The organism is Pseudomonas sp. A, assembly GCF_056270345.1.
In genome coordinates this window covers 4,535,599-4,590,246 of record NZ_CM149873.1, presented here as the reverse complement: position 1 = coordinate 4,590,246, position 54,648 = coordinate 4,535,599, and the positions used below count along the sequence as shown (strand labels likewise).

Sequence of the window (54,648 nt, the reverse complement as noted above, 5' to 3'; positions counted from 1 at the left end):
GCGACAAGGTCAGGGACCAGGTTAGCGCCACCTTCGAGCAGCCGGACCCGCAGGCGTTTCTCGAGCAGGTCGCGGTGCTCTACAACCTGGCCTGGTACTACGACGGCGCGGTGCTGCATGTCGACAAGTCGAGCGAAGTGCAGACCCGCCTGATCCACCTGGACAGGGTACGCGAGCCGCAACTACGTGCGGCGCTCCAGGAGGGTGGTGGCTGGACCTCGCGCTTTGCCTGGCGTGCCACGTCGGGTGGACGGCTGGTGTATGCGTCGGGACCGCCCCGCTATCTGGACCGGGTTGAGCAGACCGTCAAGGCCCTGGAGCAGCAGGCCAGCCTGCAGGATGAACTGGGTGGCAGCCTGAGCGTCGAGGTGATCCCACTCCGGCATGCGGTGGCCGTGGACCGCGAGATCGACTATCGCGAACAGAAGGTGGCGGTGCCCGGCGTGGCCACGCTCCTTTCCCGGGTGCTGGCCGATGCCAATGTGGTGGCGGTCGACGGCCAGTCCGTGGGAGAGGGCGCGCCCGTGCGTGCCGGCCGGGCCGTGGTCCAGGCCGAACCGTCGATCAATTCCATCATCGTGCGTGATCACGCCGAGCGCCTGCCCATGTACCGGCGCCTGGTCATGGCGCTGGACCGGCCGGCGGCGCGGATAGAGGTAGGCCTGACGATCCTCGATATCAACGCCGAACACCTGGATGAGCTGGGCGTGGAATGGCAGTTCGGAGTCGGTAAGCATCAACTGATGGACATCCGAACCCAAGCGGGATTGGCGCAAACCACGTTGGCTGGCAGCCTGGTCGATAGTCGGGGATTGAACCGGCTGCTGGCCAAGATCACCCTGATGCAGGGCGAGGGTCATGCCCAGGTGGTATCACGCCCGACCTTGCTGACCCAGGAAAACACCCTGGCGGTGATCGATCACAGCGAAACCTACTATGTGCGGGTGATGGGCGAGCGGGTGGCCGAGCTCAAGGCCATTACCTACGGCACCTTGCTGAAGATGACGCCACGCCTGATCCGCAGCGCGGACCGGCCGGAAATCAGCCTGAGCCTGCATATCGAGGATGGCAGCCAGAAGCCCAACAGCACCGGGTCCGATGGCATTCCCACCATCAGCCGCACGGTCATCGACACGCTGGCCCGGGTAGACCTTGGGCAGAGTCTGATGATCGGCGGCATACATCGCGACGAGACGAGCGAAAGCATCCGCAAGGTCCCGTTGCTGGGTGACATTCCCTTCCTGGGCGCCTTGTTCCGCTATCAGTCGAGCAACACCCGTCGTTCGGTGCGCCTGTTCCTGATCGAGCCGAGGCTGATTGACCCCGGGCTTGGCGAGCGTGCCTGATATGACCTGGAAACTGCGGCTCTACAGCGGTTTGAATGCCGGCGCCGAGGTGTCCCTGATGCCTGGGCGGGTGGTCATCGGCGCCGATCCGGCCCAGGCCGACCTGGTGCTGGCGGATACGGGCATTGCCGCCATTCACCTGGTGCTGATGGTCGAGGCCGGTGGCGTACGCTTGCTGGAGTGGGGTTCGAGCGAAGCACCCACCCAGGATGGACGAGAGGTGGCAGCGCAGGCCGAACTCCAGGCATTGGCGACTCAATGTTGCGGTCCGCTGCAGTGGGCCTTCTGCAATCAAGACGACCTGTTCGCCGAGTGGCTTCCCGCGCAGCGTTCTCGGTCAGGCTTGCGCCACGGCTGGTTCATGGTGCCGGGTGCCGGGTTGCTTTTGCTGCTCGTGTTGCTCACGCGATTGTTGATTGCCGACGCTGAGGCACAGGACACGCCAACAGCAGTGGTAGCGCCCGTCGAGCAACCGCCCCAGCCCCAGGAGCAAGCCCGGACGCGGCTGGCGCAACTGCTGCGCGAATGGCGCCTGGAGGACACCTTGAGCGTGACCGACCAGGGACACACCCTGGTGCTGCGCGGGGCGCTGCGCGAGCGCCAGCTCCAGGACTACCAGAACCTGCAGCGACAGTACCGCGAGGCATTCGGCGACCACCCATCATTGCGCTTGGTCGACGAGGGCAGGGCACCTGCGCCCGCGAAACTCGATTTCCCTGTTCGAGGCGTCTCACTGGGGCGGTTGCCCTACGTGACGCTGAGCGACAACCGCCGTTACCCAGTGGGGGCACTGATGCCCTCCGGCATTCGCATCCTGGCGATCGATCGGCAGGCGATCACGCTGAGCAAGGGTGGCCGGGACTACGTGATCAACCTGAAGGAGAGACGGGCAGATGATGGATGAACTCATGTGGGAGGTTCGTGATCCGCGTAAGCAGGCGCGAATGTTCTCGGTGCTGGAGCATGCACGGCAGGCCTGTGCCAGGCAGTTGTCGGAGCCGCTGCCACCTTCCGAGTTCCAGGAATTGCACCAACAACTGGCGGCCCTTGAAGCAGCCTTGAAAATACTCGAGAAACTGGAGGAACACTGAAATGACGAACATCAGCAGCGGCTTCTACGACGGTACCAGCAACACCATGGACATGGTGCACAAGGGGATGGTCGAGCAGGTACAAAAGGCCAACAAGGATGTTCTCGATTCGCTCGAGAAGCTCAACAAGAAAAGTGACGATCCTGCGTTGCTGGCCGACATGCGCCATCGTACGAACATCTGGTCGAACGTGTTCCAGGTCGATGCGACCCTGGGTCAGACCTTCAAGAACACTCTCAGCAGCATCCTGCAGAAGTTCTGAGCATGAACCATTCCGTGAACAATCTGATGGCCCGCCTGGGCCTGCTGGGTGTCGAGCATCGTCACCATGACGAGGCGTTGTGCATCGCGCAATGGCTGGCCCGGGAACCGGCAACCATGGAGGCCGCCTGTGCGATACGCATTGCCAGCCTGATGGGGCAGGGGCGTTGCGAGGAAGCCCTGGCAGAGGGCAACCAGGCACCCTGGCCATCCCTCGAGCCGTGGCTGGCGCTGTGCGAGCGTCAGTTGGGCTACATGGCCGTGCTCGAGCGGCGTCTCGAGGGCATGGCGCAGAGCGGTGATCCTGACCTGGTCCGCTTTGCCCAGGGCATGCGCGCCCAGGTGGTGGCATGAGTCCGCTGGCCTCGGCGCTTGTGTCTGGTGCGCAAGGTGCACTGATCGCGTTGCCCACGCACAGTGATCAAGACGCAGCCGAGTTCCAGGCAAGCCTTGTTGAACATCAAACCCGCGAACAGGTGTCCTCGGAACTGACGCAGCAAACGAGGCTGCAAGTGCTCGCCATGGCGATGGACCTGCTGAATGATTCCTTCACGGTGGAGGGCGACTCATGAATGGCATTACCGAGGTAACCCGGGTTGTCACCGACCTGCAGTCCCTGTCAGCACCGGCTGCCGATTCCCGGCAGGTGGCCGAGTTCGAGCAAGCGCTTTCCGGTGCCGCCGACAGCCCTGGCGATGGACTGCTGCACCAGATAGGACAGCTCCACCAGCAGCATACCGAAGCCCGGCAGGGCGCGCAGGCCAGCCTGGTCTCGCGCACGGGGGACCCCGTGGCACTGATGGACGCCCATTGGTCGCTGATCCGCAGCAACCTGCAGGTAGAGTTGATCGCCAAGGGTGTCGGGCGCACCACGCAGAACATCGAAACCCTCATGAAAGCCCAGTAGGTGTCCTGTGAAAAGATCATGGCAGTGCATGCTGCTTCTGGCAGTGCTGACACTGGGCGGGTGCAGGGTCGAGCTTTACCTTGGCCTCGCCCAGCGCGAGGCCAACGAAATGCTCGCGGTGCTGGACACCGAGGGCATCGCAGCGGTGAAGGCCCAGGACAAGGACGGCAAGGTGAAGATCCTGATCGACGAAGCCGATATCGGCCACGCGGTGGCGGCGCTCAAGCGTCAGGGCTATCCGCGGGAGATGTTCTCCACGGTCAATGACGTGTTTCCCCGGGACAGCCTGATCTCCTCGCCCTTGGAGGAACAGGCGCGGCTGACCTATGTGAAGTCCCAGGAACTGTCGCGGACCTTGTCGGAGATCGATGGTGTACTGGTGGCCCGGGTGCACGTGGTATTGCCGGAGCCCCGTGACGGCCTGCGCGCGCAGGCCGGCGTAGCGTCGGCGTCGATCTTTATCAAACATGCGGCGGATGCGGCGCTGGAGCTGTACATCGGGCAGATGAAACAGCTGTTGAGCAACAGCATCGAAGGCCTGGACTACGAGCGCATCAGCGTGGTGCTGGTGCCGTCGACCCAGGCGCGTCAACCGCTGGCGGGCCTGCGCCATGTCACGCTGTTGTCGATCCAGGTTCTGGAAGGTTCGCGCTGGCGGCTTGTGGCGCTGCTGGGCGTGCTGCTCGGGGTGCTGGTACTGAGCAACCTGGCGCAGTACCTGTGGTGGCGTCAGAGAGCATGACCGAGTTCCAGTTTCGTTACTGCCCGGCGCACTACCTGCATTCGACCCACTGTCCCGAAGCGCTGGATCAGATGGTTCAGGCCTTGCCGTACTGGCGGGAGAGTCGCGAGGTCAACGGCTGGCTGATGTCGGTGCTGGCGCTGTGCGAGCCGTTCGACTTGCCAGAACGACTCGGCAGGCTGGCCCTCTTTTCACAGCCGGCATTGGAGCGGGTGTTGGCCAGTTTGGGCGGCCTGCTGCATGGCCAGGCCATCCGACAAGTACTCGAACGGTCGGGGCAGGCGCGGTTGCGGGCGGCACTCAACCCACAGGGCCTGCGCTATTGCCTGGAAAAGTGGTGTCTCGTCATTGGCCCTTGGCCTGTGGGCTGGCAACAGGCGCTGCCAGCCGGTGACCTGGACGCGTACCTGCCTGGTTGTGGCTTGGCGTTCTGGCTGCAGGCATGCGGTGAGGTCGATTCGGGGTTCGCTCGGCGTCTGAACCTGCGCCTGCCCGCCGTGACTGCAATGCCGACTTGGCCGATGGACGATGAACAACGCGTCCTGGCACGCACCCTTTGCCTGAAAGTGGCCCGAGACAGGAGCCCGGAATGTTGCCATTTATTGAGTTGAATGAGGCCCGGCCGATGATCGACCCGAGCCTGAACGTATTGCGCAGCGCTGACTATCAGCAGTACCTCGATGCCAGCGTACTGACCGAAAACGCACGTCAGCGTGCCCGGGATATCGATGCCCGGGCCGATGCGGTGCTCGAGGAGCATCAGCGGCTCGGGCGGGAGGTCGGGCTGGAAATGGCCGCCATCGAACAGGTGGCGTTGCTGCATGGGACACGCTTGCGCTGCGATGCCTTCTATCGCCAGGTCGACCAGCAGATGAGCGAGGTGGTGCGCCAGGCCGTGTGCAAGGTGCTGGGGGAGTACCCTGATATCGAGCTGACACTGGCCGCGACCCGTCAGGCGCTGGCGCAGGTTCAGCCAATGGAAGCGTTGTTGCTGCACGTAGGGCCCGATCAGTTGCCTGAGGTTCGCCAGCGTTTGGATGAAGTGCTCGCGCTATATCCCGAGGTCGGGCCTGTCGAGGTATGCGCCGATGCCAGGCTAGCGCGAGGCGGCTGTCGTCTGGAGACCGCAGGCTGCGTGATCGATGCCAGTATCGAAGGGCAGTTGGCCGCGTTGCAGCGGGCGCTGACGCAACGGCACCTTGACGATGAGGCTGGAACGCCATGAACGAAGCCGTGTTGGCCGCAGCCGCGCGGGCGATCCGTGATGATCAGGAGCGCGATGCGTTGCTCCAGGTGTTCTGGACACAGCTTCGCCAGCCTGCTCGGAATCTGGCGAGGGAGCGCGCAGAAACCGTGCCTGTGCGCCGGCCATTGCCGCAGCGTGGGATCCTGGTCTAGCGCACCCATCTCCATTGTCCTGGACCTGTGGGAGCAACTGTCTTGCTCAATTTTTAGAATCTGGCGCGATCCCTGTGGGAGCGGGTTTACCCGCGAACACCAGCGAAGCTGGTGCCAACCACCGCGGCGCTTGCTTCGCGGGTAAACCCGCTCCCACAGGGACCTTGGTTTGCCTGTGGTTTACGTTATCTATGCCATCTCCTCCTGCGCCTGCAACCAGCGAATCACCTCGGCCACTGGCTGGATCAACTCGCCGGGAATGTACTGCTCCACCCGGCTGTCGGCGAATAGCGCCCGGGCCAGGGGAATACGTTCGAGCACCGGTACTCCTTCTTCCTCGGCAATCCGCCGCACCAGCAGGGCCTGCTCGTCGGTGTACTTGAGGGTGACCAGCGGCAAGGGTGTTTCCCCGGGTTTGTAGCGCAGGCCCACGGCGATATGGGTCGGGTTGGCGACGATGACCGACGAGCGCCTGACATCCGCGCGCAACGTGCCGTTGTGCATTTCGCGATGGCGCTTGCGGCGCTCGCGCTTGAGCTCGGGGGCGCCCTCCATCTCCTTGTGCTCGCGCTTGACCTCTTCCTTGCTCATGCGCAATTGCTTGAGATGCTGCCAGCGCTCCAGGCCGTAGTCGGCTGCCGAGATCGCCAGGAAACCCACGGCACAGACCCCGATCAGCTTGCCCATCAGGCTGCCCAGCAACGGCAGGATGCACTCGATGCCGCACGATGACACCCGTAGCAGCGTGCGCAGGTGGTCGCTGAGCAGGCCAAGCACCAGCGCGCCGAGCAGCAGTACCTTGAGCGACGACTTGAGGAAGTCGAGCAGGTTCCTGACCGAGAAGATTCGTTTCACCCCCTCCAGTGGACTGACTTTCTTCAGGTCGGGTGAGAGCGACTGGCCGCTGAACACGAAGCCGGTCTGCAGCAGGTTGCCGGCGATGGCGGCGAGCACGGCCGTCAGCAGGAACGGCAGGGTGAGCCATAGCAACTCATGCAGCAGTTGCTCGAGCATCAGCTCCAGCGCTTGGCGAAAGGGCAGGTGGAGCAGGGGGGCGGGGAGCATCATCAGCTCACGCAGATGCCCGAGAAAGTAATCGGGAAAAGCCATGGGCAAAGCAACCAGGTTCAGGATCAGCACTGTGGAGACCAGCTCCTTGCTCTTGGCCACCTGACCGTTGCGGCGTGCATCGCGCAATTTCGCCCGTGTGGGCTGTTCAGTTTTCTCGCTGCTCATGGTTGCTCCAGCAACGGAGCGAGCAGACTTGCCTTGGCCAGCGCGATGGACACCTGATCCTCGGCCAGTGTCATCAGCAGGACCAGGTACGGCACAAGTAGCGCGCTGCAGACCAGGCTCTTGATCGGCATGGACAGGATGAACACGTTCAGCGACGGCGCGAAGCGGCTGACCAGGGCCAGGCCGAATTCGGCGAGGAACATGGCGATCAGCAAGGGTGCTGCGAACAGCACGCACAGGGCCAGCAGGTAATCGAACTGGGCCAGGAAGAAGGTGTTCCACTGGCTGCCGATGTGCGGGTAGAAGCTTGCCACCGGCCAACTGGCGTAACTGCCCAGCAGCGCCCCCAGCAGCCCCAGGAAGGCGCCGCCGGTGAAGAACAGGGTAAGGAGCGTCTGCGCCAGCAAGGTGCCGGTGGGGCTGGTCTGGCTACCCAGCAGCGGGTTGAGGGTGGAGGCCAGGGTGGCGCCGCGCTGGTTGTCGATGAGAAAACCGCAGGCCTCCAGGGCCCAGAACGGGATGACCACCACAAAGCCCAGCAGCAGGCCGAGCAGCACTTCCTTGCCGATCAGCAGCCCCAGCTGCAACCCGTCCAGCTCGGCGGGCAGGGTACCGGCCACGCTGGGGTAGATGAACAGCGCCAGCGAACAGACCACGCCATTGCGCACCAGCGCGCCGCCCAGCACCTGCTTGCCGAGGATCGGCAGCAGGAGGAAACAGCCGAACAAGCGGGGCAGGATCAGGCTGAAGCCCAGCAGCATCTGTTCAAGTGTCTGGACCGTCATCGCACCGAGGGAATCCGGTTGAGCACCAGGTCGGTGTAGCGGTATAGCTCGCTGCCCATCCAGTCGGCGGTGACGAACAGGGTGACGACCACCGCCACCAGCTTGGCGACGAAGCCCAGGGTCTGTTCCTGCACCTGGGTCAACGCCTGCACCAGGGATACCAGGGTGCCCACCAGCGCGGCCATCAATACTGTCGGCAGGGAAAGGACCAGCACCAGCCACAGCGACTGGCTGGCGAAGTGCAACACTTCGGTACTGTGCATGTCAGCCTCCGTAGCTCAGCACCAGGCCATGGGAGAGTCGTCCCCAGCCGTCGAGCAGGACGAACAGCAGCAGCTTGAAGGGCAGTGAAATGGTCACCGGCGAGACCATCATCATGCCCATGGCCAGGAGGATGTTGGAGATGATCAAGTCGATGGCGATGAAGGGCAGGCAGATCAGGAAGCCGATCTCAAAGGCCCGGCTCAGTTCGCTGATGGTGAACGCCGGCAGCAGCACCAGCAGGCTGTTGCCATCGATCCGCTCGGCGTAGTGGCTGGGCCATAGCTGGCGGGCGCTGTCGAGGAAGAAGGCGCGTTCGCGCTCGTTGACCTGGCCATCGAGGAAGGCGCGAAACGGCGCCATGCCTTCGTCGAGAAAACGTTCGACTGAGCGGGCATCGCCGAGGGTCGTTTCATGGGCGTTCAGGTAGTCGTAGGTAGCCATGCCCACCGGGGCCATGACGTAGATACTGAGAATGATCGCCAGGCCGTACAGGGCCATGTTCGGCGGAATCTGCTGGACACCCAGGGCATTGCGCAGCAACGAGAAGACCACGGCCATCTTCAGGAACGAGGTGGCCATGACCGCGATGAAGGGCACCAGCGACAGCAGCGCCAGGCCGAGGATCAGGCTCAGTTCGTTCGGCAGCTGGATCATGTCGGTTGCTGTTCCAGCAGGCGGTTGATTCGCACCCCGAGGCGGCCGTCGATCTGCACCAGCAGACCGGTGCCGACACAGCGCTGGTTGGCGAGGATACGCACCTGGGCATCCAGCGGGCTGTGCAGTTCGATCAGCGCTCCAGGTTGCAGGGTCGACAGCGTGTGCAGGTCGAGGGTCTGGCGACCGACTTCGAAACTGACCGGTATTGGTAGTTGCTCCAGTGTTTCCAGGGCGGTGTCGGTCACAGGGGGGGTGTCGTGCATGCGGACTAGCTCCAGGTGTGTGTCGTCGAGTTGCAGTTCGGCCCAGGGGTGGCCATCGAGCACGCCCAACAGTCGCGGGGAGCTTGGCGTACCTGCGGGCAGCAGCAGGATGTCGCCCGTGCCGAGGTCGCGCAGCTCGTGCAACGTCAGTTCGAGGGGTCGCCACTGCAGCGAGAGGTTCAGCAGGATGTTCAGGCGTTCGCGCAGTGGACGCCGTGGCAAGACCGTCAGCAGGCGCTCGCTGTCGCCTTGCACCCAGCAGGGCAGCAGGCCTTGCGTGCTGCTCAGCGTCACTTGCAGACCGGGTGTGCGGTCGATGGTTTCTGCTGGCTCGATGCCCAGGCATTGCAGGCCGGGCAGGCGAGGAGTGTCCCGTTGCAGCACCGCCAACTGCAGTGCGCTGGGGAGGCTGGCAAAGTCGGCGGCCTGCAACTGCGGTGCAAGCCATTGCGCCAGCTGCTGCCGACGACACAGCAGGCGAGTCGGTACGCCGAGCCAATCGATCTGCACGGCCAGATCCAGGTCATCGCCTGGAACGCTGACACTCAGCGAGACCTGCCCTTGATCGTCGGCATAATGGGGTTGGCGATGGCTCAGTAACTGCTGCAAGCGCAGTTCCTGGGTGTGGGCGGCAGGCAAGTTCAATGTACTCATGGTTCAGGCCAGCCTTCGTCCTCTACATGGCGCTTGTTGCGTGAGCCTTGCTGGCTGTCGCCATTTGCGCCGAAGCCGAGGCTGACCGGCTGCGCGGGATCGAGCCGTTGCAGACGCTCAAGCAGGTCCGTACCGGCTACCTGCAATTGCCGCAGGGCGGCTGGCGCCGCCTGGATCTCCACCTGCAGGCCAGCGCTCACAGGGTTCATGCGTACTTCGACATGGCCCAGCTGAGGTAACTGCACCTGCAACAGGGCCTGTTCGCGGGTACCCGTCCTGCTGGCGAACAGTTGCAATTGCAGGCGCTCCACAAGCGTCTGCAGATCCTGGATGGGGGCCGCGACAGTTGCCGGCAAGGCCCTGTCGATCAGGGGGCGCTCGCCCGATGAGGCAGGGGGCGCAAGGATTGGCTCGATATCACTGGGTAGCAGACGATCCGGCACGTTGTCGGTACTGTCGCGGACGGTTTGCAGGCCCGCATCGGCACGGCTTGCCTCGGTCAATGAGGTCGGCTCGACCTCATCAAGTATCGCTGGCATGGGCTCCGGAAGGGGGCGTTCGATGACGTTCTCGATCAGCGCAGGTCGTTCTGCTGCGCAGGCGGGTGGGCACTTTGCGATCAAGGCAGCCATGCTCAGGACCACTTGGGTGACAGGGCGTTCAGGGCTGGCCTCGTCCCGGGCAGGTCGAAGGCCTGTATCCTGCGGCGCGCTGCGCTTGAACCGTGGAATTTCCAGCAGGTGTTCGAACAACAGTCGCTGCTCGTTGCAAGGCCCACGTTCAGGCGGGTCATGCAATGGGTTGTCCGGCAGCGCAGGAACAGGCTGGGTGTTCAGCATGGCGAGCCTCCCTGGCCATGGCACTCCTCCACTTCGAGCTCCTGGCTGTGCTCTGTGCGCCGAGCGGCTTGCCGGGATGCCTGCTCGTGCAGTTGCTTGAAACTGTCCAGCTGTTGTCTGGCCTGGGCAAGTTTCGCTTGCGCCTGCTGGCGTGCGGTGTGCTGGCGCGCCAGTGCATTCTCGCAGGCCACGACTTGTCCACGCAGGCTCGCTTCCCGCTCGCCGAGCAGGCCGACCTGGCGACGCCACTGTTCCAGGTCATGGCGCTTGGTCAGGCGCCCCACCTGCGCATCGAACAGGCGCTGCTCCTCTTCGCGGGACCAGCACCGATACGTCAGGTGCGCCTCGAGCAATTTTGCCTTGTCCGCCTGTGCCGCCTGCAGGCGGGCCTGCTGATTGCGCGCTTCGTGCTCGGCCCGTTGCAGTCGGCGTTGCTTTATGGATAACAGGGTGGTCAAGGGCACCGGGCGATCTCCAGCAGTTGTTCGAGGCTCTGCTGCAGCGAACTGTGTTCGTGCGGTGCCTGGCACAGCCAGGCACGAATGGCATCGCGCTTGTCGATGGCCAGGTCCACGGCAGGGTCCTGGCCTCGGGTGTATTCGCCGACTCGCAGCAGCAGTTCGACGTCTTCATAGCGCGCCATCCACTGGCGCAACTGGCTGGCGGCGGCACGGTGGGCAGGGCTGACCACCTGGTGCATGACCCGGCTGACCGAGCGCAGCACGTCGATGGCCGGGTAGTGGTTGGCCGCCCCCAGCGCCTGTGACAGCACGATATGGCCATCGAGGATCGAGCGGGTTTCCTCGGCGATCGGTTCGTTCAGGTCGTCGCCCTCCACCAGCACGGTGTAGAGCGCGGTGATCGAGCCCTTGTCCGAGTGCCCGGCGCGCTCGAGCAGGCGTGGCAACTGGGCGAACACCGAGGGCGGAAAGCCGCGTCGGGTCGGCGGTTCACCCGCGGCCAGGCCGATCTCGCGTTGGGCCCTGGCGAAGCGGGTCAGCGAGTCCATCAGCAACAGGACCTTGCGACCCTGGTCGCGGAAATACTCGGCCACGGTGGTGGCGACGAAGCCCGCCCGGGCCCGCTCCATCGCCGGGCGGTCGGAGGTCGAAACCACCAGCACCGCGCGGCGCAGCCCGTGTTCACCAAGCTCGTGATGAATGAACTCGCGCACCTCGCGACCGCGCTCGCCGATCAGCGCAAGGACGATCACGTCGGCCTTCGCGTTGCGCATCAACGAGGCCAGCAGCGTGCTCTTGCCGCCGCCGGCAGGGGCGAAGATGCCGACGCGTTGCCCTTCGGCGCAGGTGAGCAGGCCATCGATGCAACGGATGCCCAGGCTCAAGGGCGTGTCGACCAGCTTGCGGCTCAAGGGCGCCGGCGCATCCCGGTGCACCGGGTACCAGGCCTGTGGTGTGGCCGGCATGCTGCCGTCGAGCGGGTTGCCGAAGCCGTCAAGCACTGTTCCCAGCAAATGATCCCCCACGCCCACGCGGTGCATGCTCCCGGTGGGGCAGACCACGGTGCGCGTGCAAAGGCCCTGCATGTCGCCCAGCGGGGCGAGCAACGCCTGGTCCTGTTGCAGGCCGATGACCTCGGCCAGCAGCGCCTGCTCATGGTTGGGCCTGCGCAGTCGGCATAGCTCGCCGACCTGCACGCCGGGCGCCAGCGCACGGATCAGGGTGCCGGTGACCTGGGTGACCTTGCCGTTGACCTGGACCAGGGTGGCGCCGTTCACGGCAGACTTCAGGGTCTGGGGAATCTGCAGCAGCGATGGCGACATGGGTACGATGTGGGTGCGTGAATGAAGGGGACCATTCTAGGAAGCCTGCCCGGGGATGGATTTCACTGTGAGTCGCATGTTTTTAGATTCCGGTCGCTATGTGTTGCGCGCGCCGGCAGGCTAAAAAGAAGCGCCCGACGATGACAGTACGGCTGCTGGCTTGCCTCTAGCATGCCGCTCATTCATTTATTTCGAAGTGAGGTGGGGATGAGCGAAGGCATCGGCTTTGCCCGGGTTGACCCGATGGTGGACATGGGGGGCGGCTGGGAGGCGCAGGCAACCGTCCAGGCGCGGCAGGTGACCCCGATGGGGCAGCAGGCCGAGATGGCGGAGGAGCTGTCGATGGCATTCTCGTCGCTGGCCAATGCCCGGCTCAGTGCCCGCAGTCGCGTCACCGATGCGCGCCTGCATGGGCAGCAGGCGGGCCAGGCGGCCGAGGAGATGCTGGCCAAGGTGCCGGACGTCCAGCGCCGCGCCCTGGATGAACTGGTGGCCTGGTTGCGTCAGCATCCTCATCTGACACCGGGGGAGCTGGAGGCACGCCTGGATGGCTTCTCCGGCGAAGCCTGCCATCGCTACCTGGCCCTGGCCTATGCCCGTGATGCATTGGGCAAGGCGGCTGATACCCGCGACTTGCTCGGCAAGCTGGACCAAGCCATGGCAAGCATGGCGCAGACGCAAGGCCAGGCGATCGAACTGGGGATCGAGATCGGTCCGCTGGCACAGGCGACCCAGGAGCAGGGTGTCGCCGAGGTGGCCGCGTTGCGCGAGGTTTATTGCGACTTCCTGTGCGGTTATCGCGGGCTCCGGCACGCCTGGGACGACTTGCGCGCACGCTTCGGCGATGCGGCCATCGGCGATATCGCCCAGTTCATGCTCAACGGCCTGGCCAGTCATATCAGCGGGCCGTCCTCGCACCTGGACAGCAACCAGCTGCAGCAGGTCATCAGCGACATGAAGCTGGTGCAGGCCCTCAAGAAACTGGAAAGCGACACGGCCGCGCTGTTCCGCCAGCTTGCCGGAGAGCCCAGTGGCGTACGGGCCTTCTGATCTGGTCAGCGACCTGTTGGCGCTGCTCGACAAGCGCTGGATCACCGAACAGGACATCCTGCGCCTGCTCGCCGCGCTGCCGCTGGCCCCTGGCGCTCAACGTGTCCATTGCCTGCGTGAACTGCGGCGGATCTTTCGCCTGCTGCCCTTGCAGGTGTTCAGCGAAGAGGTCCAGCGCGAGCACCTGCTGGCGATCTGTCAGTTGACCATGGACCAGCTCATCGACGACGAAGAAGTGTCGCTGCATGGCGGGCGGGAGGCGTGAGCATGGACTTGTGTACTGAAGCCATGGTCCGGTTCTGTCGCGATCAGGGAGTGATTCTGGCGCATCCGCAGGAGACCTTTCAGCGTCTGGAACTTGCGGATATCGGTGTCGTGCAGTTTGAGCGACAGGCAGGGCAGTTGACACTCTGGCTGACCTTTCCCGTGCATGGAGCACTGTTTGAACGTGCCCTGTCGAGTGCGCTCAGGCAGGTCCATGATCATCAGGCTCCTGGCCAACTGCTGCGTTGCGGCCTGCTGCCTGACGACCGCCTGGTGTTGCTGGTCAGCCTTGATGAGCACCGGGTGACCGAGCAGGTACTGCATGAGGCTTGCCGGCTGCTGTCGCGGGTGCGTGTCGAAGTGCTCACGGCATGAGCGTGATCGAGCGAGCCGGGCAGCTCCCTGACCTGTGGTTGCCGTCATTGGCAGCCGACACTGCGTTGCCACGGCCGGCTGGCGAACCGCTGCCGATGCCGGGGCAACCCGTGCAGGCTCATCTGCGTGAACTGTACCCGCGGCATCGGATGGAACGCCTGCGTCTGTCCTACGCCAGCCCCGAACAGGAACTGCATGCCCTGTACGACCCGCAGCGCTTCGCCACGACGCTGGACGCCCTGGCGGAGCAACTCCTCAACACCCAGGCCCGCGAGAACCGCCAGGCGGCGGCGCTGCTGCAGGCATTGCTGGCCGACCGGCATACGCTGGCGTGCTACGCCAACCTTCTGCTCAAGGTATGAATAGATGCAATTGACGATTGAACAGCGTGATGTCCTGCAGCTGTTGGCCTGGCTGCACCTGCGATGTGGCCTGCCCGAGGGCGCGCATACGTTGCTGGAGGTGCTGTTGCGGGTTGATCCCGATCACATCGCCGGGCGCCGCGCCTCGGTAGTGGCTGCATTGGAACTGGGCGACTGGGCGCGTGCCGAGCAGCAGTGCCTGGCGCTGCGTGACGCCGGTGAGCAGCGGGCCCCCCTGTGGCTGTGCCTGAGCCAGGCGCAGCAGATGGCGGGCCGGTTGGAGCAGGCCCAGGCCACCTTCGCCGAGTACCTGCGACGCAAGGCCCACCCATGAACACCTTGACCCGGGTGCTTGGCCATATCGGCGCGCGCAAGGACCTGATGCTGGCCGTGATGCTGCTGGCGGTGGTGTTCATGATGATCCTGCCGTTGCCACCGCTGTTGCTGGACCTGCTGATCGCCCTGAACATGACCATCGCCGTGGTGCTGCTGATGATGTCGGTGTATGTCGTATCGCCGCTGCATTTCTCGGTGTTTCCCTCGGTGCTGCTGGTCACCACGCTGTTTCGCCTGGCACTGTCGATCAGCACCACGCGGATGATCCTGCTGGAGGCCGACGCCGGGCAGATCGTGCAGACCTTCGGCGACTTCGTGGTCGGCGGCAACCTGGTGGTGGGCTGCATCCTGTTCCTGATCATCACCATCGTGCAGTTCCTGGTCATCACCAAGGGCGCCGAGCGGGTGGCGGAGGTCAGCGCGCGGTTTTCCCTCGATGCCATGCCGGGCAAGCAGATGAGCATCGATGGCGATCTGCGCGCCGGGGTCATCGACGTCAACGAGGCCCGCGAGCGCCGTGGCGAGGTGGAGAAGGCCAGCCAGATGTATGGAGCCATGGACGGGGCGATGAAGTTCGTCAAGGGCGACGCCATCGCCGGGCTGGTGATCATCGTGGTCAACCTGCTGGCGGGCCTGGCCATCGGCGTGATGCAGAAGGGCATGAGCGCGGCTGACGCCTTGCAGCTCTACGCGGTGCTTACCGTGGGCGATGGCATGGTCAGCCAGGTGCCGGCGCTGCTGATCGCCATCACAGCCGGCATCATCGTCACCCGCGATGGCGAAGGGGCGCGCGACCTTGGGGCGAATATCGGCAACCAGGTAATGGCGCAACCCAAGGCCCTGATGATCGGCGGCGCATTGCTGGTGTTGTTCGGGCTTGTTCCAGGCTTTCCGACGGTCACTTTCCTTACCCTGGCACTGCTGGTCGGGGGCGGTGGCTGGTGGGCGATCCGCCAACGGCGCATCGCGGAGGAGGGCCGGCTGCACACTGGTGGCCTGCCGGCGTTGCTGGCCAATGGCGCTGGCGCCCCCACGCTCAAGCCTTCCGGCAAGGCGAAGACGGCCGCTGACGCGCAAGCGTTCGCCTTGACGGTGCCCTTGCTCATCGATGTGGACAGTGGCCTGCAAGCCGCCTTGGAGGCTGCCTCGCTGAACGACGAGCTGGCGCGGGTCCGCCAGGCGCTGTATCTGGATCATGGCGTGCCGTTTCCCGGTATCCGCCTGCGTTTCAGCAGCGTGCTCGGCCCCGGCGAGTACCGCATCCTGTTGCAGGAAGTGCCGGTGGCGCGTGGCAGGCTGATGCCGGAACGGCTGCTGGTCCAGGAAAAGCCCAGCCAGCTGGCGCTTGTCGGCGTGCCCTACGAGGAAGGCGAAGCCCTGCTGCCAGGACGGGCAGCGCTGTGGGTGGAGCAGGCCCAGCGCGAGCGTCTGGAGCGCGCCGGATGCGCCTTCCTGGCGATTGACCAGGTGCTTGCCTGGCACCTGTCGCAGGTTTTGTGCGAATACGCCGGGGACTTCATCGGTATCCAGGAGACCCGCTACCTGCTGGAGCAGATGGAGCAGGGCTATGGGGAGCTGGTCAAGGAGGTGCAGCGCATCCTGCCGTTGCAGCGCATCACCGAGGTGTTCCAGCGGCTGGTGGGCGAGGGTATCTCGATCCGCAACATGCGCTCGATCCTCGAAGCCTTGGTGGAGTGGGGGCAGAAAGAGAAGGACGTGGTGCAGCTGGCCGAATACGTGCGCAGCAGCCTCAAGCGCTATATCTGCTACAAGTACGCCAGCGGGCACAACCTGCTGCCGGCCTACCTGCTGGATCCGGCGGTCGAGGAGATGATCCGCAACGGCATCCGCCAGACCAGTGCCGGCAGCTACCTGGCCCTGGAGCCTGCGCAGAGCGACACCTTTCTCGCCCAGGTGAAAGCCGTGGTGGGCGACTTGCAGGATGCCCAGGCAAGGCCCGTGCTGGTGGTGTCGATGGATATCCGCCGCTATGTGCGCAAGCTGGTCGAGGGCATCTATTTCGACTTGCCGGTGCTGTCCTTCCAGGAACTCACCACGCAGATCAACATCCAGCCATTGGGGCGCATCGGCTGACGCCAGCCTGGCGTCAGAAAGCGTACCCACAAACTACAAAATCGCGGCCGGGTCTGACGGAGCGGCCGCTTGCACCTCAATAGACTTCATCGGCATGTACCCCGGCCTTGTGCCAGGAAGGGTACCTGACCAACCGGATGCAGATGATGAGCAGTTCTATTGAAGCAAGTAGTCGCCCTGTCCCTTTGCCGTACGTAGACCGTTTCGCGCCGCCGGACACCTGGCGGGATATCAAACGGCTGGAGGCGATCCAGGATCAGCACGGGATCGTGGCCGTGGACGGCCAAGGCCAGCCGCTGAGCGCGGAGCACCGGTCGCAGGCCATCGAGACGTTGCTGGGGGCCGAGGGGCAGGCGCGTCTGGCACAGAGCCGTCCCTATTTCGAGAGCCTGTTGGCGCAACCGTTGCCCGAGCAGCATGTCGACGCGCTGTACCGATTGCTCGAGGCTTATGCCGGCTGGTTGCCGGGAGCGCCCTTGCAGCTGCAGAACCTGGGCGAGCGCCTGTGCATGGACGAGCTGGTGATGGCGGCGATGGGCCTGCGCATGCGCAAGCAGAAGGCCGAGCGCACCGAGCTCAGCGAGCAGCTCAAGTGCCTTACGGCGGAGCTGAAGATCTTCAGTGTGATCCAGTCGAAGGTCAACATGGTGATGGCCGACAAGGGCACCTTCAAGCTGGAAGACGATGGTTTCAACCTCTTCGACCGCAAGCTTTACGACCTAGATGCGGACAGTTGGGAGAAGAGCTCCGAGCGCCGATTGCTCACGAGCCTGGATACGTTCCAGTCGGACGGGATCGTCACGGTGCGGCATTTCCTCGAGGGCGCGCAATCTGCCTCTGCGTCGAGTGAAAACGGCGGCCGCCTGCAAAAGGTCAGTGGGCCGATGAGCGACCTGAAAGCGCAGTACGCCTGGGACAAGGACAACAACCCGTTGGCCAATTTCTCCCAGGCCCTGAGCGACCGCACCCGCATCGTCAACGACAAGGTGACCGAACAGACCACCCTGCTCAACGACGTGGGCTCGCGCTACACCACCTCCACCGAGGTGATGATGAAGTTCGTCGAGACCTGGTTCTCGATGCTGTCCAGGATTCTGCAGAACTGAGGTAGGTGATGACGGCAGTACAACAGATGGCCGGCGACGATGCCGATGCCAACAACGTTGATGTGATCGAGCGCTTCTTTGGCGATGGCGGCACCTTCGCCATGCTGCGGGGGGTATGCGCGGCGCAACTGGAAACGCTTTACGCCCAGGCGTTCAACTTCTACCAGGCGGGACGGCTGGACGATGCGCTCACGCTGTTCAAGGGGCTGGCGGCACTCGACCATTATGACCCCCGGGCGTTTCTCGGCGTGGCAGGCGCGTACCAGGCGCTTGAGCGCTACCAGGACGCATTGCCGGCTTATGCCTATGGCGCGATGCTCGCGCCGCAGGACCCGCGTTTCAGCTTCCATGGCGCGCAATGCCACCAGTACCTGGGCGACCTGGCAGCGGCGCGCAGCGGCTACGAGCAGGCGCTGATCCTGGCGGTAGACAGCGAGCATGCCGGCCTGGCAGGTCAGGCGCAGGTACTGCTCGAGGCCCTGCAGCAGAAGGAGGGCGCACGTCATGCGAATTGAGCTTCTGTCTGTGGCGCAGCCGCTCCTGATACCGGCTGAAATCGAATCGGAAATGCTGCTGCCGGGCACGGCGATCCAGTTGCCCGGCGAGACCGGTACAGCGTCCAGCGTCGCAACGATCAAGCAGGACATGAGTGTCCGATTGGACCCTCCAGCGCCGCTGGCGAAGGGGCTGCATCAGGGGTTGGCATTCGACAAGCTGATCGACGCTGAAGGCCTCATGCAACCAGTGCTGGTCGCGGTACCTGATGTCGGTGCATTGATACTCGGCCAACTCGCCGGGGATATCTCCGACGCTGAACTGGATATCCGCCTCACTGAACTGCTGAGCCAGTTGGGTGCGCGCCAGACCGAGCTGAACCTGCAGCAGGTACGTCAGCTCACCGAGCAAAACCGCCAGCAGATGGCGCTCAATGCGCAGAAGATGGAGGAGGTGGCTCAGCGATATCAGGACGCCGGCACGGCGAGCGTGTTCGCCAAGGTCTTCGGCTGGGCCGCAGCCATCGTGTCCATCGTGGTGGGGACCGTCATGGTCGCCACTGGCCTTGGCGCCGTCGCGGGCGCCTTGATGATCGCGGGTGGCGTCATGGGCGTGGTGTCCATGTCGTTGAACCAGGCGGCCGAGGACGGGCATATCTCCAAGGCGGTGATGAAGTACCTCGGGCCGGTGCTGATGGCGGTCGAGGTTGCCCTGGCGCTGGCCTCGGTGGTGCTGACCTGCGGCGGCAGCCTTGCGGTGGTCGCCGCCAGGGTGGCCGGCAAGGTGAGTGGCAAGGTCGCGCAGACGGTCCTTTCAGTGGGCCAGAAGATCCAGGGCGTCGCCTCCACCGGGGTCACCTCGACCGCCAGCGCGGGCACCCAGGCCAAGCTGCAGATGACCCTGACCGGCGCCAGCATGGCCACCACCACGCTGTCCAGCGCCGGGCAGGCGGCCAGTTCGGTGATGCAGGGGCTGGCACTGCGCAGCGAGGCGCAACTGGCGGAAATGCGCCTGCTGCTGGACCAGGGACACTGTTTTCTCGAGCAGTTGGCCAAGGCGCTTGAACAACTGCTCGCGGGGAAGGCGCAACGCTTCGAGCAACTGCTGGAACTGTTGAACAACCGCAGCAAGGCCTGCGCCGATATCGCTTGCCGAAACGTCATTGCCTGATCAAGGAGTCAATCATGAATCTGTCCATTTCCACTGTCGATCATTCGTCCCACGTGGATGCCCAACTGCCGGTCACCGAGGTGCAGAAGGCCGGGCTGCCGCTATGGGCGATGCTGGCCATGCCCTGCGCGGCGACGCGCGCGGCATTTGCCGAGAAGCAAGGGCGGGTAAGCCTGGATACACCACAGGCCACGCCCTGCAGCCAGGACCTGGAGAGCCTGCTGGCGATTCTCCGCGCCGCCATGCAGGTGCGTGACGGCAACGCCCAGGGACGCAGGACCCAGGCCGAAGTCAGCGTGCTGGCGAGCAAGGAGCAGATCGGCTGGATGAGAACCGCCAGCAATGCGCTGTTCGCCTCGGCGGCCGTCAGTGGTGCATTGGGCGCGTTCACCCTGGCCAGCGGCACCACCGGCATGCTCAAGAACCTGGGGGATGCGCGCACGATCAAGGGCCTGGAACAAGCCAGCCATGCTGCCGAGTTTGCCAAGTCCGGTGAGGTTGCGATGGCCTCGAAAAAACTGATTGCCGAGAACCGTATCGAGGTCAAGCACCTGCAGAACGCCATCGACACCCGCAATACCACGCTGCATACGCTCAATGGCGTGGCCCAGAGCGGCGCAGCCTTCGGCACTGGCATCGCCCATGCCATCAAGTCGCTGCAGGATGTCTGGGCAAAAGAGCAGGAGCTCGAGGCGGCGGTTGCCGGCAACCAGAAGGAGCTGTTCCAGCGCTGTACCGATGACCTGGCGAAGATGATCGATCAGTTGCGTCAACTGATCCAGGAAATCCTGCGCAACGACAATCAGGGGATCAGGGCTGCGGGCATCATGGCCTGAGCACGTCAGCTTTCCTGCAAGGATGTTGCAAGCCGTAAGGATCCAGGTTCTTGCGGGTGTGAGAGTGGTCTTTTCCCAAGTTAAACGATGCTGCAAGAAGAGGTTTGTACAATGATCGAATCGGTTTCAACCAGTTGGGTGTGTGCCGCCCAGTTGCATCCAGTCAACGAGAGCAGTGACTGCGCACAGGTGAAAACCAGCGAGTCAGCGCAGCGCCTGGCGCGTCACGAGGAGCCGCAGAAGCATGGCATCCTGATGCGCCTGTTCATCGCGATTGCCGAGTTCCTCGGCTTTCGTCCCGGTGTGGCGACGGGCGGCGCGCAGGCCACGGCTTCGGCGCCGGACATGATGCGTTCATTAAACGAGCAGATGGCCAAAGGGCTGCCGGATGTCATGAGGTCGCAGGCCAGCGGGATACTGGCGAAGCAGGAGAATCTGCCAACCGAGCAGTTCATGGCCAGTTACACGGAGCAGCTCACGGGCAGCAATATCATGCGTAACGCCAACTGCCTGTTGTCGAATGTCGTCAAGCTGGGCGAGCTTGTGCCAGAGCTGAAGGTTGGGACGAGCATCACCGAGGTCGATATCGTCGGTGGCTACTCTTTGCAAGAGGCCCAGTTTCCGGACAATATCAAACTGATGCAGAACGATCCGATGGCTGCCGCCAAGGTGCTCGATGCGGTGATTTTCCTGGCTTCGAAGTTTGCCGAGTTTCCGGATCCCGAGCAGGTAGGACCTGAAGCGGTGGTGGCGTTTGTCAAAGAGGTCGATGCCGAGTTCATCGACCTGTTCGCCCAGAAGTCCGATGCGCTGGCGCCAGTTGTCGTGGCGCAAGCATACGACGATGCCGCTTCGGTGGTAGCCGGCACTTTGGCCGAAGCGAGCCCTGCACAGCCTGTGGAGCCTGAAGCGAGTTACGGTGGGGCGACCATCGGACAGCCTGATCCGCTAACATCGTTGAAGGACGTCAAGCTCGGATTTGTCAAGATCGACGATGAGGTCGCTCTGCCAACGCGTAATGACTTCAACGCGACCATGAATTCGCTGCAACGGCCGACCAGTCCGCTTTCTCAGTCATTTGAGCACCTGGAGCGTCTTGCCGAGCATGGCAGTGCCGCCGAAAAGGCAATCGCTTCAATGGTGCTGGACCACACGGCGATAGGGCAGACCCACTCCTACGGCGACCTCTTCGGGCAGCGTAAGCTGGAACCCGATCTGTTGCAGGCCCACTCTGCGCTCTCGTTCGTGGACACACTGCAGAAGAAGCTGGACATGGCAGGGCGTCTGCTCGGCAACCTGCAGGCTGCCGACGCGGCTTGAGCTTGAGACTGGCTGGGGCCTCAGGGCCCCGGCCAGCCTTTCGAATCCCTTTAGGTCACCCGCTGTGAAACCAGCCCAGGGTGATCATTGCCACCACGATATAGCGCCCGCCCTTGGCCAGGGTGACCAGCAGCACGAAACGCCAGAACGGCTCGCGCATGATCCCGGCGATCAAGGTCAGCGGGTCGCCGATCACCGGCATCCAGCTCAGCAGCAATGACCACTGGCCCCAGCGCTGGTAGCGTTGCTGGGCGCGTTCCAGCTGGCTGGCGCTGAACGGGAACCAGCGGCGTTCGCGCAGGTGCTCGATGGCCCGGCCCAGCAGCCAGTTGACGATGGAACCGAGCACGTTACCGAGCGTGGCCACCAGCAGCAGGGTCGCCCAGGCGCCCGGTTCGCGCAGCAGCAGCCCGACCAGCACGGCCTCGGACTGCAGCGGCAACAGGGTGGCGGCGCCGAAGGCGCTGAGGAACAGCGCCCCGAGGCTGAGCATCAGTAGTTGGCGACCACGGTATCCTGGCCATCCCGGGTCACGCCGATGACCTGGTAGGCGTCCTTGTGGTCACCCATTTCCATGCCCGGCGAACCCATCGGCATGCCCGGCACCGCGATACCCTTGAGGTCGTTGCGTTTGGCCAGCAGACGCACCTGCTCGGCCGGGACATGGCCTTCGACGAACTTGCCGTCGATCACCCCGGTGTGGCACGACGCCAGGCGTGGCTCGACGCCCAGGCGCTGCTTGACCGCGCTCATGTTTGGCTCGACGTGGTCGTTGACGGTGAAGCCGTTATCGCTCAGGTGCTTGATCCACTCCTTGCAGCAACCGCAGTTGGGGTCGCGGTAGACATCGATGGTCTCGGCGGCCTGTGCCAGGCCGGTGACGGCCAGCAGGCCGAGGGTGAGCAGGTGTTTGCGCAGCATGGTGGAGCTCCTGTGAAACAAAACACATCTGGTTGATCTGCGCGGACCCTGTGGGAGCGGGTTTACCCGCGAATGCGTCAGCGAGTCCACCATTGCATTCGCGGGTAAACCCGCTCCCACAGGGGCGACGTCAGGCCTTAAAAACGCAGGCGAACCCCGGCCACCAGCCGGGTCTGGCCGATGTCCTCGCCATCCTCCCTGGCCTGCTCGGCGCGGTTGCCGTGCAGGCGGTTGAAGCTGACCCCGACATAGGGCGCGAACGCGCGGGTGATCTCGTAACGCAGGCGCAGGCCCACTTCGCTTTCGGCCAGCCCCGAGCCCTGTTCGCGCCCGGCGTCGTTGCGACCAAAGAAGTTGGCCTCGACGGTCGGTTCGAGGACCCAGCGATTGGTCAGCAGCATAGCGTAACCGGCCTCCAGGCGCAGCGCGGTCTGCTGCCGCTCGCCGGCGTAGGCGGTGGCTTCCAGTTCCAGGCCGTAGAGCGGCGTGCCCTGGATGCCGAAGGCGGCCCAGCCCTGGCCGCTGGCGGGCTTGAAGTCCTGGCGCACGCCACCGACCAGTTCCCACCAGGGGCTGATGGCATGGCCCCAGAGGGCCTGCAGCTCGGCCTTGTGGGTCTTGCCTTGTTCCCGCTCACCCTCGGTGCGCAGCCACAGGCGGTCGATATCGCCGCCGACCCAGGCAGTGGCGTTCCAGTTCAGGGCGCCGCTGCTTTCGAAGTTCTGGTACTCCAGTTGGTCGACGATCACTGCCCAGTTGGTCGCCCGGTCGTGCACCTGATGCCCCGGCAACGGCGGGAAGGCGGCGCGGCGATCGGCATCGGTGATCACCGGCAGCGGTGTGCGCGGTTGGCCGGGGGCCGCCGCCGCGTGGTTCATCTGGCTGTGGTCCATGGGCATGCTGGTGTGGTTCATCTGGCCGTGGTCCATCGGCATGGCGCCATGGTTCATGTGGTCCATGCCCGCGGCCAGGGCCCGTTCACTGGCCAGCAAGGCCATCAGCGCGACACCGGTGACGATGTGGCGGTTGCGGTTCTCATTCATCGACCCGTACCTCGCGGAACATGCCGGTCTCCATGTGGTAGAGCAGGTGGCAGTGATAGGCCCAGCGGCCCAGGGCATCGGCGGTTACGCGGTAGCTGCGCCGGCTGCCGGGGGGCATGTCGATGGTGTGCTTGCGCACCAGGAAGCGCCCTTGTTCATCCTCCAGGTCGCTCCACATGCCGTGCAGGTGGATGGGGTGGGTCATCATGGTGTCGTTGACCAGGGTGATGCGCACCCGTTCGCCGTATTTCAGGCGCAGCGGCTCGGCATCGCTGAACTTGATGCCGTCGAACGACCAGGCGAAGCGTTCCATGTGGCCTGTCAGGTGCAGCTCGATGTCCCGCGACGGTTCGCGTCCGTCTGGGTCGGAGTAGGGGCTGCGCAGGTCGGCGTAGGTCAGCACCCGGCGGCCGTTGTCGCGCAGGCCGATGCCGGGATCGGCCAGGTTGGCCCGGGGGGCCATGGTCTGCATGTCCACCAGCGGGTTGTCGGTTTCGCTGGCGGGGTGGCCTTGCATCATGGCCATGCCGGCCATGTTCGAGTGGTCCATGCCCGCCATATTGCCGTGGTCCATCGCTGGCATGTTCGAATGGTCCATCCCCCCCATGCCGCCGTGCCCCATGTCGTCCATGGTCAGCACCGGACGCGGGTCCGGCTCGGGCACGGGGGCCTGCAGACCCGCCGCGCGGGCCAGCGTGCCACGGGCGAAGCCGGTGCGGTCCATGCTCTGGGCGAACAGCGTGTAGGCGGGCAGGTTGCCCACGGTGACCAGCACGTCATAGGTCTCGGCCACGGCGATGCGCAGCTCGTCCACGGTCACCGGGGTCACCGGCAGGCCGTCGGCGGCGATCACCGTGAGCTTCAGGCCCGGAATGCGGAAGTCGAAGTAGGTCATCGCCGAGGCATTGATCAGGCGCAGGCGTACGGTCTCGCCGGGCTGGAACAGGCAGGTGAAGTTGCCGTCCGGGGGCTGGCCGTTGAGCAGGTAGGTGTAGCTGGCGGCGCTGATGTCGGCCAGGTCGGTGGGGCTCATGCGCATCTTCGCCCAGGCCCAGCGATTGTCGACGGCCTTGCCCCAGCCGTTCTCAGCAACATCATCGACGAAGTCGCCGACCGTGCGCTTGTGGTAGTTGAAGGCGTCTGACTGCTTCTTCAGGGTGGCCATCAGGGCTTCCGGCGCCTGGTCCGACCAGTCGCTGAACAACAGCACATGGTCGCGTTGGTACTTGTGCGGCTCGGGTTCGCGGGGCTCGATGACGATGGCGCCGTACACGCCGGCCTGCTCCTGCAGCCCGGAGTGGCTGTGGTACCAGTAGGTGCCGCTCTGGCGCAGGGTGAACTGATAGAGGTAGTCGCCGCCGGGCTCGATGCCGGCGAAGCTCAGGCCCGGCACGCCGTCCATGTTGGCCGGCAGGATGATGCCGTGCCAGTGGATCGAGGTGGGCTGGTCCAGGCGGTTGCGCACGCGCAGGGTCACGGTGTCGCCCTCGCGCCAGCGCAGCTGCGGGCCGGGCAGGCTGGCGTTGATGGTCTGCGCGGTGCGTGGGCGGCCGGTGATGTTGACCGGGGTCTGACCGATGAACAGGTCGAACTGCTGGCCGCTCAGGTCATGCAGCGGCAGACGGCCCTCGGCGGCCTGGGCCAGCGGGCGCCAGAGGCCGAGGCCGGCCAGGGCGCTGGCGGCACCCAGGCCCTTGACGAAGGTGCGGCGGGTTGGAGTCGGTGGCATGGCATGTTCTCGGTGCTGGCAAGGTCCATCCGATCGCGGGGCAAGCCCGCTCCCACGGTGGGAGCGGGCTTGCCCCGCGATCGGGAATGACACCGATGGTCGTCGCCAGCGCCTGTCAGCCACCTGAGGCGCGGATTACAGATTTGTCAGGCAACGACCTCGCCACTCTCCAGGTCGCGCATCAGCAGGCCGAACTCCAGCGACACCTGCTCGGGAATCGGCAGGTACACCACATGGCCGTCGCCCGGCGCCACCCCGATGGCCTGCTGCTGGCGGTCGCACAGGCGGTGCAGGTCGAAGTGGTAGTTGCCGCGCGGGGTCATCAGCTCCAGGTGATCGCCCACCGCGAAGCGGTTCTTTACCTTCACTTCGGCCAGGCCGTCCACGCGCACCCCTGTCAGCTCGCCGACGAACTGCTGGCGCTCGGACACCGAGTTGCCGCGCTGGTAGTTCTGGTACTCGTCGTGCACATGGCGGCGCAGGAAGCCTTCGGTATATCCACGTTGGGCGAGGGACTCGAGGTTGCTCATCAGGCTGCGGTCGAACGGCCGTCCGGCCACGGCGTCGTCGATGGCCTGGCGGTAGGACTGCACGGCGCGGGCACAGTAGAAGTGCGACTTGGTGCGGCCTTCGATCTTCAGCGAGTGCACGCCCATCCGGGCCAGGCGCTCGACGTGCTGGATCGCGCGCAGGTCCTTGGCGTTCATGATGTAGGTGCCGTGCTCGTCCTCGAAGGCGGGCATCTCTTCGCCGGGGCGGTTGGACTCCTGGAGCAGGAACACCTGTTCGGTCGGTGCGCCGAGGCCCAGGGTCGGCTCGCATTCACGAACGATGTCGCCCGTGGCGTTTTCGCTGGCCGGGGTGGCCTGGTACTTCCAGCGGCAGGCATTGGTGCAGGTGCCCTGGTTGGCGTCGCGCTTGTTCATGTAGCCCGACAGCAGGCAGCGCCCGGAATAGGCCATGCACAACGCGCCGTGCACGAAGACTTCCAGCTCCATTTCAGGCACCTGCTGGCGGATCTCTTCGATCTCTTCCAGCGACAGCTCCCGCGACAGGATCACCCGGGTCAGCCCCATGCCTTGCCAGAACTGCACGCTGGCCCAGTTCACCGTGTTGGCCTGCACCGACAGGTGGATGGGCATCTGCGGGAAGTGCTGGCGCACCAGCATGATCAGCCCCGGGTCGGACATGATCAGCGCATCCGGGCCCATCTCGATCACTGGCGCCAGGTCCTTGAGGAAGGTCTTGAGCTTGGCGTTGTGCGGGGCGATGTTGACCACCACGTAGAAGCGCTTGCCCTGGGCCTGGGCCTCCTGGATGCCCAGGGCCAGGTTGGCGTGGTCGAACTCATTGTTGCGCACCCGCAGGCTGTAGCGCGGCTGGCCGGCATAGACTGCGTCGGCGCCGTAGGCGAAGGCGTAGCGCATGGTCTTGAGGGTGCCGGCGGGGGCGAGCAGTTCGGGCTTGGCGGGAGAGGTCATGGTGCGCACCGGGGGCAAAAGGCGCGGATGCTAAGTCGGCGGCACTGTGCAGGTATTGATCTGGATCAACGGCACTTTTGCCGATGCGCGGGGCACTAAATTGTTGAGCCCCCGAGGAATGACCATGAACGAAGCCGTCTTGCAGAACAAAGCCCTGACCGTGCTGCTGGCACTGGTGACCATCGCCTTCATCTGGATCCTGCTGCCGTATTCCGGCGCGATCTTCTGGGCGGTGATCCTCGGCATTCTATTCTCTCCGTTGCAACGTCATCTGCTGCTGCGCCTGGGCGGGCGGCGCAACCTGGCCACGGCGACGGCGCTGGCCACCTGCCTGCTGGTCGCCGTGCTGCCGGTGATCATCATCAGTGCCTTGCTGGTGCAGGAGGGCGCGGCGCTGTACCAACGCATCGAAAGCGGCCAGCTGGACATTGCCGGCTATATCGAGCGTGGCAAGGATATGCTGCCTGTCTATGCCCAGCATTTCCTCGACCGCATGGGCATGGGCAACCTCGATGGCCTGCGCGACAAGATCACCAAGTGGGCCACCCAGGGCAGCCAGTTCCTCGCCGGCCAGGCGTTCAGCTTCGGCCAGGGTACCTTCGAGTTCCTGGTGAGCTTCGGCATCATGCTCTACCTGCTGTTCTTCTTCCTGCGCGAGGGCGCGGAGGTGGCGCGCAAGGTGCGCCAGGCGGTGCCGCTGCCCGAGCAGCAGAAGCGCCGCCTGCAGTTGAAGTTCAAGCGCGTGGTGCGGGCCACGGTCAAGGGCAACCTGCTGGTGGCGATCACCCAGGGGGCGCTGGGTGGGCTGATCTTCTGGGTGCTGGGCATTCCCAGCGTGCTGGTGTGGGCGGTGCTGATGGCGTTCCTGTCGCTATTGCCGGCGGTGGGCGCGGGGATCGTCTGGGGACCGGTGGCGCTGTATTTCCTGCTGACCGGGGCGATCTGGCAGGGGATCGTGCTGACGGCGTTCGGCGTGCTGGTGATCGGGTTGGTGGACAACCTGCTGCGGCCGATCCTGGTGGGCAAGGATACGCGGATGCCGGATTACCTGGTGCTGGTGTCGACCTTGGGCGGGTTGGCGGTGTTCGGGCTCAATGGCTTCGTGATCGGGCCGTTGATCGCGGCGTTGTTCATTTCCAGCTGGGCGATCTTTGCCTCGACCAAGCCGCAGGTGCAACTGCCATCCTGAAAGGGCCATTCGCGGGTAAACCCGCTCCCACAGGGCACTGCACGAAACCTGTGGGAGCGGGTTTACCCGCGAATGGGCTGCATCGTAGCCCCAAGCTATTTATCGGAAACTGTAGGAAACCCCCGCATACACCCCGAACCCTTCCCCCGGCGTCGAGCGGGCGATGTCCTGCCCGGCATCGTTGTACCCCGGTGTCACCGTCGCCGCATACCGCTTGTTGGTCAGGTTGCGCAGGTCGAGCCAGGTCTGCCAGTCCCGTTTCGGCGAATCCCAGCCCAGGCGCGCGCCGAGCAGGGCGTAGGCATCGGCGTGGTAGCTGTTGGCGTAGTCCACCTGCACCTTGGAGGCCATCTGCGTGTTCACCCCGGCGTAGAAACCGCTCGGCCAGTCGTAGCGCAGTTCGGCCTGGTAGTAGTGCATGGGGATGCCAGGCAGGCGGTTGTCGCCGAACTTGTCGTCGTCGCGGTAGTGGAAGTCGCTGAAGGTGTAGGCCTGGCGCAGGCTGAGCTTGCCGGTGCCGGGTTGCTCCCAGAGCAGGCTGTCCAGGCCGGCCTCGACGCCCTGGTGCACGGTGGGGCTGGCGTTGAACTCCTTGAACGGCAAGCCTTGCACGACTTCCACGTTCAACAGCTCGTGGCGTACCTGGGCGTAGTACCAGGCCAGGTCCCAGCGCCCCAGTGCCGAGTCGCCGCGGGCACCCAGCTCGAGGGTGGCGGCGGTCTGGTTCTGCATCTTCATGGGCTGGTTGGCGACCGGCGCACTCCAGACCAGCGACCACGGGTGCGGCGGCTCCACCGAGCGACTGAGGTTGCCGTAGACCTGCAGGTCAGGGCGGATGTCGTAACGCAGGCCCAGGCGTGGGGCGTAGTCCCAGTCATGCTGGCTGACCTTGCCGCCACTGGTCGGGTAGGTGACGTCGCTTTCGCGGCGGGTATAGATCATCGCCAGGCCCGTGCTCAGCCACAGGTTCGGGATCAGCTCCAGGTCGTTGCCCGCATGCAGCACGGTATCCGAACCCTGGTAGCTGAAATCGCGGCTGCGGGCGCCGAAGTTGTCGCCGCCGGGGCGAGCGAACTGCGAGGCGCCGCTGTTGGGCAGGTGCTTGGTGGTACGCCAGCCGAGGGTGGTCTTGCTCTCATTGCCGAACAGGGTGTCGCGACGCAAGTAGTTCAGCGTGCCGCTGACATCGGTGTAGGCGACCTTAAGGCGCATCGGGCCTTCGCGCAGGTCCATGGGGTAGTCGTGATAGACCAGCCCCGCCTCCAGGCGTGAATCGTCATCCAGGAAGAAGGTGGTCTTGTTGCCCACCCAGGTGCTGCCCGGTTGCGGGCGGCTGTCGTCGCGGGCCAGGTACGCCGGATTGGCGGCACGGGGATGGTGCTTGATCTGGTCCTTGGTCAGGCGCCCGGCCAGGTCGTTCTCGGTTTCCCGGTAGCGCAGGTAGAAGCGCGTCTCCAGGTTTGGGTTGAAGCGGTAGCCGATGTTGGCGGCGATGCCCTTGGCGCTGCCGCTGCTGTGATCCTGGTAGCCGTCGTACTCGGCATCGGTCAGGGCCACGTAGTAGTCGAGGTTGCCCAGCACCTGCCCGGAGCTGATGTGCCGGCGCTGGTAGCCACGGCTGCCGACTTCGTAGCGCACCTGCAAGGGCGCGGCATCGTAGCCGGTGTGGGTCACGTAGTTGATCGCGCCGCCCAGGGCCAGCGAGCCCTGGTCGAAGCCGTTGGCGCCGCGCAGCACTTCGGCGCGGCTCAACCACAGCGGTTCGAACAGCTCGTAGGGCGTGCCGCCCGGGCCGGTCAGCGGCAGGCCGTCGAACATTGTGTACACGCCCGAGCCGTGGGCGCCCGGTGCGCGGTTGATGCCCGAACCACGGATCGACAGCTTGATGCCATCGTTGCCCGCCGACTGGGCGAATACGCCAGGCTGGTAGGCCAGCACGTCCTGGTTGCTGGCCACCCGACCTTGGCCGACCTTGTCCATGTCCACCAGGTTGCTGGCGCCGGGGATCTCGCGCAGGTGCTCGGCGGCGGCTTCCAGTTCGGATTGCTGCCGGTCCTGGATCAGCACCTGGTCGAGTTCGACGCGATTGGCAGCCTGGGCGGTGCCAGCGACAAGCAGGGCCAGCAGGGAGTAGGGGAGGGTGGGGCGCATGGGGACGGGGTTCCAGATCGGGGGCGGGAGTCTGACGCTGCAAAGGGCAGACGAAGCACAGTGGTCGATCTGTAATACCGCAGTGGCTTCTTCGCGGGTAAATCGCAGCGGCGCACCGCCGCTCCCACAGGCATAGCGCGTGGCTTGAGGGCCGCGCGGTCGCTGTGGGAGCGGCTTCAGCCGCGAACACCGGCGCAGCCGGTGCCAGGCACCGCGTCGCCTGCTTCGCGGGTAAACCCGCTCCCACAGGGATCGCGCCAGATTCTAAAAATTGAGCAAGACAGTTGCTCCCACAGGTAAAGCGCTGAGCGTTGGAAATGGTGGTGATCCTGTGGGAGCGGCGGTGCGCCGCTGCGATTTACCCGCGAACAAGCCAGTGATTTCCTTCAGGCAAAAAGAAACCCCGCCGAGGCGGGGTTACTTTCACATCGTGCAGCCGATCAACCGATCAGTTGCAGACCCGCCTGCTGCACCATCTCCAGCAACGGCTGCGGGTACACGCCCAGCACGAAGGCGAGGATGGCAATGGCCAGCAGCATCACGCCGCCGGTGCGCTGTTCCCACTTCAGCGGGGCGTCGTGGCGACGCAGGTTCGGCTCGACCAGGTACAGGGTGACCATGACGCGCAGGTAGTAGTACACGCCGATGGCGCTGCCGATCACCAGGGCGCCGACCAGCCACCACAGGTGCGACTCGACGCCGGTGGCGATGATGTAGAACTTGCCGATGAAGCCCGCGGTCAGCGGGATACCGGCCAGCGAGAGCATCATCACGGTCAGCACGGCGGTCAGGTACGGACGGCGCCAGAACAGGCCGCGGTACTCGTACAGGGCGTCGGCGTCACGGCCGGCGTACGGCGAGGACATCAGGGTGATCACGCCGAAGGCGCCGAGGCTGGTGATCACGTAGGTGACCAGGTACACGCCCATGGCTTCCAGGGCCAGGCCCTTGCTGGCGACCAGGGCGATGACCAGGTAGCCGAAGTGGGCGATGGACGAGTAACCGAGCAGACGCTTGAGGTTGCTCTGGGTCAGCGCCAGCAGGTTGCCGATGATGATCGAGGCGACCGCGATCACCGCCAGCACGGTGCTCAGCACGCCGCTGCTGGCGGCGGGGGAGAGCATGAACAGGCGTACCACGACGGCGAACACCGCGACCTTGCTGGCGGTGGCCAGGAACGCGGCGACCGGCGCCGGGGCGCCTTCGTACACGTCCGGGGTCCACAGGTGGAATGGCACCAGCGACAGCTTGAAGGCCAGGCCTACCAGCATCATGCCCAGGCCCAGCTGCGCCAGCAGGCTCGGCATGCTGGTGGCGGCCAGGGCCTTGCCCAGCTGGTCGAAGGTCAGCGCGCCGGCATCGGCGTACAGCAGCGCCATGCCGAACAGCAGGAAGGCGGAGCCGGCAGCCGACAGCACCATGTACTTGATGCCGGCTTCCAGCGAGCGCTTGTTGAAGAAGGCGTACGCCACCAGGCCGTAGACCGGCACCGACAGCAGCTCCAGGCCGATGAACAGGCCCGCCAGGTGGTTGGCGCTGACCAGCACCAGGCCACCCAGTGCCGACATCAGCAGCAGCAGGTACAGCTCTTCACGGTTGCCCGGGAAGCCCTTGGAGCCCTCGCCCAGATAGGCGTGGGCAAGGGTGACGCAGGCCAGGGTGGCCACCAGGATGATCGCCATGTACAGGCAGGCGAACTTGTCGATGGTCACAAGCGACGTGACCGCCAGCGGTGCGACTTTAAGTGCCGGCAGGATCGACAGCAGGGCCAGGTTCAGGCCCACGGTGGACAGCAGGAAGGTCTGCGAGTGGTTGCGCTTCCAGGCGATCGCCAGCATCACCACCACCGTGGTGATGGTGGTGATCAGCATCGGCGCCAATGCGATGAAGTGTTGAGTGGTGAATTCCATAGCGCTCTTACCGGGCCGAAGCGAGTTGAGTGAAAGCGGAACCGAGCCACTGCTGCACACCGCTCATGGTGGCGGCAGAGGTGTCCAGGAACGGCTGCGGATACACGCCCAGCAGGATCAGCAGGCCCGCCAGGCCCAGCACCATGATCAGCTCGCGACCGTCCATGCCGGCCAGCACGGTGTCGGCCTTGGCCGGACCGAAGTAGGCGCGGTGGATCATGATCAGCGAGTACACCGAACCGAAGACCAGGCCGGTGGTGGCGATCACGGTGATCCATGGGACGTGGGCGAAGCTGCCGATCAGGATCAGGAACTCGCCGACGAAGTTGCCGGTGCCCGGCAGGCCCAGCGATGCGGCGGCGAAGAACAGGCTGATGGCCGGAAGATACGCGATGCGGTGCCACAGGCCACCCATCTCGCGCATGTCACGGGTGTGCAGGCGCTCGTACAGCTGGCCGGCCAGGATGAACAGCGCGGCGGCCGACAGGCCGTGGGCCAGCATCTGGATCACCGCGCCCTGCAGGGCCTGCTGGCTGCCGGAGTAGATGCCGATCAGCACGAAGCCCATGTGCGAGACGCTGGAGAAGGCCACCAGGCGCTTGATGTCGGTTTGCGCGAAGGCCAGGAAGGCACCGTAGAAGATACCGATCAGGCCCAGGGTCATGGCGATCGGCGCGAACTCGGCCGAGGCGTTCGGGAACAGCGGCAGGGCGAAGCGCAGCAGGCCGTAGGCCGCGGTCTTCAGCAGGATGCCCGCGAGGTCCACGGAACCTGCGGTCGGTGCCTGGGCGTGAGCGTCAGGCAGCCAGGAGTGGAACGGCACCACCGGCAGCTTCACCGCGAAGGCGATGAAGAAGCCCAGCATCAGGATGTACTCGACGCCGGCTGGCAGCTCGGCCTTGAGCAGGTCGCTGTAGTTGAAGGTGATCACGCCGGTGCTGTTGTAGTTGACCAGCACCAGGCCGAGGATCGCCACCAGCATGATCAGGCCGCTGGCCTGGGTGAAGATGAAGAACTTGGTCGCCGCGTAGATCCGGGTCTTCTTGCCGTCGGAGGAGCTGTGACCCCAGAGCGCGATGAGGAAGTACATCGGCACCAGCATCATTTCCCAGAAGAAGAAGAACAGGAACAGGTCCAGGGCCAGGAACACACCGACCACGCCGCCGAGGATCCACATCAGGTTGAGGTGGAAGAAGCCGACGTGGCGCTGGATCTCTTTCCACGAGCACAGCACCGACAGCACACCGAGCAGGCCGGTGAGCAGGATCATCAGCAGCGACAGGCCGTCGAGGGCCAGGTGGATGCTGATGCCGAAGCGCTTGATCCACTCGACTTTGTACTCGAGGGCCCAGGCGGGCTCCGCGCCAGGGGCGGGAGCCAGGGTGTAGTTGCCGTTCGCCCACAGCCACAGGCCGATGCCAAGCAGCAGGGACATGGTCAGCAGCGCGATCCAGCGCGGCAGGGTGGAGCCGAAGCGCTCACCCAGCCAGCACAGGAAGCCGCCGATGAAGGGGATCAGGATCAGCCAAGGCAAAATCATGACGGGTTGGTTTCCTTTGGCAAAGTCGCAAGATTCATAGTCATACCGCGGCCACTACCACGGCACCGAGCACCAGCACGGCGCCGACGGCGATCGAGGCGGTGTACCAGCGCAGCTGGCCGGTCTCGGTCTTGCTCATGGCGACGTGACCGCCGCGAGCCAGGCGAGGGATGAGGCCGATGCTGCGGTCAACCGGGTCCTTGCGCAGGATGTGGCTGATCAGCAGGTAAGGTTTGACGAAGAGCTTGTCGTAGATCCAGTCGAAGCCCCAGGCGGCGAACCACCAGGCCGACAGGACGCGACCGATACCGCTGTTGGCGACCGCAGTGACGAAGCGGCGCTTGCCCAGGAACAGCAGGGCCGACAGCAGGATACCGGCGATGGCGATGGCGCCCGAGGCGATCTCCAGCGAGTGCTTGGCTTCGCCACCGGCGTGGCCGGCGCTTTCAGGCAGCACGCCTGCCAGCGGCGGGTGGATCCAGGCGCCGATGAAGGTCGACAGCACGATCAGCACGCCCAGCGGCAGCCAGTGGCTGATGCCGTGGCCGGCGTGGGCTTCGGTCTTGGCTTCGCCGTGGAAGGCGATGAAGATCAGGCGGAAGGTGTACAGCGAGGTCATGAACGCGCCCACCAGACCTGCGTACAGCAGGCCGGTGTTGCCGCTGGCGAAGGCTTCCCAGAGGATCTCGTCCTTGGAGTAGAAGCCCACGGTCAGGATCGGCAGGGCGGCCAGGGCGGCGCCACCGACCACGAAGCTGGCGTAGGCCAGCGGCAGTTTCTTCCACAGGCCGCCCATCTTGAAGATGTTCTGCTCGTGGTGGCAGGCGACGATCACCGCACCGGAGGCAAGGAACAGCAGGGCCTTGAAGAAGGCGTGGGTCATCAGGTGGAAGATCGCCGCGTCCCAGGCGCCGACGCCCAGGGCCAGGAACATGTAGCCGATCTGGCTCATGGTCGAGTAGGCGAGGATACGCTTGATGTCGGTCTGTACCAGGGCGGCGAAGCCGGCCAGGACCAGGGTCACGCCACCGACCACGCCGACCAGGTGCAGGACGTCCGGCGCCAGCAGGAACAGGCCGTTGGTACGGGCGATCAGGTACACGCCCGCGGTCACCATGGTGGCCGCGTGGATCAGCGCCGAAACCGGGGTCGGGCCCGCCATCGCGTCGGCCAGCCAGGTCTGCAGCGGCAGCTGGGCCGATTTACCGACCGCGCCACCCAGCAGCATCAGGGTCGCCAGGACCATCCAGGTGTCACCGGCCTGGAACTTCTGCGGTGCCAGCACCAGCAGTTCCTGCACGTTCAGGGTACCCAGCTGGACGAACAGGATGAACAGGCCGATGGCCATGAACACGTCGCCGATGCGGGTGACGATGAACGCCTTGAGCGCCGCGTTACCGTTGTTGCGGTTGCTGTAGTAGAAACCGATCAACAGGTACGAGCACAGGCCCACGCCTTCCCAGCCGAAGTAGATGAACAGCAGGTTGTCGCCCAGCACCAGGAACAGCATGCTGGCGATGAACAGGTTGGTGTACGAGAAGAAGCGCGAGTAACCGGCTTCGCCACGCATGTACCAGGAGGCGAACAGGTGGATCAGGAAGCCGACACCGGTGACCACGCCCAGCATGGTGACCGACAGGCCGTCCACGTACAGGGTGAAGTTCGGCGCGAAGCCGTCCACCGACATCCACTGCCACAGCAGCTGGCTGTACGCACCGCCCTCAGGCGGGGCGACGTTGAACTGCCAGATCACGTACGCGGCGGTGGCCGCCGACAGACCGACCGAGCCGACACCGACCAGCGCCGACAGGTTCTCGGACCAGCGGCCGCGCGAGAACGACAGCAGCAGGAAGCCGATCAGGGGGAATACGAACGTCAGGAAGATAAGGTTCATCCGCGCATCTCACTGGCAGCATCGATGTCGAGAGTGTGGAAGCGGCGATACAGCTGCAGCAGGATCGCCAGGCCAATGCTGGCCTCGGCGGCTGCCAGGCTGATCACCAGGATGAACATCACCTGGCCGTCGGGCTGGACCCAACGGGCACCGGCGACGATGAACGCCAGGGCAGAGGCGTTCATCATGACTTCCAGGCTCATGAGCACGAAGAGGATGTTGCGGCGGACCATCAGGCCAACCAGACCTAAGCAGAACAGGATGCCGGCGACCGCCAGACCATGCTCGAGAGGGATAGCACCCATGATTTACTCCTTCGCCTCGTTGCGGCCCAGGTGGAAGGCGGTGACGGCTGCCGCGAGCAGCAGCATCGAGGCCAGTTCGACCACCAGCAGGTACGGCCCGAACAGGCTGATGCCGACGTCCTTGGCGCTGACGGTGGTACCGCTGATGGCGGCGCCCGACGGGGTGACGAACAGCACGTACAGCAGCTCCAGCAGCAGCAGGGCGGCGAGGATCACCGGCCCCGCCCAGATGCCGGGCTTGAGCCAGCCGCGCTCCTGGGCGACCGAGGCCGGCCCGAGGTTGAGCATCATCACCACGAACACGAACAGCACCATGATGGCGCCAGCGTAGGCGATCACTTCCAGGGCGCCGGCGAATGGCGCGCCGAGGGAGAAGAAGATCATCGCCACGGAAATCAGCGAGATGATCAGGTAGAGCAGGGCGTGCACCGGGTTGGTGCCGGTCACCACGCGGAGCGTGGAGACAACGGCGACACCGGATGCGAAGTAGAAAGCGAATTCCATCTTTCTGTCCTTATGGGAGCAAGCTCTTCACGTTGATCGGCTCGGCTTCGTTCTGCGCAGAGCCTTTCGGCTTGCCAGCGATCGCCATGCCGGCAACACGGTAGAAGTTGTAGTCAGGGTTCTTGCCGGGGCCGGAGATCAGCAGATCTTCTTTCTCGTACACCAGGTCCTGACGCTTGAACTCGGCCATTTCGAAATCCGGAGTCAGCTGGATCGCGGTGGTCGGGCACGCCTCTTCGCACAGGCCGCAGAAGATGCAGCGCGAGAAGTTGATGCGGAAGAACTCGGGGTACCAACGGCCGTCCTCGGTCTCGGCCTTTTGCAGCGAGATGCAGCCGACCGGGCAGGCCACCGCGCAGAGGTTGCACGCCACGCAGCGCTCCTCGCCATCGGGGTCGCGGGTGAGGACGATGCGGCCGCGGTAGCGCGGCGGCAGGTACACGGGTTCTTCGGGGTACTGCAGGGTGTCGCGCTTGCGGAACCCGTGGGAGAACACCATGGCCAGGCTGCGCAGCTGTGTGCCGGTGCCCTTAACGATGTCGCCGATATACTTGAACATGGGTCAAATCCTCACTGGGCCGCGACGGCTGGCGTGTTGTAGAGCACGATCGCAGCGGTCACCAGCAAATTGATCAGGGTCAGCGGCAGGCAGAACTTCCAGCTGAAGTCCATCACCTGGTCATAGCGTGGGCGCGGGATCGAGGCGCGCAGCAGGATGAACAGCATGATGAAGAACGCGGTCTTCAGGGCGAACCACAGGAACGGTACTTGCGGCAGGATGCCGAACGGACCGTGCCAGCCACCGAAGAACAGGGTTACCAGCAGCGCCGAGATCAGGATGATGCCGATGTACTCACCGACGAAGAACATGCCCCATTTCATGCCGGCATATTCGATGTGGTAGCCGTCGGCCAGTTCCTGTTCCGCTTCCGGCTGGTCGAACGGGTGACGGTGAGTCACGGCGACGCCAGCGATGAAGAAGGTGCAGAAGCCGAAGAACTGCGGAATGATGAACCACAGGTTGTTGGCCTGGTATTCAACGATGTCGCGCATGTTGAACGAACCCACCTGCACCACCACGCCCATCAGCGCCAGGCCCAGGAACACTTCGTACGACACGGTCTGCGCCGAGGCCCGCAGGCTGCCCAGCAGGGCGTACTTGTTGTTCGACGACCAGCCGGCGAACAGCACGGCGTAGACCGACAGGCCGGCCATGGCGAAGAAGAACAGCAGGCCGATGTTCAGGTCGGCCACGCCCCAGCCCGGGGTGATCGGGATGATCGAGAAGCCGATCAGCAGGGCGCTCATGGCCACTACCGGCGCCAGGGTGAAGATCATCTTGTCGACGAAGGGCGGGTTCCAGTCTTCCTTGAAGAACATCTTCAGCATGTCGGCGGCGATCTGGAACATACCGAACGGGCCGACCCGGTTCGGACCGTAGCGGTCCTGCCACCAGCCCAGCAGGCGACGCTCGACGAAGCTGAGCAGCGCGCCGCAGACCACCACGGCCAGCAGCACCACGATGGCCTTGACGACCTGAATGATCACGTCGATCACTTCGGGGGTGAACCAGCTCATTGTGCTGCCTCCTGCAGGCCTTCGACGGCTGCACCGAAGATGGCGGGCGGAATGCCGGCCAGGCCTTTGGGCAACGCAACCAGGCCAGCGCCCAGTTCTTCATTGATACGCAGCGGCAGGCGCAGCGAAACACCGGCCACGTTCAGGCTCAGCAGCGCGCCGTCGTTGACGCCCAGGCGGTCGGCTTCGGACTTGGCCAGGCCGACGTAGGCGGCTGGAATACGCTCTTGTACCGGTGCGGCGCGCGAGGAACTCTCTTCGCTGCCGAACAGGTGGAAGAACGGTACGGCGGTCCAGGTGCCGCGAGCCGGGTTGAACGCGCCCGGAATGGCGGTGAACCAGTTGAGCTTGTCGCCTTGCGACTCGATCAGGCGCACGCCCGGGTCACCGGCACGCAGGTGGCCACCCACTTCGTCCTGGAACTTGTTCCAGGCCTGTGGCGAGTTCCAGCCTGGCGACCAGGCGAATGGCACCTGCTGGCGCGGTTCGGCCGAGCCCGAGTAGCCTTCCATGGAGAAGGCGAACGCGGTGTCCTTGTCCTGCGGGGTACGCGGCTCGTGCACGCTGATGTTGGCGCGCATGGCGGTACGGCCGGAGTAGCGCAGCGGCTCGCGGGCCAGCTTCATGCCCTTGATGCGGAAGGCTGCGCTTGGTGCGGCATTGATGATGCCGGCCAGTTGCGGCGCGGCTTCGGCGCAGGCGCTGGTGACGTGGTCCAGCTGGGTCCAGTCCACCGGCTTGTTCAGCAGGGTGGCACGCAGGGCGTGCATCCAGCGCCAGCCTTCGTGGATCTGGATGCTGCTGTCCAGGTACTGCGGGTCGAACACCTGGAAGAAGCGCTGGGCACGGCCTTCCTGGCTGACCAGGGTGCCGTCGCCTTCGGCGAACGAGGCGGCGGGCAGCACCAGGTGGGCGCGGTCGAGGGTCGGGGTCTTGGAGTGGTCGGCAACGATCACCACCTTGGCCGCGGCCAGGGCGGCGTCGACCTTGGCGGCCGGTACGCGGGCGTACAGGTCGTTTTCCAGCACGACGATGGCGTCGGCCTTGCCGCTGATCACGGCGTCCAGGGCCGCATCGACGGACTCGCCGCCCAGCATCGCCATGCCGAGGCTGTTGGCTTCAGGCACGACCAGGCTCAGCGAACCGTTCTTTTCGCGCAGCTTGAGGGCCTTGGCGATGTTGGCGGCGGCTTCGATCAGCGCAGGATCCGCCAGGGAAGTGCCGGCGACCACCAGCGGGCGGTTGGCGGCGACCAGGGCATCGGCGATGCGCTGGGCCAGGGCCTTGGCTTCGTCGTCCAGGCCGGCGACGGCAGGCGCGCTCGGGTCGATGGCGTGGGCCACGGCGAAACCGATGCGGGCCAGGTCAGCGGGAGCAGCGTGCACACACTCTTCGGCGACGTCGTCCAGCTTGGTTTCAGCCAAGGATGCGATGAACAGCGGGTACAGCGCGTGCTGGCCGATGTTCTTCACCGCAGCGTCCAGCCAAGGCTGTACGCGCATGGCGTCGGCCATGGCCTCGGCCTTGCCCTTGGTGGCCTGGCGTACGGCCAGGGCGACGCGGGCGGCGGTCTGGGTCAGGTCTTCACCGAGCACGAACACGGCGTCGTGGTCTTCGATGTCGCGCAGGGTCGGGACTGGCAGCGGGCTGTCGTTCAGCACGTTCAGCGCCAGGCGCACGCGGGCCAGTTCGCCAGCTTCCATACCGGAGTAGAAGTACTCGGCGCCGACCAGCTCACGCAGGCCATAGTTGCTCTCGAGGCTGGCGCGCGGCGAGCCGATACCGACGATGGTGCGGCCGCGCAGCAGGTCGGCGGCCTTGTCCAGGGCGGCGTCCAGGCCCAGCTTGCTGCCATCGGCGAGGAACGGCTGGCGCGGACGGTCCTTGCGGTTGACGTAGCCATAGCCGAAGCGGCCACGGTCGCACAGGAAGTACTGGTTCACCGAGCCGTTGAAACGGTTCTCGATGCGGCGCAGTTCGCCGTAGCGCTCGCCGGGGCTGATGTTGCAGCCGCTGGAGCAGCCATGGCAGATGCTCGGGGCGAACTGCATGTCCCACTTGCGGTTGTAACGCTCGGAGTGGGTCTTGTCGGTGAACACACCGGTCGGGCAGACCTCGGTGAGGTTGCCGGAGAACTCGCTTTCCAGCACGCCGTCTTCGACGCGACCGAAGTACACGTTGTCGTGGGCGCCGTATACGCCCAGGTCGGTGCCGCCGGCGTAGTCCTTGTAGTAGCGCACGCAGCGGTAGCAGGCGATGCAGCGGTTCATCTCATGGGCGATGAACGGGCCGAGGTCCTGGTTCTGGTGGGTACGCTTGGTGAAACGGTAGCGGCGCTCGTTGTGGCCGGTCATTACCGTCATGTCCTGCAGGTGGCAGTGACCGCCTTCCTCGCACACCGGGCAGTCGTGCGGGTGGTTGGTCATCAGCCATTCGACGACGCTGGCGCGGAACGCCTTGGACTCGTCATCGTCGATGGAGATCCAGGTGCCGTCGGAGGCAGGGGTCATGCAGGACATGACGATACGACCACGGGTGTCGTTCTCGTCGGTGTACTGCTTGACCGCGCACTGCCGGCAGGCGCCGACGCTACCGAGCGCCGGGTGCCAGCAGAAATAGGGGATGTCGAGGCCGAGCGACAGACAGGCCTGTAACAGGTTGTCCGCACCGTTGACTTCGAGCGCTTTGCCGTCTACGTGGATAGTGGCCATTGTTCAAAGTTCTTCGTTGGCCCGCGTGGGCGGGCGTGGCTAATGGAAATCGGTGAGCCTGCGGCCGGCCACGAATCGTTCGGGCCGGCCGGCGGGCTGGCGGATGGCACGGACCATCCGCTGTTCATCTTGTTATGCGCCGACCACGATCGGCTTCGCCAGGTTCGGGCGCAGGGCTTCGCTGCCAGCAGTGGCTGGGGCGACGCCGGCCTCGAACTCCGAGCGGAAATACTTGATGGCACTGCCCAATGGCTCGACGGCACCCGGTGCGTGAGCACAGAAGGTGCGGCCTGGGCCGAGGAAGTTGACCAGACCCAGCAGGGTCTCGATGTCTTCGGCGCGGCCCTGGCCTTTCTCCAGGGCGCGCAGCATCTTCACGCTCCATGGCAGGCCGTCGCGGCATGGCGTGCACCAGCCGCAGGATTCGCGGGCGAAGAACTCTTCCATGTTGCGCAGCAGCGAGACCATGTTGACGCTGTCGTCGACCGCCATGGCCAGGCCCGTACCCATACGGGTGCCGACCTTGGCGATGCCACCGGCGTACATCTGCGCATCGAGGTGCTCGGGCAGCAGGAAGCCGGTACCGGCGCCGCCTGGCTGCCAGCACTTGAGCTTGAAGCCGTCGCGCATGCCACCGGCGTAGTCTTCGAACAGCTCGCGGGCGGTGACGCCGAACGGCAGCTCCCACAGGCCCGGGTTCTTCACCTTGCCGGAGAAGCCCATCAGCTTGGTGCCGTGGTCTTCGCTGCCTTCGCGGGCCAGCGACTTGTACCAGTCGTTGCCGTTGGCGACGATGGCCGGCACGTTGCACAGGGTCTCGACGTTGTTCACGCAGGTCGGCTTGCCCCACACGCCGACGGCGGCAGGGAAGGGCGGCTTGGAGCGCGGGTTGGCGCGGCGGCCTTCGAGCGAGTTGATCAGCGCGGTTTCTTCACCGCAGATGTAGCGCCCGGCACCGGTGTGCACGAACAGCTCGAAATCAAAGCCCGAGCCGAGGATGTTCTTGCCCAGCAGGCCTGCGGCCTTGGCTTCGTCGATGGCGCGGTTGAGGTTCTTCGCCGCGGTGGTGTATTCGCCACGCAGGAAGATGTAGCCACGGTAGGCCTTCAGGGCGCGGGCGCTGATCAGCATGCCCTCGACCAGCAGATGGGGCTGTTGCTCCATCAGCATGCGGTCCTTCCAGGTGTTCGGCTCCATTTCATCCGCGTTGCACAGCAGGTAGCGGATGTTCATGGATTCGTCTTTGGGCATCAGGCCCCACTTCACGCCGGTGGGGAAGCCCGCGCCGCCACGGCCCTTGAGGCCGGAGTCCTTGACGGACTGGACGATATCGTCCTGGGACATCTCGGCCAGCGCCTTGCGGGCGGCGGCATAGCCGTTCTTGGCCTGGTACTCGGCCAGCCATACAGGCTCGCCGTCGTCGCGCAGGCGCCAGGTCAGCGGGTGGGTTTCGGCCGAACGCGCGATGCGGTTGGCCGGGCCGAAGGAAGTGATGGTCATACGTAACCCTCCAGCAGCTTGGAGACGCCGGCAGGCTGCACGTCGCCAAAGGTGTCGTCGTCGATCATCAGCGCCGGGGCCTTGTCGCAGTTGCCCAGGCAGCACACCGGCAGCAGGGTGAAACGCCCGTCCGCGGTGGTCTGGCCGAGGCCGATGCCCAGCTCGCTCTGGATCTGGCTGACCACCGATTCGTGGCCGCCGATGTAGCAGACCATGCTGTCGCACACGCGGATGATGTGGCGGCCGACCGGCTGGCGGAAGATCTGGCTGTAGAAGGTGGCCACGCCCTCGACGTCGCTGGCGGGGATACCCAGCACTTCGCCGATGGCGTAGATGGCGCCGTCCGGCACCCAGCCGCGTTCCTTCTGGACGATCTTCAGGGCTTCGATGGACGCCGCGCGCGGGTCCTCGTAGTGGTGCATCTCGTGCTCGATGGCCGAGCGCTCGGTTTCGCTCAGGGCGAAACGGTCGGTTTGGATAAGCGTGCTGTTCATGCTTAGCGGTCCACGTCAGCCATAACGAAGTCGATACTGCCCAGGTACGCGATGAGGTCCGCGACCATGCTGCCTTTGATCACCGAAGGGATCTGCTGCAGGTGCGGGTAGCTCGGGGTACGGATCCGGGTGCGGTAGCTCATGGTGCCGCCATCGCTCGTCAGGTAGTAACTGTTGATGCCCTTGGTCGCCTCGATCATCTGGAACGACTCGTTGGCCGGCATGACCGGGCCCCACGAGACTTGCAGGAAGTGGGTGATCAGGGTCTCGATGTGCTGCAGGGTGCGCTCTTTCGGCGGCGGCGTGGTCAGCGGGTGATCCGCCTTGTACGGGCCTTCCGGCATGTTGCGCAGGCACTGGTCGATGATGCGGATACTCTGGCGCATCTCCTCGACACGGACCATGCAGCGATCGTAGGCATCGCCGTTGTGGGCCAGCGGCACTTCGAACTCGAAGTTCTCGTAGCCGGAGTAAGGGCGCGCCTTACGCAGGTCGAAGTCGCAACCGGTGGAGCGCAGGCCGGCACCGGTGGTGCCCCACTCCAGCGCTTCCTTGGTGTTGTAGGCAGCGACGCCGATGGTCCGGCCCTTGAGGATGCTGTTCTGCAGGGCGGCCTTGGTGTACTCGTCGAGGCGCTTGGGCAGCCATTCGACGAAGTCCTTGACCAGCTTGTCCCAGCCGCGCGGCAGGTCGTGGGCGACACCACCGATGCGGTACCAGGCCGGGTGCAGGCGGAAACCGGTGATCGCCTCGATCACGGTGTAGGCGCGCTGGCGGTCGGTGAAGGTGAAGAACACCGGGGTCATGGCGCCGACGTCCTGGATGTAGGTGCCCAGGAACAGCAGGTGGCTGGTGATGCGGAAGAACTCGGCGAGCATGATGCGAATCACGTCGACTTTCTGCGGCACCTGGATGCCGGCCAGCTTTTCCACCGCCAGTACGTACGGCAGGTTGTTCATCACCCCGCCGAGGTAGTCGATACGGTCGGTGTAGGGAATGAAGCTGTGCCAGGACTGACGCTCGGCCATCTTCTCGGCGCCACGGTGGTGGTAGCCGATGTCCGGGACGCAGTCGACGATCTCTTCACCGTCCAGCTGCAGGACGATACGGAAGGCACCGTGGGCGGACGGGTGGTTCGGGCCGAGGTTGAGGAACATGTAGTCCTCGTTGGCGCCCTGGCGCTTCATGCCCCAGGCTTCCGGGTTGAAGCGCGCCGATTCCTCTTCAAGCTGTTGCTTGGCCAGGGTCAGGCTGTAGGGATCGAACTCGGTGGCGCGGGCGGGGTAGTCCTTGCGCAGCGGGTGACCTTCCCAGGTCGGCGGCATCATGATACGGCTCAGGTGCGGGTGGCCGGCAAAGTCGATGCCGAACATGTCCCAGACTTCGCGCTCGTACCAGTTGGCGTTCGGCCAGATACCGGTCACCGTCGGCAGGTTCAGGTCGCCTTCGCTGAGCGACACCTTGATCATCACGTCGCTGTTACGCTCGACCGACAGCAGGTGGTAGAACACGCTGAAATCGGCGGCAGGCAGGCCGCGGCGCTGGGTGCGCAGGCGCTCGTCGACGCCGTGCAGGTCGTACAGCATGCTGTACGGCTTGGCGACGCCGCGCAGGAAGCTCAGCACTTCCTTGAGCTGGGCACGCTTTACCCACAGTACCGGCATGCCGGTGCGGGTTTCCTGGGCGACGAATGCGTCGGCGCCAAAACGGTTGTGCAGTTCGACGACCACATCCTGGTCGTCAGCCTTGTAGGGCGGAATATAAATAGCGTTGTCCGCTGTCATGGTCTCGGTCGCTTTGGGTCAGCGTTAAGAATGAAGCCAGGCCGCCGGCTCCTTCGGGAGCGGGCGGCAGGTCGCTGGATCAGACTTCGTCGGGGCTGCGCAGGTTGGTTACCGCAATGCGCTGTTCGCGACGCAGGTCTTTCTGGGCGGGCATCTCGGCACGGTAGATGCCTTGATCACCAACCACCCAGGAAAGCGGGCGTCGTTCTTGGCCGATCGACTCCTGCAGCAGCATCAGGCCTTGCAGGAATGCCTCGGGGCGCGGCGGGCAGCCAGGCACATAGACGTCCACGGGGAGGAACTTGTCGACCCCCTGAACGACCGAGTAGATGTCGTACATGCCGCCGGAGTTGGCGCACGAACCCATGGAGATGACCCACTTGGGCTCGAGCATCTGCTCGTACAGGCGCTGGATGATCGGCGCCATCTTGACGAAGCAGGTACCGGCGATGACCATGAAGTCGGCCTGGCGCGGCGAGGCCCGGATGACTTCGGCGCCGAAGCGGGCGATGTCGTGGGGCGCCGTGAAGGCCGTGGTCATTTCCACGTAGCAGCAGGAAAGGCCGAAGTTGTACGGCCAGAGGGAGTTCTTGCGACCCCAGTTGACCGCGCCACGCAGCACATCTTCGAGTTTCCCCATGTAGATGTTCTTGTGGACCTGGTCTTCCAGCAGTTGATCGGTGACGGTTTCCCGCTCACCGACCGGATACTGCTCGTTGGGTGCGTCCGGATCGATTCTGGTGAGATTGTATTGCATGCCAAAGCCTCATTGTTTCAGCTTCGCTTGCCGCTTGCGGCGACCTTCGGGAGCCCAATCGAGCGCCCCGACGCGCCATAGGTAGACAAGACCTGCCAACAGAATTGCTATGAAAATGAGAGCTTCGACGAATCCGGTCCAGCCGCTTTCGCGGACGGACACAGACCATGCATACAGGAAGAGGGCTTCGATATCGAAGATCACGAACAGCATCGCGACCAGATAGAATTTGGCGGACAGGCGCAGGCGGGCACTGCCGACGGGCAGCATGCCGGATTCGAAGGGTTCGTTCTTGGCGCGACCCCAGGCCTTGCTACCGAGCAGGCTGGACAGGCCGAGCATGAAGGCACACAGGCCGACGACACCCAGGAGGAAGATGGCAAAGCCCCAGTTGTGGGCGATGAGTCCTGCCGAATCGGACATGCTAGAAATCCTTATACAGAGACCCAGCTCTGCAGTCTGAAATAAGTAGAGCGGCGACGTGGTGTCGCAGACGCAGTGACCAAATGTCGCAGCTGAATCAATCGCGCTGATTTTATGGGTAAACCCAGTGCAAGTAAAATTTCCGTTGCAAATTTATTCGTAGGTTTAAGAACAAAAATCTTTCGTAACTGGCTGAAAGCCTTGAGTTTCGGGCATTGCACGCGGATTTGTTAATTATGTTTCTTACCCCGCGTAACGACAGGCTAGTTGCGTAATGATAATTAATATCATTTAACCTGAGCTGTAATGTTTTAGCTGTTTTGGGCCTTGCAAAGTTCATCTGCCGAGCGCCCCCTCTTGCAAATGCGAAAAACTCTCGTTCTAGCAGCTTCTGGCATTGCTCGCACCGCTCTGGGTCAATACTTTGTCGCTTGTGTCGCGGCTTACCGACGCAGCGATCAGCCACTGGCCGAGCCAGTAGAAGAGGATGATCAGGTACTCGGCGGTGGCGAATGGGCTGACGAAGCGGTCGATGCCGATCAGGCTGTCGGAGAATACAAATGCACAGGCGCCCAGCGCGGCCAGGCCACCACAGGCCAGGGCGCGCCAGAGCATGGCGCCGATGGTCAGGGCGTAGAGCGCCACTGGAATCAGCAGTGGGCCCAGGCCATGGCCGGCGAGCAGGCCGAACAGCGAACCGCCGATCAGCACGGCGCAGGCCAGGGCCGGGTAGGCCGGGCGTCGCGTGAGGCTGCAGTAGCCGCGCAGGTAGGCCAGGTGCGCGCAGAGGAATGCCCCAAGGCCGAACACGAACAGGTCTCGGGGGATCGCCAGGAGTATGTCGCCGAGCACCGAGAAGGCCAGGCCGAGGATGATCCAGCGGCGATAGGGTGTGGCGGGGGTGGTGCTCAGCCAGGCAATCAGTGCGAGCACCGGAATGGGTTTGACCAGCAGGCCGAGCAGGGCGTTGTCGCTGGCCAGCGCGTATAGATAGAAGGCGGCGGCTGCGACGGCGAGGGTGAGCAGGTGGCCAGGGCGGGGCATGGGCAGTCCTTGCTGTGGAGTAGCCACAAGCTTAGACCTGATCCCTGATTTTGCTCTGGCCTGTGCCGGCCCTTTCGCGGGTAAACCCGCTCCCACAGGTTTTGCGCTATGTCTGTGGGAGCGGGTTTACCCGCGAAGAGGTCGGTGCAGGCAAAAGAAAGCCCAGGCTCCTCACGGAACCTGGGCTTGCTGTTCAGCTCACCGAACTCAGTGGAACTGCTCTTCCTCGGTCGAACCGGTCAGTGCGGTCACCGACGAGGCGCCACCCTGGATCACGGTGGTCATGTCGTCGAAGTAGCCGGTGCCGACTTCCTGCTGGTGCGCGACGAAGGTGTAGCCTTTGCTCGCGTCGGCGAACTCCTGCTCCTGCAGCTTCACGTAGGCGGTCATGTCGTTGCGGGCGTAGTCGTGCGCCAGGTTGAACATGCCGTGCCACATGTTGTGGATGCCGGCCAGGGTGATGAACTGGTGCTTGTAGCCCATGGCCGACAGCTCGCGCTGGAACTTGGCGATGGTGGCGTCGTCCAGGTTCTTCTTCCAGTTGAAGGAAGGCGAGCAGTTGTACGACAGGATCTGGTCCGGGTATTCCTTCTTGATCGCCTCGGCGAAGCGGCGGGCTTCATCCAGGTCCGGCTTGGCGGTTTCGCACCAGATCAGGTCGGCATACGGCGCGTAGGCCAGGCCGCGGGAGATGGCCTGGTCGAGGCCGGCACGGACTTTGTAGAAGCCTTCACGGGTACGCTCGCCGATCACGAACGGCTGGTCGTACGGGTCGCAGTCGCTGGTCAGCAGGTCGGCGGCGTTGGCGTCGGTGCGGGCCAGGATGATGGTCGGTACACCGGCAACGTCAGCGGCCAGGCGGGCAGCCACCAGCTTCTGTACGGCTTCCTGGGTCGGTACCAGTACCTTGCCGCCCATGTGGCCGCATTTCTTGACCGAGGCCAGCTGGTCTTCGAAGTGCACGCCGGCGGCGCCTGCTTCGATCATGTTCTTCATCAGCTCGTAGGCGTTCAGCACACCGCCGAAACCGGCTTCGGCGTCAGCCACGATCGGTGCGAAGTAGTCGATGTAGCCTTCGTCGCCCGGGTTCTTGCCGGCTTTCCACTGGATCTGGTCGGCGCGACGGAACGAGTTGTTGATGCGCTTGACCACGGTCGGTACCGAGTCGACCGGGTACAGCGACTGGTCGGGGTACATCGACTCGGCCGAGTTGTTGTCGGCGGCAACCTGCCAGCCGGACAGGTAGATGGCCTGGATGCCGGCTTTTACCTGCTGCACTGCCTGGCCACCGGTCAGGGCACCCATGCAGTTGACGAAATCTTTTTCTGGGCGGAAGGACGGGTGGGCACCTTGGGTGACCAGCTTCCACAGTTTTTCTGCGCCTTGGCGAGCAAAGGTGTGCTCTGGCTGCAGCGAGCCACGCAGGCGAACGACATCAGCGGCGGTGTAGGTACGGGTCACGCCTTTCCAGCGCGGGTTTTCGGCCCAGTCTTTCTCGAGGGCTGCAATTTGCTGTTCGCGTGTCAGTGCCATGGAAATAAACCTCGTCGCATCGATCTTGAGTGTAATTGTGCTGATGCTCGGATACGCGGATCAGAAGCCAGGCGGCTGTCCTGTCCGGGGGAGTGCGGCGGCGAACGCAGGAGGCTCGAAGGGGAAGGGTTGTGCAGGCCAGGCGAAGGTGTGCCCTGCAGGTCGGCTCGTGGTTGCCTTGCTGCGGTGCGACGCGATTGCCAGAACTGCGGTGATGCGCTTCCGTCCCTCGGGACAACTTCTTCGTTGCAGTCGCAATCCCGTCGAACCGCCTTGTGGGCCGTATGGACACGAGGTGCCTCCACGGTGGGAGGAGCGCACCTCGAAGACCCTTGCCAGGGCCTCTGATTAGCGGGAGCGAGGCCATCATGCCCTTGCCGAAAAGAGCCTGTCAAATGTTTTGTAGTGCTTTTTCCGGCTTACTACATCTTTGGTCTAATGCGACTTGGTGGTCAGTTTCAAGGCCTTTGGTCGAGGCCTTGAATTGCCTGGGTTCAGTCGAGAAGGTCGACTTTCACCCGCAAAGTCATGTTTTCACCGCGCTGGGTGCTGTAACTGAGGCTTGACGCGCTGCGTTCGGATTGGCTCTGCTGGTTGAACCCGGCCAGGGTGATCCACTCGCCGAGCTTGCCGGTGACGGTCGTGTCGGTGCTCTGCACTTTCACTACATCGGCACGTTCCTGGCTCATTCGATCATTATTGGTGCTGATTTGCAGACGAACCGTGTCGCCGCTCAGGCGCGGGGTGACGTAGAAACCCTGGGTGACATTGCGGTATTCGGTGTTGCTCTGGATGCGCCCGTAACCGTCGGTGGCGGTGCTGGTGACGGGGATGCTCTGGCCCACCTGGATCAGTGCCGGCTGGCCGTCGCTGGCCTGCACCTGCTGCATGCCGCCTTCGCGGTTGGCGGTGCCGTAGCGGATCACGCGGGCGTTGCCGCGGTTGTCCTGGAAGTTGCTGTCGTTGTTGTCGACGCTGATCAGCAGGCGTTTGGGCGCGGTGTCGAGCTGTTGCAGCAGGGCGCGCAGGTCGTCGATGCGTTCCTGGCTGGCGTTGACGATCAGCTTGTCCTCGAAGGTGCTGACGCTGCCGTCCTTGCCCAGGAACGACTGGGCGGCAGGCAGCAGTTCGGCGCTGCTGCGGTGTTGCAGGGGGATGACCTCGGTAGCGGCCTGGGCGGTAAGGCTGGCGGCCAGCAGCAGGGAGGCGAGCAGGGGGCGTAGCGGCATGTCCATGATCTCCGCGGGTGGAATGGACATGATGGCAAATTTGCGGGCAACTTGCCGTGCGGATTGACGGTGGCTGCTGTCAGACAAATTCCGTAACATCGCGCCCCTCGATTTCCAGTCTCGCCCCCAAAAGGCAACGCATGTCCTGTGGGAGCGGGTTTACCCGCGAATGCGTCAGGGAATGCACCATCGCATTCGCGGGTAAACCCGCTCCCACAGGTAATGTGTGCTGCCATTGCTGTCTGTACAGGACCCTCATGAAACCCGCCCGACTTCGCGCCGACCTGCTCGCCGGCCTCACCACTTCCTTCGCCCTGGTGCCGGAGTGCATCGCCTTCGCCCTGGTGGCGCACCTCAACCCGTTGATGGGGCTGTACGGCGCCTTCATCATCTGCACCCTGACGGCCTTGTTCGGTGGCCGTCCCGGCATGATCTCCGGCGCGGCCGGTTCCATGGCGGTAGTCATTGTCGCCCTGGTGGTGCAGCACGGCGCCCAGTACCTGCTGGCCACAGTGCTGCTCGGCGGGGTGGTGATGATCCTGTTTGGCGCGCTACGCCTGGGCAAGCTGGTGCGCCTGGTGCCTTACCCGGTGATGCTCGGCTTCGTCAACGGCCTGGCCATCGTCATCGCCCTGGCCCAGCTGGAGCACTTCAAGGACGGCGAGCACTGGCTTGGCGGGACGCCCCTGTACCTGATGATCGGCCTGGTGGCGCTGACCATGCTTGTGGTCTACCTCCTGCCGAAGCTGACCCGGGCCGTGCCGCCGGCGCTGGTGGCGATCCTCGGCGTCGGCCTGCTGGTCTACCTGCTCGACCTGCCGACCCGCACCCTTGGCGACATGGCCCATATCGCCGGCGGCCTGCCGCACCTGGCCCTGCCGGAGGTGCCCTGGAACCTCGAGACCCTGAAGATCATCGCGCCTTACGCATTCCTGATGGCCATGGTCGGTCTGCTGGAAGCCCTGCTGACCCTCAACCTCACCGACGAGATCACCGAGAGCCGCGGCTATCCGGACCGCGAATGCGTGGCCCTGGGCGCGGCCAACATGGTCTCGGGCCTGTGCGGCGGCATGGGCGGCTGCGCGATGATCGGCCAGACCGTGATCAACCTCAGCTCCAATGGCCGTGGACGCCTGTCGGGCGTTGTGGCCGGGGTTATGATCCTGCTGTTCATCCTGTTCCTGTCGCCGCTGATCGAGCGCATTCCGCTGGCCGCGCTGGTGGGGGTGATGTTCGTGGTAGCCCAGCAGACCTTCGCCTGGGCCTCGCTGCGGGTGCTGCACAAGGTGCCGGTGAGCGATGTGCTGGCGATTATCGCGGTGACCGTGGTCACGGTGTTCACTGACCTGGCCATGGCGGTGATGTTCGGTATCGTCATCGCGGCGATCAACTTCGCCTGGCAGCATGCGCGGGAGCTGTACGCCGACAGCCATGTGGATGGTGAGGGCAGCAAGCATTACCAGGTGCATGGCACGCTGTTCTTCGCCTCGACCACGCCGTTTCTCAACCAGTTCGATCCGGCCAATGATCCGGCCAGGGTCACCCTGGACTGCCAGCACCTGAGCTTTGTCGATTATTCGGCGATAGCTGCGTTGCAGACCTTACGCGAGCGGTATGCCAAGGCTGGCAAGCAGTTGCGGGTGGTGCACCTGTCGGAGCGCTGCAAGAAGCTGCTCAAGCGGGCGGGTGAGCAGCACTGACAAGCAGCGTTGTCTGACCTGACGCATTCGCGGGTAAACCCGCTCCCACAGGGTTTCGCGATCCCTGTGGGAGCGGGTTTACCCGCGAATCGGGTGCGCAGCGCTCGCCTTATGACTCCCCGCGATTCTTCTTCACGATGCCATCGGCAATGCTCGCCGGCGCTTCGGCATAGCGGGTGAACTCCATCGAGAAACTGGCCCGCCCCTGGGTCATTGAGCGCATCGAGGTGGCATAGCCGAACATCTCGCCCAGCGGCACCTCGGCGCGGATCACCTTGCCGGCAGGAGTCTCGTCGCCGTCCTGGATCATCCCCCGGCGCCGGCTCAGGTCGCCGAGGATGTCGCCCTGGTACTCCTCGGGCGTCACCACCTCGACCTTCATCACTGGCTCCAGCAGCACCGCGCCGCCTTTGTGCGACAGCTGCTTGGTGGCCATGGACGCGGCGATCTTGTAGGCCATCTCGTTGGAGTCGACGTCGTGGTAGGAACCGTCGAACACCGTCGCCTTGAGGTTGATCAGCGGATAGCCGGCGAGCACGCCGTTCTTCATCTGCTCCTCGATGCCTTTCTGGATTGCCGGGATATATTCCCGTGGCACCACGCCACCGACGACTTCGTTGATGAACTCCAGGCCTTCCTTACCTTCGTCGCCCGGGGCGAAGCGAATCCAGCAGTGCCCGTACTGGCCACGGCCACCGGACTGGCGGACGAAGCGGCCTTCGATTTCGCAGGTGTTGCGGATCTTCTCGCGGTACGCCACCTGCGGCTTGCCGATATTGGCCTCGACGCCAAACTCCCGCTTCATACGGTCGACAATGATGTCCAGGTGCAGCTCACCCATGCCGGAGATGATGGTCTGGCCGGTCTCCTCGTCGGTCTTGACCCGGAACGACGGGTCCTCCTGGGCCAGCTTGCCCAGGGCGATGCCCATCTTCTCCTGGTCGCCCTTGGTCTTGGGCTCCACTGCCACCGAGATCACCGGGTCGGGGAAGTCCATGCGCTCGAGGATGATCGGCTTGTCCATGTCGCACAGGGTGTCGCCGGTGGTGACGTCCTTCATGCCGATCAGCGCGGCGATGTCGCCGGCGCATACGTCCTTGATCTCGGCGCGCTGGTTGGCGTGCATCTGCACCATGCGGCCGATGCGTTCCTTCTTGCCTTTGACCGAATTGAGCACGGCGTTGCCGGAGCTGAGCACACCGGAATACACCCGGGCGAAGGTCAGGGTGCCGACGAACGGGTCGGTGGCGATCTTGAAGGCCAGGGCCGAGAAGGGTTCCTTGTCGTCGGCGTGGCGTTCCAGGTGCTTCTCTTCGTCGTCCGGATCGGTGCCCTTGATCGCCGGGATCTCGCTGGGGGCGGGCAGGTAGTCGATCACCGCGTCGAGCATCAGCGGCACGCCCTTGTTCTTGAACGAAGAGCCGAGGATGGTCGGCACGATCTCGTTGGCAATGGTGCGCTTGCGCAGGGCGGCCTTGATTTCCTCGGTGGTGAACTCCTCGCCGTCGAGGAACTTCAGGGTCAGCGCTTCACTGGCATCGGCCGCAGCTTCGATCATATGGGCGCGCCATTCGTCGGCCAGGTCCTGCAGCTCGGCGGGGATCGCTTCTTCACGGTAGCTGGTGCCCTGGTCGGCGTCGTTCCAGTAGATGGCCTTCATCTTCACCAGGTCGATCTGGCCGATGAAGTGCTCCTCGCTGCCGATGGCCAGCTGGATCGGCACCGGATGGTGGCCCAGGCGCTGGTCGATCTGCTTCACCACCCGCAGGAAGTCGGCGCCCTGGCGGTCCATCTTGTTGATGTAGGCCAGGCGCGGCACATGGTACTTGTTGGCCTGGCGCCATACGGTCTCGGACTGCGGCTCGACACCGTCGGCGCCGCTGAACACCACCACCGCGCCATCGAGCACGCGCAGCGAGCGCTCGACCTCGATGGTGAAGTCGACGTGGCCGGGGGTGTCGATGATGTTGAAGCGGTACTTGTGCTCGAACTGCTTGGTCGAGCCTTGCCAGAAGGCCGTGGTGGCCGCCGAGGTGATGGTGATGCCGCGCTCCTGCTCCTGGGCCATCCAGTCCATGGTCGCGGCGCCGTCGTGCACCTCGCCCATCTTGTGGTTGACCCCGGTGTAGAACAGGATCCGCTCGGTGGTGGTGGTCTTGCCGGCATCCACGTGGGCAACGATACCGATGTTGCGGTACAGCTCGATGGGGGTCGTGCGGGCCATGGTCGGTCACCTGTGGGTGAGGATTCTCCCAAGGTAGCAGAGCGGGAGAATCCTGCCGGGGCGACCGTCAGTCGGCGAGCACCTGCAACTGCCACTGGCCATCGTTTTCGCGGGCCAGGCCGCTGGCCGGCAGCAGGGCCAGCAGGCGCTCGTGCAGGGCGGCCTCGGTGAACGACTTGAGGGTGGCCATGTCCAGGGTGCCGACGGTGATCAGCTCGGCCTTGGTATACGACAGCCAGGCCTTCTTCAGCGCCATCAGCACGTCGCTGCCGGCGGTGCTGGCGAAGCGCCGGTGCAGGGTGCGGCCTTCCAGTTCGAAGCTGTGACGGTGCTCGTAGCCGCTCTCGTCGCCATTGCCCTCGACGCAGCGGTGGCAGCGGCAGGGGCCGTCGCCGAAAGCGTTGCGCAGGTAGGCGTTGAAGTCCACGACGGGCTTGAGGGTCAGGCGTTTGTCGACCTCGAACAGGTCGGCGATCAGGGGTTGTTCGGCGCTCACTCGGTATCCTCGCGTGGTGTGGCGTGCATCGCCGGGCACCCTAACAGATCGGGCCCTTCAGATCACCTTTTGCAGGCCTGGCCTCTTCGCGGGTAAACCCGCTCCCACAGGCAATGTGAAAATCCCTGTGGGAGCGGGTTTACCCGCGAAGAGGTCATTAGAGACAACAAGGGCCGCCTGCCGTACTCTACGCGCCCATACGCCTAATACACCTGTTGAGGTAACCCCGCTTGAGCACCAAGTACCCGTACACCGCCACCGTGACCATCAGCGCCGAAGACCGTGGGGGCGATACCGAGGCCTCGGAGAACACCAACATGCGCGTGGGCCTTGAGGCGGTGACCGAGGTGCTGAAGAAAGTGCATTTCGTCGGCACGCTCGCGGCCCCCGAAAAAGGCGCCACGCACATCTGCGTCACCTTGGAGAATGGCCTGACCTACTACGGCCTGATCGTCAACGGCCACGCCGAGCTCGAAGGCGGCTGGATCGCCTTCGAGTGCGACATGCCCACTCCTGAAGAACTGGGCCTGTAACCCTCAGTCCAGCTCCATCAGGCACTGCTCGAGGATATCCAGGCCTTCCTCGAGCACCTCAGGCTCGATGGTCAGCGGTGCCAACAGGCGGATGATGTGCCGCGCCTTGCCGCTGGGCATCAGCAACAACCCCTTGCTGCGCGCTGCCTCCAGCAGTTTGGCCAGTTGCGCCGGTGCCGGGCTGCCGTCCGGGTTGACGAATTCCAGCCCGCGCATGGCCCCGGTGCCGGTCAGGCGCCCGAGCGCTGCGCACATTCCCGACGCTTTCCAGCGCGCATGGCGCGCCACGATGGCCTGTTCCTGCCGTTCGCCCCAGGTGGCGATATTGGCGTCGGTCATCT

At 64.5% G+C, this 54,648-nt stretch carries 58 protein-coding genes (2 of these 58 cut by a window edge); 25 read left to right on the top strand and 33 right to left on the bottom strand.

The annotated features are described in order from the left end of the window. The 11 genes in view from sctC to AC0MAZ_RS20475 are tightly spaced (at most 28 nt apart) and all read left to right on the top strand, a layout consistent with a single transcriptional unit that may run on beyond the window. On the top strand, positions 1 to 1,346 hold the 3' portion of the coding sequence (sctC, locus tag AC0MAZ_RS20525; RefSeq protein WP_475858976.1) for a type III secretion system outer membrane ring subunit SctC. It extends 175 nt beyond the left edge of the window; only the last 1,346 of its 1,521 coding nucleotides appear in the window; its start codon lies off the left edge, out of view; its stop codon occupies positions 1,344 to 1,346. A gap of 1 nt (position 1,347) precedes the next feature. After that, a complete protein-coding gene (locus tag AC0MAZ_RS20520; protein ID WP_475858974.1) occupies positions 1,348 to 2,250 on the top strand; it encodes an FHA domain-containing protein in 903 nt (300 codons plus the stop codon). Continuing rightward, positions 2,240 to 2,437 carry an EscE/YscE/SsaE family type III secretion system needle protein co-chaperone gene (locus AC0MAZ_RS20515; RefSeq protein ID WP_232856998.1) on the top strand — a complete coding sequence of 66 codons (198 nt, stop codon included), beginning with the start codon at positions 2,240 to 2,242 and terminating at the stop codon, positions 2,435 to 2,437. The genes AC0MAZ_RS20520 and AC0MAZ_RS20515 overlap by 11 nt, the downstream gene beginning before the upstream one ends. A 1-nt stretch (position 2,438) precedes the next feature. After that, positions 2,439 to 2,699: an EscF/YscF/HrpA family type III secretion system needle major subunit gene (locus AC0MAZ_RS20510; protein ID WP_232856999.1), complete on the top strand. Its 261-nt coding sequence runs from the start codon at positions 2,439 to 2,441 to the stop codon at positions 2,697 to 2,699. Between the two features lie 2 nt (positions 2,700 to 2,701). After that, positions 2,702 to 3,052: a YscG family type III secretion system chaperone gene (locus AC0MAZ_RS20505; RefSeq protein ID WP_232857000.1), complete on the top strand. Its 351-nt coding sequence runs from the start codon at positions 2,702 to 2,704 to the stop codon at positions 3,050 to 3,052. Further along, positions 3,049 to 3,270: a hypothetical protein gene (locus AC0MAZ_RS20500; protein ID WP_232857001.1), complete on the top strand. Its 222-nt coding sequence runs from the start codon at positions 3,049 to 3,051 to the stop codon at positions 3,268 to 3,270. The genes AC0MAZ_RS20505 and AC0MAZ_RS20500 overlap by 4 nt, the downstream gene beginning before the upstream one ends. Continuing rightward, a complete protein-coding gene (gene sctI, locus AC0MAZ_RS20495) occupies positions 3,267 to 3,605 on the top strand; it encodes a type III secretion system inner rod subunit SctI (RefSeq protein ID WP_203651978.1) in 339 nt (112 codons plus the stop codon). Before AC0MAZ_RS20500 ends, sctI begins: the two co-directional genes overlap by 4 nt. A 28-nt stretch (positions 3,606 to 3,633) precedes the next feature. Further along, entirely contained in the window at positions 3,634 to 4,347 is a 714-nt protein-coding gene (sctJ, locus tag AC0MAZ_RS20490; RefSeq protein WP_203651980.1) for a type III secretion system inner membrane ring lipoprotein SctJ, read from the top strand. Then, entirely contained in the window at positions 4,344 to 4,958 is a 615-nt protein-coding gene (locus AC0MAZ_RS20485; protein ID WP_254464932.1) for a SctK family type III secretion system sorting platform protein, read from the top strand. The genes sctJ and AC0MAZ_RS20485 overlap by 4 nt, the downstream gene beginning before the upstream one ends. After that, positions 4,937 to 5,572 (top strand): HrpE/YscL family type III secretion apparatus protein, encoded by a 636-nt coding sequence (locus AC0MAZ_RS20480; RefSeq protein ID WP_232857004.1) that lies wholly within the window; start codon positions 4,937 to 4,939, stop codon positions 5,570 to 5,572. The genes AC0MAZ_RS20485 and AC0MAZ_RS20480 overlap by 22 nt, the downstream gene beginning before the upstream one ends. After that, complete coding sequence (locus AC0MAZ_RS20475) at positions 5,569 to 5,745, top strand: hypothetical protein (protein WP_203651987.1); 177 nt, start codon at positions 5,569 to 5,571, stop codon at positions 5,743 to 5,745. Before AC0MAZ_RS20480 ends, AC0MAZ_RS20475 begins: the two co-directional genes overlap by 4 nt. Positions 5,746 to 5,934: 189 nt before the next feature. Here AC0MAZ_RS20475 and sctU read toward each other — a convergent pair whose 3' ends face one another. From sctU to sctN, 8 genes are read right to left on the bottom strand one after another with little or no spacing between them, the layout of a single operon-like run. Next, a complete protein-coding gene (gene sctU, locus AC0MAZ_RS20470) occupies positions 5,935 to 6,981 on the bottom strand; it encodes a type III secretion system export apparatus subunit SctU (protein WP_475858970.1) in 1,047 nt (348 codons plus the stop codon). Next, entirely contained in the window at positions 6,978 to 7,766 is a 789-nt protein-coding gene (gene sctT / locus AC0MAZ_RS20465) for a type III secretion system export apparatus subunit SctT (RefSeq protein WP_475858968.1), read from the bottom strand. The genes sctU and sctT overlap by 4 nt, the downstream gene beginning before the upstream one ends. Continuing rightward, positions 7,763 to 8,029 (bottom strand): type III secretion system export apparatus subunit SctS, encoded by a 267-nt coding sequence (sctS, locus tag AC0MAZ_RS20460; protein WP_232857008.1) that lies wholly within the window; start codon positions 8,027 to 8,029, stop codon positions 7,763 to 7,765. Before sctS ends, sctT begins: the two co-directional genes overlap by 4 nt. Before the next feature lies 1 nt (position 8,030). Beyond that, entirely contained in the window at positions 8,031 to 8,684 is a 654-nt protein-coding gene (gene sctR, locus AC0MAZ_RS20455) for a type III secretion system export apparatus subunit SctR (protein ID WP_203651994.1), read from the bottom strand. Further along, complete coding sequence (sctQ, locus tag AC0MAZ_RS20450; protein WP_232857010.1) at positions 8,681 to 9,604, bottom strand: type III secretion system cytoplasmic ring protein SctQ; 924 nt, start codon at positions 9,602 to 9,604, stop codon at positions 8,681 to 8,683. The genes sctR and sctQ overlap by 4 nt, the downstream gene beginning before the upstream one ends. Further along, positions 9,601 to 10,443: a type III secretion system needle length determinant gene (locus AC0MAZ_RS20445; RefSeq protein WP_475858966.1), complete on the bottom strand. Its 843-nt coding sequence runs from the start codon at positions 10,441 to 10,443 to the stop codon at positions 9,601 to 9,603. Before AC0MAZ_RS20445 ends, sctQ begins: the two co-directional genes overlap by 4 nt. Beyond that, positions 10,437 to 10,907 carry a type III secretion system stalk subunit SctO gene (gene sctO / locus AC0MAZ_RS20440; protein WP_234562355.1) on the bottom strand — a complete coding sequence of 157 codons (471 nt, stop codon included), beginning with the start codon at positions 10,905 to 10,907 and terminating at the stop codon, positions 10,437 to 10,439. The genes AC0MAZ_RS20445 and sctO overlap by 7 nt, the downstream gene beginning before the upstream one ends. Further along, on the bottom strand, positions 10,898 to 12,226 hold the full coding sequence (gene sctN, locus AC0MAZ_RS20435) for a type III secretion system ATPase SctN (protein WP_475858964.1): 1,329 nt from the start codon (positions 12,224 to 12,226) through the stop codon (positions 10,898 to 10,900). Before sctN ends, sctO begins: the two co-directional genes overlap by 10 nt. A gap of 207 nt (positions 12,227 to 12,433) precedes the next feature. Between sctN and AC0MAZ_RS20430 the strand changes: the two genes are divergently transcribed. From AC0MAZ_RS20430 to AC0MAZ_RS20380, 11 genes are all read left to right on the top strand, one after another. Next, positions 12,434 to 13,276 carry an HrpJ domain-containing protein gene (locus AC0MAZ_RS20430; RefSeq protein WP_232857013.1) on the top strand — a complete coding sequence of 281 codons (843 nt, stop codon included), beginning with the start codon at positions 12,434 to 12,436 and terminating at the stop codon, positions 13,274 to 13,276. After that, positions 13,257 to 13,541, top strand: coding sequence for a TyeA family type III secretion system gatekeeper subunit (locus tag AC0MAZ_RS20425; protein ID WP_475858963.1), 285 nt, complete (start codon positions 13,257 to 13,259; stop codon positions 13,539 to 13,541). Before AC0MAZ_RS20430 ends, AC0MAZ_RS20425 begins: the two co-directional genes overlap by 20 nt. A 2-nt stretch (positions 13,542 to 13,543) precedes the next feature. After that, positions 13,544 to 13,915 carry a type III secretion system chaperone family protein gene (locus AC0MAZ_RS20420; protein ID WP_232857014.1) on the top strand — a complete coding sequence of 124 codons (372 nt, stop codon included), beginning with the start codon at positions 13,544 to 13,546 and terminating at the stop codon, positions 13,913 to 13,915. After that, positions 13,912 to 14,277: a type III secretion apparatus assembly protein SctX gene (gene sctX / locus AC0MAZ_RS20415; protein WP_203652001.1), complete on the top strand. Its 366-nt coding sequence runs from the start codon at positions 13,912 to 13,914 to the stop codon at positions 14,275 to 14,277. Before AC0MAZ_RS20420 ends, sctX begins: the two co-directional genes overlap by 4 nt. Positions 14,278 to 14,281: 4 nt before the next feature. Beyond that, complete coding sequence (gene sctY, locus AC0MAZ_RS20410) at positions 14,282 to 14,611, top strand: type III secretion apparatus assembly chaperone SctY (protein WP_203652003.1); 330 nt, start codon at positions 14,282 to 14,284, stop codon at positions 14,609 to 14,611. Then, the gene (gene sctV, locus AC0MAZ_RS20405) at positions 14,608 to 16,707 is read left to right on the top strand and encodes a type III secretion system export apparatus subunit SctV (protein ID WP_203652005.1); all 2,100 of its coding nucleotides are present in this window, start codon (positions 14,608 to 14,610) and stop codon (positions 16,705 to 16,707) included. Before sctY ends, sctV begins: the two co-directional genes overlap by 4 nt. A gap of 185 nt (positions 16,708 to 16,892) precedes the next feature. Next, a complete protein-coding gene (locus tag AC0MAZ_RS20400; RefSeq protein WP_475858959.1) occupies positions 16,893 to 17,813 on the top strand; it encodes a virulence-associated V antigen in 921 nt (306 codons plus the stop codon). A gap of 8 nt (positions 17,814 to 17,821) precedes the next feature. After that, positions 17,822 to 18,328, top strand: coding sequence for a SycD/LcrH family type III secretion system chaperone (locus AC0MAZ_RS20395; RefSeq protein WP_475858957.1), 507 nt, complete (start codon positions 17,822 to 17,824; stop codon positions 18,326 to 18,328). Next, a complete protein-coding gene (gene sctE, locus AC0MAZ_RS20390; RefSeq protein ID WP_475858955.1) occupies positions 18,318 to 19,478 on the top strand; it encodes a type III secretion system translocon subunit SseC family protein in 1,161 nt (386 codons plus the stop codon). The genes AC0MAZ_RS20395 and sctE overlap by 11 nt, the downstream gene beginning before the upstream one ends. A gap of 14 nt (positions 19,479 to 19,492) precedes the next feature. Then, the gene (locus tag AC0MAZ_RS20385; protein ID WP_475858954.1) at positions 19,493 to 20,314 is read left to right on the top strand and encodes a hypothetical protein; all 822 of its coding nucleotides are present in this window, start codon (positions 19,493 to 19,495) and stop codon (positions 20,312 to 20,314) included. Positions 20,315 to 20,425: 111 nt separating this feature from the next. Then, entirely contained in the window at positions 20,426 to 21,634 is a 1,209-nt protein-coding gene (locus AC0MAZ_RS20380) for a hypothetical protein (RefSeq protein ID WP_232857019.1), read from the top strand. A gap of 55 nt (positions 21,635 to 21,689) precedes the next feature. Here the strand turns inward: AC0MAZ_RS20380 and AC0MAZ_RS20375 are convergent, their stop codons facing one another. The 5 genes from AC0MAZ_RS20375 to trhP form a co-directional block, all read right to left on the bottom strand. Further along, positions 21,690 to 22,127: a YqaA family protein gene (locus AC0MAZ_RS20375; RefSeq protein ID WP_203652021.1), complete on the bottom strand. Its 438-nt coding sequence runs from the start codon at positions 22,125 to 22,127 to the stop codon at positions 21,690 to 21,692. Beyond that, positions 22,127 to 22,555: a DUF411 domain-containing protein gene (locus AC0MAZ_RS20370; protein ID WP_203652022.1), complete on the bottom strand. Its 429-nt coding sequence runs from the start codon at positions 22,553 to 22,555 to the stop codon at positions 22,127 to 22,129. The genes AC0MAZ_RS20375 and AC0MAZ_RS20370 overlap by 1 nt, the downstream gene beginning before the upstream one ends. Before the next feature lie 137 nt (positions 22,556 to 22,692). Further along, a complete protein-coding gene (locus AC0MAZ_RS20365) occupies positions 22,693 to 23,598 on the bottom strand; it encodes a copper resistance protein B (RefSeq protein WP_203652023.1) in 906 nt (301 codons plus the stop codon). Further along, positions 23,591 to 25,327, bottom strand: a complete 1,737-nt coding sequence (locus AC0MAZ_RS20360; protein ID WP_234562365.1) for a copper resistance system multicopper oxidase — start codon at positions 25,325 to 25,327, stop codon at positions 23,591 to 23,593. Before AC0MAZ_RS20360 ends, AC0MAZ_RS20365 begins: the two co-directional genes overlap by 8 nt. 146 nt (positions 25,328 to 25,473) lie before the next feature. Continuing rightward, positions 25,474 to 26,808 carry a prephenate-dependent tRNA uridine(34) hydroxylase TrhP gene (trhP, locus tag AC0MAZ_RS20355; RefSeq protein WP_475858953.1) on the bottom strand — a complete coding sequence of 445 codons (1,335 nt, stop codon included), beginning with the start codon at positions 26,806 to 26,808 and terminating at the stop codon, positions 25,474 to 25,476. A 124-nt stretch (positions 26,809 to 26,932) separates the two neighbouring features. Between trhP and AC0MAZ_RS20350 the strand changes: the two genes are divergently transcribed. Continuing rightward, positions 26,933 to 27,997 (top strand): AI-2E family transporter, encoded by a 1,065-nt coding sequence (locus AC0MAZ_RS20350; RefSeq protein WP_110733451.1) that lies wholly within the window; start codon positions 26,933 to 26,935, stop codon positions 27,995 to 27,997. 99 nt (positions 27,998 to 28,096) lie between these two features. On the opposite strand, the gene AC0MAZ_RS20345 is transcribed toward AC0MAZ_RS20350, so the two are convergent. The 17 genes from AC0MAZ_RS20345 to AC0MAZ_RS20265 form a co-directional block, all read right to left on the bottom strand. Beyond that, a complete protein-coding gene (locus tag AC0MAZ_RS20345) occupies positions 28,097 to 30,148 on the bottom strand; it encodes a TonB-dependent receptor family protein (protein ID WP_475858952.1) in 2,052 nt (683 codons plus the stop codon). A 440-nt stretch (positions 30,149 to 30,588) separates the two neighbouring features. After that, positions 30,589 to 32,058 (bottom strand): NADH-quinone oxidoreductase subunit NuoN, encoded by a 1,470-nt coding sequence (gene nuoN, locus AC0MAZ_RS20340; RefSeq protein WP_102685131.1) that lies wholly within the window; start codon positions 32,056 to 32,058, stop codon positions 30,589 to 30,591. A 7-nt stretch (positions 32,059 to 32,065) separates the two neighbouring features. Beyond that, entirely contained in the window at positions 32,066 to 33,598 is a 1,533-nt protein-coding gene (nuoM, locus tag AC0MAZ_RS20335) for an NADH-quinone oxidoreductase subunit M (RefSeq protein WP_110733457.1), read from the bottom strand. Between the two features lie 40 nt (positions 33,599 to 33,638). Further along, positions 33,639 to 35,492, bottom strand: coding sequence for an NADH-quinone oxidoreductase subunit L (nuoL, locus tag AC0MAZ_RS20330; RefSeq protein WP_062573488.1), 1,854 nt, complete (start codon positions 35,490 to 35,492; stop codon positions 33,639 to 33,641). Then, a complete protein-coding gene (nuoK, locus tag AC0MAZ_RS20325; RefSeq protein ID WP_008096201.1) occupies positions 35,489 to 35,797 on the bottom strand; it encodes an NADH-quinone oxidoreductase subunit NuoK in 309 nt (102 codons plus the stop codon). The genes nuoL and nuoK overlap by 4 nt, the downstream gene beginning before the upstream one ends. Positions 35,798 to 35,800: 3 nt before the next feature. Continuing rightward, positions 35,801 to 36,301 carry an NADH-quinone oxidoreductase subunit J gene (gene nuoJ, locus AC0MAZ_RS20320; protein ID WP_110733459.1) on the bottom strand — a complete coding sequence of 167 codons (501 nt, stop codon included), beginning with the start codon at positions 36,299 to 36,301 and terminating at the stop codon, positions 35,801 to 35,803. Between the two features lie 10 nt (positions 36,302 to 36,311). Further along, on the bottom strand, positions 36,312 to 36,860 hold the full coding sequence (nuoI, locus tag AC0MAZ_RS20315; protein WP_003251442.1) for an NADH-quinone oxidoreductase subunit NuoI: 549 nt from the start codon (positions 36,858 to 36,860) through the stop codon (positions 36,312 to 36,314). 11 nt (positions 36,861 to 36,871) lie between these two features. Beyond that, the gene (nuoH, locus tag AC0MAZ_RS20310) at positions 36,872 to 37,879 is read right to left on the bottom strand and encodes an NADH-quinone oxidoreductase subunit NuoH (RefSeq protein ID WP_050706494.1); all 1,008 of its coding nucleotides are present in this window, start codon (positions 37,877 to 37,879) and stop codon (positions 36,872 to 36,874) included. After that, a complete protein-coding gene (gene nuoG / locus AC0MAZ_RS20305) occupies positions 37,876 to 40,590 on the bottom strand; it encodes an NADH-quinone oxidoreductase subunit NuoG (protein ID WP_203652031.1) in 2,715 nt (904 codons plus the stop codon). Before nuoG ends, nuoH begins: the two co-directional genes overlap by 4 nt. Positions 40,591 to 40,722: 132 nt before the next feature. Continuing rightward, on the bottom strand, positions 40,723 to 42,090 hold the full coding sequence (nuoF, locus tag AC0MAZ_RS20300; protein WP_203652033.1) for an NADH-quinone oxidoreductase subunit NuoF: 1,368 nt from the start codon (positions 42,088 to 42,090) through the stop codon (positions 40,723 to 40,725). Then, positions 42,087 to 42,584: an NADH-quinone oxidoreductase subunit NuoE gene (gene nuoE, locus AC0MAZ_RS20295; RefSeq protein WP_012313767.1), complete on the bottom strand. Its 498-nt coding sequence runs from the start codon at positions 42,582 to 42,584 to the stop codon at positions 42,087 to 42,089. Before nuoE ends, nuoF begins: the two co-directional genes overlap by 4 nt. Before the next feature lie 2 nt (positions 42,585 to 42,586). Beyond that, the gene (gene nuoC, locus AC0MAZ_RS20290; protein ID WP_110733467.1) at positions 42,587 to 44,368 is read right to left on the bottom strand and encodes an NADH-quinone oxidoreductase subunit C/D; all 1,782 of its coding nucleotides are present in this window, start codon (positions 44,366 to 44,368) and stop codon (positions 42,587 to 42,589) included. Between the two features lie 79 nt (positions 44,369 to 44,447). After that, positions 44,448 to 45,125 (bottom strand): NuoB/complex I 20 kDa subunit family protein, encoded by a 678-nt coding sequence (locus AC0MAZ_RS20285; RefSeq protein WP_008096180.1) that lies wholly within the window; start codon positions 45,123 to 45,125, stop codon positions 44,448 to 44,450. Positions 45,126 to 45,134: 9 nt separating this feature from the next. Then, the gene (locus AC0MAZ_RS20280) at positions 45,135 to 45,548 is read right to left on the bottom strand and encodes an NADH-quinone oxidoreductase subunit A (RefSeq protein WP_028692461.1); all 414 of its coding nucleotides are present in this window, start codon (positions 45,546 to 45,548) and stop codon (positions 45,135 to 45,137) included. Positions 45,549 to 45,929: 381 nt separating this feature from the next. Further along, a complete protein-coding gene (locus AC0MAZ_RS20275) occupies positions 45,930 to 46,592 on the bottom strand; it encodes a lysoplasmalogenase (RefSeq protein ID WP_254464965.1) in 663 nt (220 codons plus the stop codon). Positions 46,593 to 46,799: 207 nt separating this feature from the next. Beyond that, on the bottom strand, positions 46,800 to 48,125 hold the full coding sequence (gene aceA / locus AC0MAZ_RS20270) for an isocitrate lyase (protein ID WP_203652037.1): 1,326 nt from the start codon (positions 48,123 to 48,125) through the stop codon (positions 46,800 to 46,802). A 494-nt stretch (positions 48,126 to 48,619) separates the two neighbouring features. Next, positions 48,620 to 49,384, bottom strand: a complete 765-nt coding sequence (locus AC0MAZ_RS20265) for a secretin N-terminal domain-containing protein (protein WP_177330852.1) — start codon at positions 49,382 to 49,384, stop codon at positions 48,620 to 48,622. A gap of 227 nt (positions 49,385 to 49,611) precedes the next feature. On the opposite strand from AC0MAZ_RS20265, the gene AC0MAZ_RS20260 reads away from it, so the two are divergent. Beyond that, entirely contained in the window at positions 49,612 to 51,054 is a 1,443-nt protein-coding gene (locus AC0MAZ_RS20260) for a SulP family inorganic anion transporter (protein WP_475858951.1), read from the top strand. A gap of 109 nt (positions 51,055 to 51,163) precedes the next feature. On the opposite strand, the gene fusA is transcribed toward AC0MAZ_RS20260, so the two are convergent. Both fusA and AC0MAZ_RS20250 read right to left on the bottom strand, forming a co-directional pair. Further along, a complete protein-coding gene (fusA, locus tag AC0MAZ_RS20255; protein ID WP_475858950.1) occupies positions 51,164 to 53,278 on the bottom strand; it encodes an elongation factor G in 2,115 nt (704 codons plus the stop codon). 67 nt (positions 53,279 to 53,345) lie between these two features. After that, complete coding sequence (locus tag AC0MAZ_RS20250; protein ID WP_203652043.1) at positions 53,346 to 53,774, bottom strand: hypothetical protein; 429 nt, start codon at positions 53,772 to 53,774, stop codon at positions 53,346 to 53,348. A gap of 230 nt (positions 53,775 to 54,004) precedes the next feature. On the opposite strand from AC0MAZ_RS20250, the gene AC0MAZ_RS20245 reads away from it, so the two are divergent. Beyond that, on the top strand, positions 54,005 to 54,307 hold the full coding sequence (locus AC0MAZ_RS20245) for a hypothetical protein (RefSeq protein WP_110738050.1): 303 nt from the start codon (positions 54,005 to 54,007) through the stop codon (positions 54,305 to 54,307). 3 nt (positions 54,308 to 54,310) lie between these two features. On the opposite strand, the gene AC0MAZ_RS20240 is transcribed toward AC0MAZ_RS20245, so the two are convergent. After that, positions 54,311 to 54,648 carry the final stretch of a 2-aminoadipate transaminase gene (locus AC0MAZ_RS20240; RefSeq protein WP_203652044.1) on the bottom strand. It continues 913 nt past the right edge of the window, so only the last 338 of its 1,251 coding nucleotides appear in the window; its start codon lies off the right edge, out of view; the stop codon is at positions 54,311 to 54,313.

Excerpts from the sequence above, each read along its gene's own strand:
- AC0MAZ_RS20520 (WP_475858974.1), top strand. The coding sequence starts at position 1,348 with ATGACCTGGAAACTGCGGCTCTACAGCGGTTTGAATGCCGGCGCCGAG.
- AC0MAZ_RS20515 (WP_232856998.1), top strand. The coding sequence starts at position 2,240 with ATGATGGATGAACTCATGTGGGAGGTTCGTGATCCGCGTAAGCAGGCG.
- AC0MAZ_RS20510 (WP_232856999.1), top strand. The coding sequence starts at position 2,439 with ATGACGAACATCAGCAGCGGCTTCTACGACGGTACCAGCAACACCATG.
- AC0MAZ_RS20505 (WP_232857000.1), top strand. The coding sequence starts at position 2,702 with ATGAACCATTCCGTGAACAATCTGATGGCCCGCCTGGGCCTGCTGGGT.
- AC0MAZ_RS20500 (WP_232857001.1), top strand. The coding sequence starts at position 3,049 with ATGAGTCCGCTGGCCTCGGCGCTTGTGTCTGGTGCGCAAGGTGCACTG.
- sctI (WP_203651978.1), top strand. The coding sequence starts at position 3,267 with ATGAATGGCATTACCGAGGTAACCCGGGTTGTCACCGACCTGCAGTCC.
- sctJ (WP_203651980.1), top strand. The coding sequence starts at position 3,634 with ATGCTGCTTCTGGCAGTGCTGACACTGGGCGGGTGCAGGGTCGAGCTT.
- AC0MAZ_RS20485 (WP_254464932.1), top strand. The coding sequence starts at position 4,344 with ATGACCGAGTTCCAGTTTCGTTACTGCCCGGCGCACTACCTGCATTCG.
- AC0MAZ_RS20480 (WP_232857004.1), top strand. The coding sequence starts at position 4,937 with ATGTTGCCATTTATTGAGTTGAATGAGGCCCGGCCGATGATCGACCCG.
- AC0MAZ_RS20475 (WP_203651987.1), top strand. The coding sequence starts at position 5,569 with ATGAACGAAGCCGTGTTGGCCGCAGCCGCGCGGGCGATCCGTGATGAT.
- sctU (WP_475858970.1), bottom strand. The coding sequence starts at position 6,981 with ATGAGCAGCGAGAAAACTGAACAGCCCACACGGGCGAAATTGCGCGAT.
- sctT (WP_475858968.1), bottom strand. The coding sequence starts at position 7,766 with ATGACGGTCCAGACACTTGAACAGATGCTGCTGGGCTTCAGCCTGATC.
- sctS (WP_232857008.1), bottom strand. The coding sequence starts at position 8,029 with ATGCACAGTACCGAAGTGTTGCACTTCGCCAGCCAGTCGCTGTGGCTG.
- sctR (WP_203651994.1), bottom strand. The coding sequence starts at position 8,684 with ATGATCCAGCTGCCGAACGAACTGAGCCTGATCCTCGGCCTGGCGCTG.
- sctQ (WP_232857010.1), bottom strand. The coding sequence starts at position 9,604 with ATGAGTACATTGAACTTGCCTGCCGCCCACACCCAGGAACTGCGCTTG.
- AC0MAZ_RS20445 (WP_475858966.1), bottom strand. The coding sequence starts at position 10,443 with ATGCTGAACACCCAGCCTGTTCCTGCGCTGCCGGACAACCCATTGCAT.
- sctN (WP_475858964.1), bottom strand. The coding sequence starts at position 12,226 with ATGTCGCCATCGCTGCTGCAGATTCCCCAGACCCTGAAGTCTGCCGTG.
- AC0MAZ_RS20430 (WP_232857013.1), top strand. The coding sequence starts at position 12,434 with ATGAGCGAAGGCATCGGCTTTGCCCGGGTTGACCCGATGGTGGACATG.
- AC0MAZ_RS20420 (WP_232857014.1), top strand. The coding sequence starts at position 13,544 with ATGGACTTGTGTACTGAAGCCATGGTCCGGTTCTGTCGCGATCAGGGA.
- sctX (WP_203652001.1), top strand. The coding sequence starts at position 13,912 with ATGAGCGTGATCGAGCGAGCCGGGCAGCTCCCTGACCTGTGGTTGCCG.
- sctY (WP_203652003.1), top strand. The coding sequence starts at position 14,282 with ATGCAATTGACGATTGAACAGCGTGATGTCCTGCAGCTGTTGGCCTGG.
- sctV (WP_203652005.1), top strand. The coding sequence starts at position 14,608 with ATGAACACCTTGACCCGGGTGCTTGGCCATATCGGCGCGCGCAAGGAC.
- AC0MAZ_RS20395 (WP_475858957.1), top strand. The coding sequence starts at position 17,822 with ATGACGGCAGTACAACAGATGGCCGGCGACGATGCCGATGCCAACAAC.
- sctE (WP_475858955.1), top strand. The coding sequence starts at position 18,318 with ATGCGAATTGAGCTTCTGTCTGTGGCGCAGCCGCTCCTGATACCGGCT.
- AC0MAZ_RS20385 (WP_475858954.1), top strand. The coding sequence starts at position 19,493 with ATGAATCTGTCCATTTCCACTGTCGATCATTCGTCCCACGTGGATGCC.
- AC0MAZ_RS20380 (WP_232857019.1), top strand. The coding sequence starts at position 20,426 with ATGATCGAATCGGTTTCAACCAGTTGGGTGTGTGCCGCCCAGTTGCAT.
- AC0MAZ_RS20375 (WP_203652021.1), bottom strand. The coding sequence starts at position 22,127 with ATGCTCAGCCTCGGGGCGCTGTTCCTCAGCGCCTTCGGCGCCGCCACC.
- AC0MAZ_RS20370 (WP_203652022.1), bottom strand. The coding sequence starts at position 22,555 with ATGCTGCGCAAACACCTGCTCACCCTCGGCCTGCTGGCCGTCACCGGC.
- AC0MAZ_RS20365 (WP_203652023.1), bottom strand. The coding sequence starts at position 23,598 with ATGAATGAGAACCGCAACCGCCACATCGTCACCGGTGTCGCGCTGATG.
- AC0MAZ_RS20360 (WP_234562365.1), bottom strand. The coding sequence starts at position 25,327 with ATGCCACCGACTCCAACCCGCCGCACCTTCGTCAAGGGCCTGGGTGCC.
- trhP (WP_475858953.1), bottom strand. The coding sequence starts at position 26,808 with ATGACCTCTCCCGCCAAGCCCGAACTGCTCGCCCCCGCCGGCACCCTC.
- AC0MAZ_RS20350 (WP_110733451.1), top strand. The coding sequence starts at position 26,933 with ATGAACGAAGCCGTCTTGCAGAACAAAGCCCTGACCGTGCTGCTGGCA.
- AC0MAZ_RS20345 (WP_475858952.1), bottom strand. The coding sequence starts at position 30,148 with ATGCGCCCCACCCTCCCCTACTCCCTGCTGGCCCTGCTTGTCGCTGGC.
- nuoN (WP_102685131.1), bottom strand. The coding sequence starts at position 32,058 with ATGGAATTCACCACTCAACACTTCATCGCATTGGCGCCGATGCTGATC.
- nuoM (WP_110733457.1), bottom strand. The coding sequence starts at position 33,598 with ATGATTTTGCCTTGGCTGATCCTGATCCCCTTCATCGGCGGCTTCCTG.
- nuoL (WP_062573488.1), bottom strand. The coding sequence starts at position 35,492 with ATGAACCTTATCTTCCTGACGTTCGTATTCCCCCTGATCGGCTTCCTG.
- nuoK (WP_008096201.1), bottom strand. The coding sequence starts at position 35,797 with ATGGGTGCTATCCCTCTCGAGCATGGTCTGGCGGTCGCCGGCATCCTG.
- nuoJ (WP_110733459.1), bottom strand. The coding sequence starts at position 36,301 with ATGGAATTCGCTTTCTACTTCGCATCCGGTGTCGCCGTTGTCTCCACG.
- nuoI (WP_003251442.1), bottom strand. The coding sequence starts at position 36,860 with ATGTTCAAGTATATCGGCGACATCGTTAAGGGCACCGGCACACAGCTG.
- nuoH (WP_050706494.1), bottom strand. The coding sequence starts at position 37,879 with ATGAGCTGGTTCACCCCCGAAGTGATCGACGTGATCATTCAGGTCGTC.
- nuoG (WP_203652031.1), bottom strand. The coding sequence starts at position 40,590 with ATGGCCACTATCCACGTAGACGGCAAAGCGCTCGAAGTCAACGGTGCG.
- nuoF (WP_203652033.1), bottom strand. The coding sequence starts at position 42,090 with ATGACCATCACTTCCTTCGGCCCGGCCAACCGCATCGCGCGTTCGGCC.
- nuoE (WP_012313767.1), bottom strand. The coding sequence starts at position 42,584 with ATGAACAGCACGCTTATCCAAACCGACCGTTTCGCCCTGAGCGAAACC.
- nuoC (WP_110733467.1), bottom strand. The coding sequence starts at position 44,368 with ATGACAGCGGACAACGCTATTTATATTCCGCCCTACAAGGCTGACGAC.
- AC0MAZ_RS20285 (WP_008096180.1), bottom strand. The coding sequence starts at position 45,125 with ATGCAATACAATCTCACCAGAATCGATCCGGACGCACCCAACGAGCAG.
- AC0MAZ_RS20280 (WP_028692461.1), bottom strand. The coding sequence starts at position 45,548 with ATGTCCGATTCGGCAGGACTCATCGCCCACAACTGGGGCTTTGCCATC.
- AC0MAZ_RS20275 (WP_254464965.1), bottom strand. The coding sequence starts at position 46,592 with ATGCCCCGCCCTGGCCACCTGCTCACCCTCGCCGTCGCAGCCGCCGCC.
- aceA (WP_203652037.1), bottom strand. The coding sequence starts at position 48,125 with ATGGCACTGACACGCGAACAGCAAATTGCAGCCCTCGAGAAAGACTGG.
- AC0MAZ_RS20265 (WP_177330852.1), bottom strand. The coding sequence starts at position 49,384 with ATGTCCATTCCACCCGCGGAGATCATGGACATGCCGCTACGCCCCCTG.
- AC0MAZ_RS20260 (WP_475858951.1), top strand. The coding sequence starts at position 49,612 with ATGAAACCCGCCCGACTTCGCGCCGACCTGCTCGCCGGCCTCACCACT.
- fusA (WP_475858950.1), bottom strand. The coding sequence starts at position 53,278 with ATGGCCCGCACGACCCCCATCGAGCTGTACCGCAACATCGGTATCGTT.